Below are 51336 nucleotides of genomic sequence, written 5' to 3' on the forward strand. Positions count from 1 at the left end.
CGTGCCGGTGTAGCTCAACTGGTAGAGCAACTGACTTGTAATCAGTAGGTTGGGGGTTCAAGTCCTCTTGCCGGCACCATTTATATCGGAGGGGTAGCGAAGTGGCTAAACGCGGCGGACTGTAAATCCGCTCCTTCGGGTTCGGCAGTTCGAATCTGCCCCCCTCCACCATCTTTATTGGGCTATCGCCAAGCGGTAAGGCAACGGATTTTGATTCCGTCATGCGTTGGTTCGAATCCAGCTAGCCCAGCCATAGAGAGCCATTAGCTCAGTTGGTAGAGCATCTGACTTTTAATCAGAGGGTCGAAGGTTCGAGTCCTTCATGGCTCACTTAGCTCAGCTGGGAGAGCGCCTGCCTTGCACGCAGGAGGTCAGCGGTTCGATCCCGCTAGGCTCCACCATACATATAAACGTACAACCTTTAAGCAACTTGCTTAAAGGTTTTTTTGTGCGGTTTCTACAAATTAGAATTGTATATATATTCAAAAAAGTGTCGAGTTGAGCCATCGCTCATTTAGCCGTTACAATAAGAGAGTAGCAACATTTGTGATGGGGGGACATATGATGAATAAGCTTTCAATTATTGGAGTACCAATGGATTTAGGTCAAACTCGCCGTGGGGTCGATATGGGGCCAAGTGCGATACGATATGCAGGTGTTATTGAACGCATCGAGAATATTGGCTATAGTGTAGAAGATAAAGGGAATATTGAAATTGCCTTAGCTGAACGAGTACATAGTGATGAAAATACAAACTTAAAGAATTTAAAAGCTGTAGCAGATGCTAGCGAGAGGCTTGCTCAGACCGTAAGTGATGTTATTACAAATAAAAGGTTTCCTTTAGTGCTAGGGGGAGATCACAGCATCGCTATCGGAACACTAGCAGGAGTAAGTCGTCATTATCAAAACTTGGGCGTGATTTGGTATGATGCACACGGAGATTTGAATACAGCAGATACGTCTCCTTCAGGAAATATTCACGGTATGCCATTGGCGGCAAGTATAGGTATAGGAGACGACGCATTGACTCGAATTGGCGGTTATACACCTAAAGTCAAGCCAGAAAATATTGTGATTATCGGAGCACGTTCTTTAGATGAGGGAGAAAAAGAGCTAATAAAGGAAAAAGGAATTAAAGTGTATACGATGCATGAGATAGATCGAATGGGTATGACAAAAGTAATGGAAGAAACAATTTTATATTTGCGTGATAAAACAGATGGGGTTCATCTATCACTCGATTTAGATGGACTGGATCCACATGATGCACCTGGAGTAGGAACGCCAGTTATCGGTGGAATAAGCTACAGAGAAAGTCATTTAGCTATGGAGATGTTGGCAGAATCTCAGCTAATCACTTCTGCGGAGTTTGTGGAAGTGAATCCTATTTTAGATGAACGGAATAAAACAGCTACCGTAGCTGTTGCATTAATGGGCTCACTTTTAGGAGAAAAATTAGTATAAAACATTAGTACCTATCAAAAGATACATGAAATATATATGAAGATAAAAAAAAGAAGCTCTTAGTTCGGATTCGAGAGCTTCTTTATATAGAGAAAAACTTTTCATATTCATTTAATAAACCATCTAACTCTGAACTTACTCTCACCACTGTTAGTGATGATAAAGGGTTTTCTGCTGCAAGGGTGACCATGTTATTTCTGCATTCTTCAATTTGATTCAAAAGGTTCTCTTTTGTATGAGTCAAGCTTTCCACTCCTCTTCTTTTCATCTATACTAATTACATAACCTACGTACGATCTTTTTAAACATATTTGACAAATTTTTGTTAAAATAATTAAGCATAAGTGAAACTTTATGATAAAGTACACGTATATATACTATCCCGCAATGGGCGGAGGTAACCGTTACATGGATTTATTATTAAAAAGGAAAATAAAAAAAGTAAAAAAAGGTGACCAGGATGCGTTTGCTGACATAGTAGAATATCACAAGGATAAACTTTTTCATCTATGTTATCGAATGTTAGGAAACCGGGAAGAAGCGCAAGACGCTGCACAAGAGGCGTTTATTCGAGCCTATGTAAATATTCATAGCTATGACACGAGTAAAAAATTTTCCACCTGGTTATATCGAATTGCTACAAATCTTTGTATTGATCGAATTCGTAAAAAAAAGCCAGACTATTATTTAGATGCAGAAGTAGCCGGGACCGACGGGTTAAATATGTACTCTCAAATAGCTGCCGATCAGGCTTTACCAGAGGAAGAACTAGAGCAAGTAGAATTGCAAGAATTCATTCAGTCGGAAATATTAAAGCTACCTGAGAAATATCGAACTGTCATTGTCCTAAAATATATAGATGAGCTGTCGTTAAAAGAAATCAGCGATATTTTAGACCTGCCGCTTGGTACGGTAAAGACTAGAATTCACAGAGGACGTGAAGCTTTAAGAAATCGACTTCGCCACTTGTAAGGAGTGAACTAAGAATGAAATGTCCAAAAATGTATGTAAATCTCATTCATGAACATTTGGATGGAGATATTACAAAAGAAAATGAACTATTATTAAAAGAGCACTTGCATCAATGCAAAGGTTGTCAGCAGCATATGCATCAGTTAAAAAGAACCATTGCATTTGTGCAAAGCACTTCTCATATAGAATTACCCATGAACTTTACAGCAGGTGTTATGGCTGGGTTACCACGTGAGAAGAATCGAATTCGAATGAATAGATGGTTTACAAACCACCCGATTCTTAGTGCAGCTGCTGTATTTGTGCTGTTAATGTCCGGCACGGTGTTTTCAGCTTGGGAAACGGATGAAGACTTTTCTGTTTCAAAGCAGCCGAACTTGGTCATTCACGATAAAACAGTCGTTGTACCAAAAGGTGAGACCGTCAAAGGTGATATTACTGTGAGAAATGGCGATATTAAAATTGAAGGAAAAGTAGATGGAAATGTTACTGTTATACATGGTGATAAGTACCTAGCTTCTGCAGGAGAAGTGACAGGCAATATTGAAGAGTTAGACAAAATTTTTGACTGGGTATGGTATAACGTCAAAACTCATGCCAAACAAGCTGTTGACTTTTAATAGTTGAAACATAAAACCGTCCGCTTATCTTGTTAGAGAGGAATAGTGGACGGTTTTATTTATATAAAAAGAAGGCTACATTATATAGGAACAAGGATTTAAAAATAAGATGTAATTTACAGTGTAATTTTGTTTTATGGTATAATAAAACGGTTATGTTATCTTTATTACATATATAGAGGAAGTGAGAAGATGCCTATTGGAGACCTGCCAATCCTCTCATATTTAGGAAAAATTGTTGATGTTCTCCTGGTATGGTTCGTCATATATAAATTAATTATGGTCATAAGAGGTACAAAAGCAGTACAGCTTTTAAAAGGAATCACGGTGATTTTAGTTGTCCGCTTTATAAGTAACTTCCTTGGACTAAATACGCTGCAATGGTTAATGGACCAAGCGTTAACGTATGGGTTTTTAGCTATCATTATTATCTTCCAGCCGGAGCTGCGCCGAGCGCTTGAACAGCTTGGGAGAGGACGTTTGTTTTCACGCAGTAATTTGCCTGAAGAAGATGAACGTACCGTTACGATTGAGGCGATTATAAAAGCAACGCATTATATGGCTAAAAGACGCATAGGTGCATTGATCTCAATCGAAAGAGAGACGGGTATGGGTGACTATATCGAAACAGGTATACCGCTCAACTCTAATATTTCTTCTGAATTATTAATCAACTTATTTATACCGAATACACCACTTCATGATGGAGCGGTTATTTTACAGCGGGATCAAGTAGCCGCTGCAGCATGTTACTTACCTTTATCTGAAAGTCCTTTTATTTCAAAAGAATTAGGTACTCGCCATCGTGCTGCTGTAGGAATAAGTGAAGTAACAGATAGTGTGACTGTTATTGTATCTGAAGAAACTGGAGGCATTTCCGTTACCAAAAATGGTGAATTGTATCGTGAATTGACAATTGATACATTAAGAGAAATGCTAGAAAAAGAATTAGTCACAACTTCTAAAGCAACTTCTTCCACTCGTTGGCAATGGAGGTTGAAGAAGAATGGATAAATTGATGAATCGATCGTGGGTTATGAAAATTATCGCGTTGCTGTTAGCCTTCATGTTATATTTATCTGTTAATTTAGATGATGGTGCCAGTTCATCAAATAAGATTCTGAACCGAAGCAGTTCTGCCAACACTGGAGTAGAAACATTAACGGATGTTCCAGTTCAAGTATCCTACAATGAGAAGAACAGAATTGTAAGAGGTGTTCCGGATACGGTTATTATGACACTGGAAGGTCCTAAAAATATTTTGGCTCAAACAAAGCTACAAAAAGATTATCAAGCTTATATTGACCTTGATAATTTAAGCTTAGGACAGCATAGAGTCAAGGTTCAGTATCGAAATATCTCTGATAATTTAAACGTAGTGGTTAAGCCTGATATTGTAAACGTAACAATTGAAGAACGCGATTCAAAACAGTTTTCAGTAGAGGCAAGTTATGATAAAAACAAGGTCAAGAATGGATATGAAGCAGGGGAAGCAACCGTTAGTCCAAGAGCCGTCACGGTAACGGGCGCATCAAGTCAATTAGACCAAGTTGCTTATGTGAAAGCTATTATTGATTTAGATAATGCTTCAAAAACAGTGACGAAACAAGCAACTGTTGTCGCACTAGACAAGAATTTAAATAAATTGAATGTAACAGTTCAACCAGAAACGGTCAATGTAACAATCCCAGTGAGAAATATTAGTAAAAAAGTGCCGATCGATGTGATTCAAGAAGGCACGCCAGGCGACGGTGTCAATATTACGAAGCTAGAGCCTAAAACAGATGCAGTAAAAATTATCGGTCCGTCTGATTCTTTAGAAAAAATCGATAAAATTGATAATATTCCAGTCGATGTTACCGGTATTACGAAATCTAAAGATATTAAGGTGAACGTCCCTGTTCCAGACGGAATAGATAGTGTAAGTCCTAAACAAATTACCGTTCATGTGGAAGTAGACAAACAAGGTGATGAGCAAGACGCAGAAGAAACGGATGCAAGTGCAGCTGAGACTAAGTCATTTAAGAATTTACCGGTTTCTTTAACTGGTCAATCCTCAAAGTACACTTATGAACTGCTTTCTCCTACTTCAGTAGATGCGGATGTAAAAGGACCAAAATCTGATTTAGATAAGTTAACGAAAAGCGGCATTACCTTGTCAGCGAATGTAGGGAATTTATCTGCCGGGGAGCACACGGTTCCTATTATAATAAATAGTCCCGACTCTGTTACATCGACTCTATCGACTAAACAGGCAAAAGTTCGTGTAACAGTGAAAAAACAATCAGGGACAAATGATGAGCAAACAGATAAAGAAACAAGTGGAAGCACGAGCGATAGCGATAAAGAAACAAAGCCAGACACGGGAACTGGATCAGGATCGGGAACAAATCCTGGGACGGGAAATTCAGGTGATTCAACTGATAAACCAAGCGAAGAGACTGATACACCTGAAGATAATACAGATACACCAACAGATAGTACAGAAACTGGTGACGACAGTAGTAATCAAAGTGATGAAAATTCTACACCCGTAGATGGACAGACAGATAATACATCAGGAAACTAAATGTTTTGACATGAAGGAGAGAAAATTAATGGGTAAGTATTTTGGAACAGACGGAGTACGAGGAGTTGCCAATAGTGAATTAACTCCTGAGCTTGCTTTTAAAATTGGACGCTTAGGTGGTTACGTTCTAACAAAAGATTCAGAGCGACCAAAAGTATTAATCGGACGCGATACACGCGTTTCTGGTCATATGTTAGAAGGAGCGCTTGTTGCAGGATTGCTTTCAATTGGAGCAGAAGTTATGCGACTAGGCGTTATTTCAACTCCAGGGGTAGCGTATTTAACAAAAGCACTTGGCGCACAAGCAGGAGTCATGATCTCTGCTTCGCATAACCCAGTTCAAGATAACGGAATTAAATTCTTTGGTCCAGATGGATTTAAACTTTCAGATTCCCAAGAGAATGAAATTGAAGCGTTAATGGATAGTGAAACAGATCAATTACCAAGACCTGTTGGGGGAGACTTAGGTCAGGTAAATGACTACTTCGAAGGTGGACAAAAATATCTTCAATACTTAAAACAAACGGTTGATGAAGACTTCTCAGGTATTCATGTGGCATTAGACTGTGCGCACGGGGCAACGTCATCGTTAGCAGCACATTTATTTGCGGATTTAGATGCAGATATCTCTACAATGGGGGCATCTCCAAACGGATTAAACATCAATGACGGTGTAGGATCTACACATCCAGAAGCATTAAGTGCCTTCTTAAAAGAAAAAGGAGCGGATGTTGGATTAGCATTTGATGGAGACGGAGATCGTTTAATTGCAATCGATGAAAAAGGCGAGATTGTAGACGGTGATCAAATTATGTTCATTTGTGCAAAATACTTATATGAACAAGGACGTTTAAAGAAAAACACGCTTGTTTCTACCGTTATGAGTAACTTAGGCTTCTATAAAGCACTAGAAGCTAGCGGGATTGAAAGTGCACAAACTGGTGTAGGAGACCGTTATGTAGTAGAAGAAATGAAAGCTAATCAATATAACCTAGGTGGAGAACAGTCAGGTCATATTATTTTCTTAGATTACAACACAACAGGTGACGGTATGCTTTCAGCTATTCAGCTTGTAAACATTATGCAAGCAACGAAAAAGCCTTTATCAGAATTAGCAGCTGAAATGAAAAAATATCCTCAGCTTCTTGTAAATGTAAAAGTAACAGATAAGCATCATGTTACAGATAACGAGAAGGTAAAAGTGGTTATTGAAGAAGTGGAAAAAGAAATGAACGGTAATGGCCGAGTACTTGTACGCCCTTCAGGAACAGAGCCGTTAGTACGTGTTATGGTTGAAGCACAAACACAAGAAGAATGTGAAACTTATGTAACGCGTATCGTAGAAGTAGTAAAAGAAGAAATGGGCTTAGAGTAATTCATTAATTATATGCATAAGCGGTGACGTTTCAAGCTGCTTATGCATATTTTTATATTGTTGAGAAAAATTCTTGGAAATTATCTAATGCTAAAGGCTGTTTTTACAGATAGTAAAGAAGATAATTGACGTTTTCTCACTTCTTATTGTAATATTAAATCTGTTCGTCTCTTAATTTATGTAAAGGAGTGAACAATCTATTTTAAAAGTAAATACAAAGCGCCTGAACTAAGTAAAGGGACGGAAACGACTTAGTTGACGAGGAGGAGGTTTATCGAAGTATCGGCGGATGCCTCCCGGTTGTTGATTATCACGGCCGAAAACTTGATGTGAAAAACAATGAGGTGACTTATTGGACAAAAGCATTGAGATGATAATCATTGATGATGAAAAGAGACTCTCTTTTCATACATGAAGGAGGATTTTATCTATGTGCGGAATTGTAGGATATATTGGAACAGAAGATTCGAAAGAAATTTTATTACGTGGTCTTGAAAAGTTAGAATATCGTGGCTATGACTCAGCGGGTATTGCAGTTGTTAACAATGAAGGCGTACACGTATTCAAAGAAAAAGGCCGTATTGCAGAATTGCGTCAGGCAGTAGATCACAGTGTTGTAGCACCAGCAGGTATCGGTCATACGCGTTGGGCAACTCATGGTGTACCAAGCCAAGAAAATGCTCACCCGCATCAAAGTACATCTGGACGCTTCACACTTGTGCATAACGGTGTAATTGAAAACTATGCTATTTTGAAACGTGAATATTTACAAGATGTAACGTTCAAAAGCGAAACGGATACAGAAGTAATCGTTCAGTTAATTGAAAAAATCGCAGCAGAAGGCTTAGATGTAGAAGAAGCATTTCGTAAGACAGTAAGCTTGCTTCACGGTTCTTATGCACTAGCTCTTGTTGATAACGAAGATAAAAATACAATCTACGTAGCTAAAAACAAAAGCCCGCTTCTTGTAGGTGTTGGCGAAGGATTTAACGTTGTAGCGAGTGATGCTATGGCAATGCTTCAAGTAACAGATCAGTACGTAGAATTAATGGATAAAGAAACAGTAATTGTGACAAAAGAGGGCGTAACAATTAAAACGCTTGATGGTGAAGTGGTAGAAAGAGCACCTTATACAGCAGAGCTTGATGCAAGTGATATTGAAAAAGGTACGTACCCTCACTATATGTTAAAAGAAATTGATGAGCAGCCTTTAGTTGTTCGTAAAATCATTCAAGAGTACCAAAATGAGAACAATGAACTGCACATTGATGCAGACATTTTAGGAGCGATGGATGAAGCAGACCGCATCTATATCGTAGCATGTGGAACAAGCTATCATGCAGGCCTAGTAGGTAAACAATTCATTGAAACGTGGGCGAAGGTTCCAGTAGAAGTGCACGTAGCAAGTGAATTCTCTTATAACATGCCGCTTTTATCTGAAAAGCCATTGTTTATCTTTATCTCTCAAAGTGGAGAAACAGCTGACAGCCGTGCAGTATTAGTTCAAATTAAAGAACTAGGTTACAAAGCGTTAACAATCACAAACGTTCCGGGATCAACATTATCTCGTGAATCTGATTATACGTTATTACTTCATGCAGGTCCGGAAATTGCTGTAGCATCAACAAAGGCTTATACAGCTCAATTAGCAGTGCTATCAATTTTAGCGGCTGTAACAGCAAAAACACGCGGCATTGAATTAGAATTTGATTTAGTTCAAGAGTTAGCAATCGTAGCAAACACAATGGAAGTACTTTGCGACGACAAAGAAGAAATGGAAAGCATTGCTCTTCAATTCTTAGCAACAACTCGCAACGCATTCTTTATTGGACGTTCTGTTGATTATTATGTAGGTTTAGAAGGTGCGTTAAAACTAAAAGAAATCTCTTACATCCAAGCAGAAGGATTTGCTGGAGGAGAGCTTAAGCACGGAACAATCGCTTTAATTGAAAACAATACGCCAATTATTGCATTAGCAACACAAGAGCATGTAAACTTAAGCATCCGTGGTAACGTAAAAGAAGTAGTAGCACGTGGAGCTAATCCTTGTATCATTTCAATGAAAGGATTAGAAACAGAAGAAGATCGCTATGTGATTCCAAAAGTTCATGAAACACTTTCACCACTAGCAGCGGTTATTCCTTTACAATTAATCTCTTACTACGCTGCATTGCACCGCGATTGCGATGTAGATAAACCACGTAACTTAGCAAAATCAGTTACTGTAGAATAATAAGGTTCTAGACACCCTTCTATTATAGAAGGGTGTTTTTGTATATAATTCTCATTGAGCTAAAAAATATATTTGCTTGCTCAATTTATTTTATATAATAGAGTAGGTAAATGAACGAAACTCACTTATAAAAAAGGAAGTGAAAAGTATTAGTGGAGTAGCTCAAAGTATAAAGTACGTGTTGCGAGGCATCTTTTTTGTCTTGTATTTTCCCTTTTATTTTGTATTTCAAATTTTGTGTAAGCTATGGATATATTTTATCGCTAAGCCCCTCATATGGATAGGAACAAGAATTATTCAACCTGTGATTGAATTTATTTGGAGATACATTATACGTTTCTTGTTCGTTTATCCTATTTCTTGGCTATGGAGTGTCCTCATCTATCCTTTTATTCTCTTCGTTTGGAAACGATGTTTTTTGCCTATAACTAGATTTATATGGAATTACGTTTTATACCCTGTGTTGTATCTAGTTTGTTACCCTTGTTATCTTTTCTGGAAATATGTTGTGCTGCCATTTTACAATGAAATTGTTATTCCTGTGGTTTCATTTTGTCAGCGTATATTCCTCTGTTTCTGGAAAGGAGTTAAGTGGATCGTAATTCATATGATCTACTATCCTTTAAGGTGGTTTTGGATGACATGTATATATAAACCGCTTAAAAAATTATATATCAAAATCATTCAGCCTGTTTTCAAATGGTTTTCTCATTTATTTAGTTAACAAAATACACCAAAAGATTGCTTTTCTTTTTTAGGTATTAAACTCGAAAGATAAGAGGGAATTGATGTATAATAAAAACGGATATATCATTGCCTATTTATTTTATTAGATTCAATTTTGAAAGAGAGTGAAACAATATGGGCCGTAAGTGGAACAATATTAAAGAAAAGAAAGCGTCAAAAGATGCTAATACAAGTCGTATATATGCCAAGTTTGGCCGTGAGATTTATGTGGCTGCGAAACAAGGCGAGCCAGATCCAGAATCAAACCAAGCGTTAAAAGTTGTATTAGAACGCGCGAAAACATACAATGTGCCAAAAGCAATTATTGACCGTGCGATTGAAAAAGCAAAAGGCGGATCAGAAGAAAATTACGATAATCTTCGTTACGAAGGTTTTGGGCCAAATGGGTCAATGGTTATCGTAGATGCTCTTACGAATAACGTAAACAGAACAGCTTCAGACGTGCGTGCTGCTTTTGGTAAAAACGGCGGTAATATGGGAGTAAGCGGATCAGTAGCGTACATGTTTGATCCAACAGCTGTTATTGGTGTAGAAGGTAAGGATGAAGAAGAGACGCTAGAACTGTTAATGGAAGCAGATGTAGACGTGCGTGACATTTTAGAAGAAGAAGATTCTGTAATTGTTTATGCTGATCCGGATCAATTCCATGCGGTACAAAAAGCGTTCAACGATGCTGGTATTACGGAATTTACAGTAGCTGAGCAAACGATGCTTGCTCAAAATGATGTAACTCTTCCTGAAGATGCACAAGCTCAGTTTGAAAAAATGATTGATGCATTAGAGGACTTAGAAGATGTGCAGCAAGTATATCACAACGTTGATTTAGGATAATAGTGAAAGAGGCAGACCTATCAAAGAGGTCTGTCTTTTTTTATAGGCCGTGTGAAAAGCATCTATTGACCCTTTCCCTTCGTTTGGAATATGGTAAGATAATGAATTAAGAATAGAAAATAGTAGAATTTTATAAGAAATAAATGGAGGGAAAGCAGTTGAAAAGATTAATGGTGGGGATGGCGTTAACAGCTACACTTGTAACGGCTGTAACGCCTGGCTTTGGCTCAATTGGGGAAAATCAAGAAAAGGCATATGCAGCGACGGTTACATATAAAGTAACGGCAAGCAAGCTAAATGTGAGAAGCGGAGCGGGAACGACTTACGGGATTATCGGCAGCGTAGTGAAAGGTCAAACGCTATCTGTGATGAGCAAAAGCGGAAGCTGGTACAAAATTAATTACGGCGGCCGCACGGGCTATGTAAGCAGCGATTATGTACAAGCATCAGGAACAACAACTCCACCAGCAGAAAGCACAACGTATTCAGTAACGGCAAGCACGCTGAATGTAAGAAGCGGAGCAGGTACCAATTATGCAGCAATAGGAAGTGTGACAAAAGGTCAAACGCTATCTGTGATGAGCAAAAGCGGAAGCTGGTACAAAATTAACTATAACGGCCGCACGGGGTATGTAAGCAGCGATTATGTACAGTCATCAGGAACAACAACGCCACCGGCAGAAAGCACAACGTACATCGTAACGGCAAGCACGCTGAATGTAAGAAGCGGAGCGGGCACTAGCTATGCATCGATAGGAAGTGTGACAAAAGGCCAGAAGCTGTCTGTGGTGAGCAAAAGCGGAAGCTGGTACAAAATTAACTATAACGGCCGCACAGGCTATGTAAGCAGTGACTATGTACAGGCTTCAGCTACAACATCGCCAAAGCTCGTAGTGGATTCTTTTAAAACGTTAGGTAACGCTCAGCAAGTCATCTTGGTTACAGCAGATAACTACGATACGAAGTCTGCTAAAATTCAAACGTTTGAAAAAGTTGATGGAAAATGGAAGCAAGTTTTAACCGCGAACGGTGTACTTGGACAAAAAGGATTCGCTTTATCGAAAAAGGAAGGAGATATGGAATCTCCGACAGGGAAATATACAATTGGCACAGCATTCGGACGCTATGCAAATCCTGGAACTAAGCTTCCATATCGAAAGATTACAGCAAATGATGTGTGGGTAGACGATTCAAAAAGCTCTCTATATAATACGTGGCAGCAAAAGCCGGCGAATGGCCGCTGGACGAGCGCTGAGAACATGGACATCCCCGCTTACGATTATGGGTTTGTCATTAATTATAATGAATCTAGAACGCCAGGAAAGGGAAGTGCAATCTTCTTCCATGTAGGAACAAATTATACCGCAGGATGTACGGCTACTTCTAAAGAACAAGTTGTCTCTATTTTAAAATGGTTAAATCCAGAGAAAAATCCGGTTATTATTCAATCTCCTGTAAGTGAATTAGATAAATATTAAGTTAGAAAGCAGCTGAACTTTTACAGTTCAGCTGCTTTTTTATGTAATTAAAAGCTTTGTCTGTCTGTGGTACGACAAAGTTAGTTTTCCTATTCATTGAATGAAAGCGTTTAATCTCTTACGATTAAAGTATCATCACGTAGAGAAAGGAAGAGAGCAAATGGCTCAATCTAATATAAAAGTAGCTGTACAAAAGTTTGGGAACTTTCTAAGTTCAATGGTTATGCCAAATATCGGAGCATTTATTGCATGGGGACTTATTACTGCTTTATTTATTCCAACAGGCTTTTTTCCAAATGAAAGCCTTGCCAAACTAGTGGATCCAATGGTCAAGTATTTGCTTCCGCTGCTAATCGGCTACACAGGAGGAAAGCTTGTACACGATCAGCGTGGAGGCGTTGTAGGTGCTATCGCGACCATGGGCGTCATCGTTGGATCTGATATTCCGATGTTTCTAGGCGCTATGATTATGGGACCGCTTGGCGGTTACATCATCAAGAAGTTTGATCAGTTTATTGAAGGTAAAGTCAAAACAGGATTCGAGATGTTAATTAATAACTTCTCAGCAGGTATTCTTGGAGGAATTCTAGCAATTCTAGCCTTTTTAGGCGTTAGTCCAGCCGTGGACGGATTTACAGGCGCGCTTGTATTGGGTGTAGATTGGATGGTTGCACATGGCCTTCTTCCTCTTACAAGTATTCTAATTGAGCCTGCTAAAATTTTATTCTTAAACAATGCTATTAATCACGGTATCTTATCTCCAATCGGAGCAGAACAAATTCGAACAAATGGACAGTCCATTCTATTGTTATTAGAAACAAATCCTGGTCCGGGATTAGGAATTTTGTTAGCGTATTGCTTCTTTGGAAAAGGAACAGCAAAACAGTCAGCGCCGGGAGCGGCCATCATTCATTTTATTGGCGGAATTCACGAAATTTACTTCCCTTACGTTTTAATGCGTCCGCTTCTAATCATTGCGGCTATTTTAGGCGGAATGAGCGGCGTATTTACATTTGTTCTTTTAGGCGGAGGCTTACAAGCGGTTGCTTCACCAGGAAGTATTTTGGCTATTTTAGCTGCTACACCAGGTAATGCAGGCAGCTATGTTGCAAATATCTCCGGTGTTCTCGTTGCAGCCGTCGTATCGTTTATTGTAGGTTCGTTAATTTTAAAAACGGGCAAGCAAACAGAAGATTTGGATGAAGCAGCTCGCAAAATGCAAGAGATGAAAGGCAAGAAGAGTTCTGTAGCAGGAAGCTTTACAAAACAACAAGGAGAAGTACCAGCAAGCGTTCAGAAAATTGTTTTTGCCTGTGACGCAGGTATGGGATCGAGTGCGATGGGCGCCTCTCTTCTTCGCAAGAAAGTTAAACAAGCAGATTTAAATATTTCGGTAACGAATACAGCGATCAGTAATATTCCAAGTGATGCTCAAATCGTTATTACACAGGAAGAGCTAACGCCAAGAGCTCAAAACAAAGTTCCAGATGCGTATCATATCTCGGTTGATAATTTTCTATCTAGTCCGGAATATGACAAACTAATTGACCAACTAAAAAATGATCATACTACTTCTAAAGCGGAAAAAGAAAAAAGAGTATCTGCAGAAAATAATACAGATAGTAATGATGGTTTATTAAAAGAAGAAAACGTTTTCTTGGATCAGCACTTTTCTTCTAAGGAAGAAGCAATTCGATTTGCAGGGAGCGTGTTAGTAAAAGGCGGATATGTAGAAGAAAACTACGTTGAAGCGATGATTGAGCGCGACAATATGACTTCTACTTATATGGGAAATGACGTAGCGATTCCGCACGGGACAGAAGAAGCGAAAAAGAACGTTTTAAGATCCGGTTTTACAGTGATTCAAGTGCCAGAAGGCGTTGATTTTGATGGTGAGAAAGTTCGTTTGATTTTTGGAATTGCCGGAAAAGACGGCACCCATTTAGAAATTTTATCTGGTATCGCGATTACGTGTTCTGATATGGACAATATTGAAAAGATGGTTCATGCCAAATCAGCTAAAGAATTAATGGCTATTATTCAAAGTAACTAACGGGATAGAAAGGCATGGAGATGCCTTTTTATCCTTTGTTTATAAATAAGAAAAGAGTTGATGTTCTTGTTTATTACTTCAAGAGAAAAATCAATCATTGAGTTAATTATTAAAACGGCAGGAAAACATACAGCCCTTACACTTGCTACTTTTTTGAATGTAAGTGTAAGAACCGTTCACAGAGATTTGAAGGCAATTGAATCGATACTTGAAAAATTTGATTTGAAGCTGATTCGTACACAAGATGAAGGACTAATGATTGAAGGTAAAAATGAACAAATTTTTCGTCTTATTCAAGAGCTGATGAAGATTAAAACGACGGATCAGTCTCCACAGGAAAGAAAATTAATTCTTTTAATTCTTCTTCTAGAAGAAGGGGATTCATTTAAATTACAAACGCTGGCTAAAGACTTAGAAGTAAGTATCACTACACTAACTGCTTATTTAGATGAATTAACAGAGTGGTTAACCACATTTGACGTTCTCCTTCATCGAAAAAGAGGGGTGGGAGTAGAGGTTCAAGCTACTGAAGCCAATAAACGGAAAGCATTAGCTAATTATTTTCTTGTTCACTTTAGTGAGGAGTTAATTGAGTGCTTGTTTTTGGCAGAAAATCAGCAGCATACGGATGAAACAATTTTGCATTATTTTTATCCAGATTATTTGGCAGAAGTAGACGGAATTGTACATCGAGCGATTAATCAGCATCATTCTAAGCTGGCTGACAGCGATTATATAGGGCTCATTGTTCATATTTGCATTATGATACAGCGAACGAAAAAGCAAATGTATCTAGAAGACGACGGCGCCCAAACGGAAGAGCTGGCAAGTGAAGTGTTCTTAATGAAGGATATTTGCCGGGAAATTGAACGGGTATTTTCTCTTTCTTTTACAGAAAAAGATATTCATTTCTTAGCAGTGCGGCTACGTGCAGCAAAATTCCAAACTACTAGAGACGTATATTACGACAGCGTAGTGGTTGGGCAGATTATTAAGAATATGATTGCTCACGTTTCTGTTCAGCTTAACACCGACTTAACCGGTGATTTTTCCCTTTACCAGGGGCTGCTTGCTCATATGGAACCGGCAATTTTTCGTCTTAAGCAAAAAATGGAGCTTTTTAATCCATTAACAGAAGAGATTAAGAAAAAATACCCGGTTTTATTTATGGCTGTGAGAAACAGTATCGATCAAGAGCTGCCGGATTTAGTTTTTCCAGATGATGAAGTAGCATATCTTGTTTTGCATTTTGGTTCAACGCTAGTGCTAAAAGAAGAAATCATGGAAATTCAGGCACTGATCGTCTGTCCAACTGGAATTGGCACCTCGAAAATGTTAGCTAGCCGTATTCGTAAAGAAATTCCGGAGATTAATTCAGTTGTCATTAAATCGGTAAAAGAAATCAAAGAAGCCGCGCTTGAAGGGTATGACTTAGTGATTTCAACAGTAAGACTGCCTTTTTTAAATGTCGATTACATTTTAGTCAATCCACTCTTAACCGAAGAGGATATTCAATCCGTCCAGAATTTTTTACAGAAAAACATTCAAAAGTTAACCAAAGATAAGGACTATCGCTCGTTCCAATATAAAAATAAGACCGTTTGTAAAGAAAAACTGTCTTTTGAGGAAACGATGAAACAAATTAAAGACATGCATGGAAGTATCGAATCAATTCTTCAAAACCTTAGAATGTATCGATTTTCGGATGCAGTGAGTCACGATCAAGTGATTTCGCACGTAGTAAAAGCTGCTGAAAAAGAACGTTTAATAACCAATGCTAACTGCGTTATTCATCAGCTTAAGGAACGAGAAAACAAAGGCGGTTTAGGCATTCCGCAAACGAGCATGGCACTGTTCCATTGCCGTGAACATCACGTGAACGAGCTGATTTTTCAAGTTTCACATTTAGAACAACCTTGCACAGTTAAAGGCATGGACGGAACAAATATGCAGGCGCGTAACCTTCTATTAATGCTCGCACCTGAAGAGTTAAGTGAAGCACAACAAGAAATTTTAAGTTTAATTAGTACCAGTTTAATTGAAGACCATGAAGCAATGATGATTTTTTCGTCCTCGAATGAAGAGATAATTCGCAAAAAGCTAGAGGATACGTTTCATGAGTACCTTCGAAATAATTTGATAAAGGAATGATTTTTGTGAAACAAGCAGTTCATTTTGGAGCAGGCAATATCGGTCGAGGATTCATTGGGGCATTGTTTTCTCAAAGCAACTATCACGTCAAATTCGTAGATATTGCTGAAAAGATTATTAATCAGTTAAACACAGATGGAGGGTATAACGTAATAACAGCCGCAGAGCACCCCGAGACATTAGCTGTTCAAAACGTATCTGGTTTAAATAATCTGACACAAGAACAAGCAGTCATTAAAGCGATTAAAGAAGCAACGTACATTACGACGGCCATCGGACCGAACGTTCTGCCTCGCATTGCTCCTTTAATTGCTAAAGGTTTGGCTGAACGTGTAAAAGCAAGCGACGAAAATGTATATATTATTGCATGTGAAAATCAAATCTCTGCGACAGATTTATTAAAAGGCTATATTTTTGACGCGCTGGATGAAGAGACAAAAGCTCATATGATAAATAAGGTCTTTTTCTTCAATTCAGCTGTAGATCGTATCGTGCCTATTCAACATGACCAAGGTTCGCTTGATGTTTTAGTAGAATCCTATTATGAATGGGTAGTAGAGGCACCTGAAGATATTCCTTTTGTAGAAGGAATGACGATTGTGGCTGACCTTGCTCCTTTTATTGAAAGAAAGTTATTTACAGTGAATACGGGACACGCGGTGATTGCATATTTTGGTTATTTAAAAGGAAAAGAAACAATTGATCAAACGTTAAGAGATTCAGGTATTTATGAACAAGTACAGCAAACACTACAAGAAACAGGAAACTATCTAATTGAAAGATATGACTTAGATAAAGAGGAGCACAAAGCTTATATTACTAAAATCATTGAACGCTTTAAAAATCCTCATTTAAATGATTCAGTTAAAAGGGTAGGAAGAGCTCCAATTCGCAAGCTTGGACCTCAGGATCGTTTGATTCGTCCAGCGCTAGAAGCAAAAAAAGCGGGCCTTTCTTATACCTATTTAGCAAAGGCTATTGCCGCTGCGCTTTTATTTGACCCGCAAGAAGATAAAGAGGCTATGAAGCTTCAAGCGAATATTCAGGAGTATGGTATTGAGTATGTATTAAAAGAGATTAGTGAGTTAGAGGCAAGTAATGATTTAACAAAAGAAATCATTGCTCAATATAATACTTTAAAATCGTGAATGAATTTAGTACGTGTAAACAGTCCATTTTAAATGGGCTGTTTTTCTTTTAGCAGAAAGGGAATGTTTGTGTATAGGAGGGTGATAAAATGGTAGCTATTACGCACGTTGGATTAGCTGTACCTGATGTAGAAAAAGCCGTGCAGTGGTATGGGGAAGTTTTAGGTTTTAAGCTGATTGCCGGTCCTTATAAGTTTAATGCGAAGGAAGAAAAAGCTGAAAATATGACTCAAGATTTACTGGGGTCTCATATCAAAAAAATGAAAAATGCTCACATGACAGCTGACAACCAGGTAGGCATTGAACTGTTTGAATTTAATAAGCCGCAAATGCCTCTTGTATTAAAAGACAGCGATGAGCAGTATCAAAGTTATTTTCACATGTGTTTAATAGCCGATGACGTGGAAAAGTTGGCGGATAAAATCGAACAATCAGGTGGTAAAAAGCGAAGCCAAGTATGGAATACAAGACCTGGAAAACCTTATTACTTGGTTTATTGTGAAGATCCGTTTGGGAATATTATTGAGCTATATTCACACAGTACGGAGCTCATGTATGGGAATAGAGAAGAATAAAAGCTTATCCAGATTTTTTGGATAAGCTTTTATCTTTTCATAGCTGTCCGTAGCCGTATACTTTTGCCAGCTCTTCAAAGGTTTTTGATGAATACGTAATAGTTACCGATGTTCCTACTGCCACTTTATTGAATAATTCTTCGACATCCGCATTATGCATTCGTACGCAGCCGTGGCTTACATATTTGCCGATGCTATCTTCTGAGTTATTCCCATGAATAGCGTATGTGTCGCCGGTTGTTCCGTTTGCATTAAGCCCTAGCCAACGAGAGCCAAGAGGGTTATTAGGAGCGCCTCCTGCAATATGCCCTGTATAGTAAGGACGATTTTTAATTTTGTTGACAATCTTGAAAAAACCTACCGGCGTATCGCTCCATGTTTTTCCAGTAGCTACTGAATACGTCTTTTCTAACTTCCCATTATGAAAATAAGCAAGCTGATTTGTTTTTTTATTAATAATAATTAAATATTTACTTGCTGTGTTTTCACTTGCATTCGCCGCACTTGCTGTATAAGAAATACTGATAATAGCTGCGAGACACAACGCCGCTGCTCGCAGTAGAATTTTTCTCACGTTCTAGCCATCTCCTCTATTGTTCGTTTACATATTTGATGAATTACATGCTATTAGTGTATAAAAGGAAAATGTACTGAATATGAACCTTTCCTGAATGAAAACTGAAAGTGCATCTTATTTATAAACGAATATAAAGTAAAAATCTGGGCAGAAATACAACTAAAGGTCTGGTACATATCTCATGAAAAAGAGAAAAACGAAAATGCACCTTGTCTGTTTAATTTAGGATGTATTATCATGAAGGTTTGAAATGAAGGGCAGGAGGTGGAACAAACAGATGCTTAAAGAATTTAAAGAGTTTGCTTTGCGTGGAAACGTATTAGATTTAGCTGTCGGGGTTATTATTGGAGCGGCATTTGGAAAAATTGTCACGTCCCTTGTAAATGATATTATTATGCCGCTGATTGGTTTGTTGTTAGCAGGGATAGACTTTAAAGATTTATCCTTCACGGTTGGAGATGCTACGGTATTATATGGATCTTTTATTCAAACAATTGTTGATTTCTTAATTGTCGCATTCTCGATTTTCTTATTTATTCGTTTCTTTAATCGTTTTAAGAGAAAAGAAGAAGAGAAAGTAGAGGAAGAAGTGGCTGTTCTCTCAAAAGAAGAAGAGATTTTAACAGAAATTCGTGATTTGCTAAAAGCACAAGCAGTGAAAGAGCGTTCATAACAGCAATTTTTACATACGTATAAAACGGCTAAGAGGCCCGTCTTTTCATAAGAAAAGCGGGCTTTTTTCGTGTGAAATTTCTCCGGAAATGTTAGTGGTATGATTATGGGAAAATTAGGCGTGAAAGCGAGAGAGGTAGGAATGTTAAAATCATATTAAAAGTGTTAAGATATTGTAAATAGGAGGCTTAAGGTTATGTTTAAACATTTGTATCGTTCTTTGCCAATGCTGGCAGCGTATGTCCTGCTTAGCGTTTTTTTATACAGTGTTGTTATGTTTAATGTGTCAAATGACACAAAAATGTTGTTTGATTGGGCCCAAATCCATACAGCTGGGTTCGTAGTATTAATAGGAGGATGCTCACTTGTTTTATGGGCGCTCACTTTCTATTTGCTGCTTCGATTTAATCACATAGAGAGAATACAAGATTCGCAGTGGTATGCCATTTTTACGGCAATTGTGTTTTCAATTGCTGTAGCAGCCGTTTCTGCTATGGTTTTTGTTATCTATCATATTGATATACATAATCCAGGCAAAACAATAGAGTGGATGCAAGCATATCCCGAACGCTATCTTTTTACGGTATTTTTACTTTCGCTGTTAACACTAGCGATCATTATGCTAGTAGGGGAAGCTTATTTAGGAGCTGGAATTACCTTTGTTCTGTATTTTATTTTAGCTCTTGTAAACTATTACAAAAAAATCTTTCGAAATGAACCGTTGTTCCCGAACGATTTTATTCAGGCGAGCCAGTTAAAAGAAGTTATTCCGATGATTAAAGATTCGATTTCAATTCCTATTGTAATAGGAGTTATTGGATCTATTGTCGTACTGCTCGCTCTTTGGTTTTTCTTGCCGAAAATTAAAATTCGATGGTTTCTTCGAATTATTATGATTCTGCCGCTCATCTTTTTAATGAAATCATTTTTATTCTTTGAACACTCGTTTGCTCAAAAATATTATGATCAATATGCTGCGCTGATGCCTTGGAATCAGCAAAATAATTATTACTATAATGGACCTGTTATTGGCATGATTTCAAATGTTAAAACAGATGTGCTGCAAGAGCCGGATGACTACTCAGAAGAAGCTATGGCAAAAGTGGCAAAGCGCATTCAGTCAAAGGAAGAGAAAACACAAGAAAGCAAGACTGAAGTCAAACCAAACGTTGTGTTTGTGATGAACGAAACATTTTGGGACCCAACAAAGCTTAACGTGACGTTCTCTGAAGATCCAATGAAAAATACAAGAGAACTTCAAAAGAAATATCCTTCCGGATGGTCTTTAAGTCCTTCGTTTGGCGGGGAAACAGCTAATGTGGAGTTCGAAGCGCTGACGAGCTACTCTTTGTCTTTCTTTAACCCTGGAGGCCTTCCTTATCAGCATGTATTGAGTAAAAAAGAATATCCGTCTTTTGTTTCTTATTTAGAAAAGCAAGGCTATGCTACAACGGCTATGCATCCAAACAGCGGCATGCTTTATATGAGACAAAATGTATATCCAAACTTGGGATTTGATCAAGTGAAGTTTATTGATGAAATGAAGCATACACAAAAAGATAACAAAGAGTTTGTTTCTGATGAAGCAGTAGTTGATGAAGTACTCGATACGCTTAGCCAGTCGAAAAAGCCTGCATTTGTGCATGCTGTAACGATTGCAAATCATCTTCCTTATTCGGCGGATAAGTATAATGGTCAGGAAACCATTAAGGTAACCGGTAAAGGGTTATCACCGGAAATGCAAAAGGAAATTGAAATTTATGCTGAAGGAATTAAACGTTCAGATGCTGCTTTAAAACGATTGAACGATGAAATTCAAAAGCTGGACGAGCCGACCATTGTAGTATTTTGGGGAGATCATTTGCCGGCGCTTGGCCAAAACCTTCAAGCTTACAAAGAAACGGGTTTTGGAAACGAGAAAACGCAGCAAACATCTCAAAAATTTTATGAAACGCCGCTCTTATTTTTATCTAATTACGATACGAAAATAGATAAAAATCTCGGTACGATGAGTCCTATTTATATTGCTCCGACGCTTGCTCAATCTCTTGGTTACAAAAGTAATCTGTTCTACGATCAGTTGAATCAAATGAAAACAGAAGTGCCGGCTTTTCGTTCAAATATGTATATAGATTCGAAAGGAAAGCTAGTCGATGATCCGGCGGCGCTCTCTAAAAAAGCTGCAAAAGACCTTCAAGATTACCATGAAGTTGAGTTTGATACATTATCCGGGAAACAGTACGAAACGCATAAGTTGTATAAATAAAAATAAAAACTCCTTTTAATATAAAAGGAGTTTTTATTTTTTAAGTGTTTAAGGTTGTACTAAAAAATAATTCATGTATAATATTTTAAGGTTAAAAGTAAACTTTAAGTTAAGTAAAACAAAACTTGAGTTTGGAACAGCATGAACAATCATTCATGCTGTTTGCTAATTTTAAATACAGTTGAGGATCGAGAGTATGGAAATAGGAAAGAAAATTAAAAATTTACGATTAAAAAAAGGTTTAACACAAGAAGAGCTAGGAGAACGTACTGATTTAAGTAAAGGCTATATTTCGCAGCTAGAGCGCGATTTAAGTTCACCGTCTTTAGAAACATTTTTTAGTATTTTGGAAGTGCTAGGGTGCGAACCGAAAGAATTCTTCGAAATTGATACGCATGTTCAAAAGGTTGTATACAGAGAGGAAGACTACACGAGTTATTGCGAAGATGAAAAAGGTTACCATATTCAGTGGCTTGTGCATGAATCAAATGAAAAAGAAATGGAGCCCATTCGTCTTATTCTTCATGAAAAAGGCGCATTTAAGAGATTTGAGCCTTCCCTTTCAGAAACGTTTGGCTACATTTTGCGCGGGTGTGTGAAGGTAAAGCTTGGAGGCAGAATATATGAAGCCAAACAAGGAGAAACCATCTATTTTCAAGCTTCTGAAGAACATCAGATTTTAAATGCTCATGACGGAATAACAGAGTTAATTATCGTGGCGACAGAGTCTTATTTATAGAACAAAAGAGGTGAAGTGAAATGACATCTACGAATACAATTATTCAATTTGAAAATGTGACCAAGCAATATGATAATGATTCAGTTGTATTGGATCATGTAAGCTTTGAAATTGAAAAAGGGAAATTTTATACCCTCTTAGGTCCATCGGGATGTGGAAAGACAACGATTTTACGATTAATTGCAGGCTTTACGGAAGCCTCAAGCGGAACGATTTATTTTAATGGGAAAAGAATTAATGATGTCCCGGCTAACAAACGACAGGTTAATACGGTTTTTCAAGACTACGCGCTTTTCCCCCATCTGAATGTATTTGAAAATGTAGCATTCGGTCTTCGAATCAAGAAGATGAAAAATGCTGATATTGCAATAAAAGTTAAAGAAGCCCTTCGTTTTGTTAACTTAGAAGGATATGAAAACAGAGAAATAAAGGAAATGTCGGGCGGCCAAAGACAGCGTGTAGCAATTGCACGAGCAATTGTAAACCAGCCCGAAGTCATTTTGCTGGACGAGCCGCTTTCAGCTCTTGATCTAAAATTGCGTACAGAAATGCAATACGAGTTAAGAGAATTACAGCGTCGTCTAGGTATTACGTTCATTTTTGTTACGCACGATCAAGAAGAAGCGCTTGCGATGTCCGATGAAATCTTTGTTTTGAATAAAGGAAGAATTCAGCAGAGCGGGGAACCTACAGATATTTATGATGAGCCAATTAATCGTTTTGTTGCCGATTTTATTGGTGAATCAAATATTGTACCAGGTAAAATGATTGCTGACTTTTTAGTGGAGTTTGGCGGCCAGCAATTTGAATGTGTCGATCAAGGATTAAACCAAAATGAGCAGGTTGAAATTGTGATTCGCCCTGAAGATTTAGCCATTACAAGCTCCGATCAAGGAAAGCTGCAGGTTCGTGTAGATTCACAGCTGTTCAGAGGAGTCCATTATGAAATTTTAGGCTATGACCATGCAGGGAATGAGTGGCTCGTTCACTCTACGAAAAAGGCAACGGTTGGGGAAGAAATTGGTTTATATTTTGAACCTGAGGCTATTCATGTTATGCGATTTAACGAAACGGAAGAAGAATTCGATAAGCGACTCGAAGGTTATGAAGAGGATTACGATGCAAACTAAATCAAGAAATATTTACTTAGTCCCGTATGTGTTATGGATTTTGCTTTTTGTAGTTGCTCCCATTGTATTAGTTGTCTATTATTCTTTTTTCAACATCGATAATGAGCTGACGCTTGAAAACTATAAGAAATTTTTTACTCCGGTTTATTTACAGATGACGCTGAGTTCATTTTGGTATGCCTTTTTAATTACGTTATTTTCCTTGGTTTTTTCTTATCCTACAGCTTATTTACTAACGAAGCTTAAGCACAAGCAACTTTGGCTTCTACTGATTATTTTACCGACGTGGATTAACTTATTATTAAAAGCTTATGCTTTTTTAGGTATATTTGGCACGTATGGTACGGTTAATAAGTTTACTGAATTTCTAGGACTTGGTACTCATCAAATTTTATTTACTGACTTTAGTTTTGTATTTGTATCGGTGTATATTTTTATCCCCTTTATGATTTTGCCCATCTTTAACTCTTTGGAAGAACTTAATCCCTCGCTTATCTACGCTTCGCGAGACTTGGGGGCATCTTCATGGGTGACATTTAAACGCGTGGTATTTCCGCTAACGCTAGAAGGGGTTAAATCAGGTTGTCAGGCTGTTTTTATCCCAGCACTATCCCTCTTTATGATTACGCGTTTAATTGCTGGAAACCGCGTCATTACACTGGGAACAGCGATTGAACAACATTTTTTAGTGACGCAGGATTGGGGCATGGGCGCCACCATAGCCGTCTTTTTAATTATTGCGATGGCCGTTATGATGCTCATAACAGGCACTGGAAAGAGAGGTGTGTAAAATGAAGAGAAAGTGGAAGTTCAGCCACCTTTATTTATTTCTTGTATTTTTCATTTTATACGCGCCCATTTTTTATTTAATGTATTACTCTTTTAACAGCGGAGGAAACATGCGTGAATTTGAAGGGTTTACGTTAGATTGGTACAAAGAAGTGTTTCAAGACACGCGTTTGCTTATTATTGTTTTGAATACTCTTATTATTGCTCTACTGTCTTCGGGTATTTCAACTATTATTGGCGTGATAGGGGCACTTGCTATCGTATACGTGAAGCGCAGACGTGTTCAAAATACGCTGTTAACATTTAATAATGTGTTAATTGTGAGTCCAGATGTTATTATTGGCGCATCTTTTTTAATTCTATTTACCATTATCGGTGTAAAGCTCGGATTTATATCGGTATTATTAGCGCATATTGCATTCAGTGTACCGATCGTGGTCATCATGGTTCTGCCTAAGCTGCAGGAAATGAGTCCGACACTGCTTGATGCAGCCCGTGATTTGGGCGCAAGCCGCTTTGAAGTACTTTCAAAAGTGGTATTGCCATTTATTCGTCCGGGTATCTTTGCAGGCTTTTTTATGGCTTTAACTTACTCTTTGGATGATTTTGCGGTTACGTTCTTTGTGACCGGGAACGGTTTTTCTACGCTTTCAGTAGAAATTTATTCGTTAGCAAGAAGAGGGGTCTCGTTGAAAATCAATGCTCTTTCTACTCTTATTTTCATGTTTACCGTGCTGATTGTAATTGGTTATTACTTTATCAGTCAGCGATATAGCAATAAAGTGAAAGGGGTGGCGACTGGAAAATGAAGCAATTAGCAAAGCCGTTTATCTTCATCGTCATCCTTTCTTTCGTTCTTATGTATGTGGTTCATCATTTGAACAATGCCGAAGGATACTCTGGAGGAGATACGCTGACCGTCTATAATTGGGGAGATTATATTGATCCTGATTTAGTGAATCAGTTTGAAAAAGAAACCGGAATTAAAGTCATTTATCAGACCTTTGATTCGAATGAAGCAATGATGACAAAAATTGAACAAGGCGGTACGACATTTGATATTGCTGTGCCTTCTGAGTACGCGATTAGCAAGATGCGTGAAGAAAATTTGCTATTGCCAATTGATCATTCGAAGCTGCCTAATTTAAAATACATTAATCCGCGTTTTTTAGACTTATCCTTTGATCCTGGCAATCAGTACTCTATTCCTTATTTTTGGGGAACTGTGGGTATTGTGTATAACTCTGATATGATTCATGGCAAGAAGATAAAAAGCTGGAATGATTTATGGGATCCTAAGCTGAAAAATCAAATTTTACTTGCAGATGGCGCTAGAGAAGTGATGGGAATGGGGCTAAACAGCTTAAATTATTCATTAAATGATACGAATAAAGCCCATCTTCAAGAAGCAAAAAGAAAGCTTGATACATTAACACCAAATGTAAAAGCTATTGTAGGAGATGAGATTAAGATGCTCCTAGCAAATGAAGAAGCGGCAATTGGCGTTGTTTGGTCAGGCGATGCTTCTGAGATTATGAGTGAAAACGATAAGCTGAATTACGTTGTTCCAGAAGAAGGTTCGAATTTATGGTTTGATAACATGGTTATTCCAAAAACGGCTAAAAACGTAGAAGGCGCACATAAATTCATGAATTTTATGCTGGATCCTAAACACGCTGCTCAAAATGCGGAATATGTAGGATATTCTACGCCTAATAAAAAAGCGTTAGAATATTTGCCGAAAGAAGTAGCGGAAGATGAACGTTTTTACCCAGAGGAAGAACTAACAAAAAAGCTTGAGGTATATAATAACTTAGGCAAACGAATGCTTGCTTATTACAATGAATTATTTTTGGAATTTAAAATGCACCGTAAATAAAAGGAACTTAATTAGGTCTTTGTACTCAAGTTCTTTATTGTTTTTGTAAATTCAGTTGCGTGATAGCAAGAGGAAAGATAAAATACAAACGAGTAAAGCTAATAACATTTATTTTATGTTATTAGCTTTTTTATTTGTAAAACGGGAAAGATAAGAAAAAATTGAATGTTCTATTATTCATCCAGAATTTATATTTCACATTATATAGGAGAGAAAAAGTGAAGCAAAAACAAAAGCAGCATATTCAATCCATTTATTTTCTACGGTTATTCGCTATGATGATGGTTGTGCTCGTACATGTAACAGCAGCATATGCAACGGTACTGCCATTTGCAAGCGAAGCTTATCAGAAATATCATTTTCTTAACCGAATTGTTCGAATTGAAGCAGGGATCTTTATTGTGATTACAGGTTTGGTTTTCTTTTATAGTTATATTAACAAGCCTTTAACAAAGACTTTATGGAAAACGTATTATGCTCGAAGAGTGACATATATTTTGGTTCCCTATATTGTTTGGGCACTTATTTATGAATTTTATTCGTACTATGTAGGAGCAACAGAATTAAATGCAGCTGATATTGTGAAACGTATTTTACGCGGAGAGTCCTACTATCAGCTTCATTTTATCTTTTTAATTGTACAAGTTTATCTCGTGCTGCCGGTTTTTGTATGGCTAGCACAAAAAGTAACCATTTTTAAAAAATACATGTGGCTGTTTGGCATTATCATTCAGCTTGGTTATTTAATGCTTAACAATACGTATCATATCACTTCATTTAATTTGTTTTTAAATACAATGGCTACGTTTTTACTTGGCGGTTGGATTGGCATTTATTATCGCGAACAAGTGGATAAAAAGTACAGTCGTTCGAATATTGTATTATTTCTGGTGACGCTCGGAGCGGGAATAGCTATTTCACTGTTAAATTATCACTTGTACACAATGAAGACAATCCAAATTTCAGGCTTTACGTATGAGGCTGTTAATACGCTTTATTTGGTCGCTGGAAGTTATTTCTTCTTCCGAATTGCAGAGATATTAGCTGAAAAGCTTTCTGTGAAGTCCGTGACGATTGTTAAAAATATTGCCATGTACTCGTTTGGATTTTACTTGATTCACCCGATGGTTTTAAACTTTGTGGCAAAAGCAGTACCAATACAAGGAAACTACATGTTTCACATTGAAATTTTGGCACGCTATATTCTAACATTAGCAGGCTGTTACCTCATCATTTGGGGATGTCATCGTCTTTTACCGTTTGCTAGCTTTTTGTTTGGTAAACTGCCAAAAGAAGCGGTGTTCATTTACCGACGTCCTGATCATAAATAGCGTTTAGTTAAAAGTTATGTCTGCTTGCAGGCATAACTTTTTTTATAAAGTATAAGAGATGATAACACGCTAGTTTTAAAATATTTTTAAAAGTGACATGCTAAGATAATGCTTACTTAGGTACTCACAAAAGGGGGAATTTGATATGCGTGTACTTGTGGTAGAAGACGATGCTTCATTATTACACGGTATCGTAGAAGGCTTAAAAGAAGAAGGATATGAAGTTGATTGTGCGTCTGAAGGAGATGAAGGTTTGTTTTTAGCAGAGCAGAATATTTATGATGCTTTGATTTTAGATATTATGCTGCCGGGTATGACAGGACTTGACATACTAAAAAAGCTAAGAAAACAAAAGGTGCTGACGAAAGTTATTTTTCTCACTGCAAAGGATAGTGTAGAAGATCGAGTGAAAGGACTCGATTATGGAGCTGATGATTATTTGGTTAAGCCTTTTGCCATGGCTGAACTTTTTGCGAGGTTAAGGGTGATGCTCAGAGACTTGCAGGCAGAAGAAGGCATGATTTCATATGGTCCCATTTCTATACGAGAAGACAATCATGAAGTTATGATAAATGGGAGTGCCCTAACGTTAACGATTAAAGAATTTCAGCTTTTGGAATACTTTATTCGAAATAAAGAACAAATCCTTATTCGAGATCAAATTTTTAATCGCGTATGGGGATTTACATCTGACGTAGGAGTGGGTGTAGTAGACGTCTATGTTCACCATTTAAGAAAGAAGCTTCAGCCTTTTAATTGTGACGGTTATGTACGTACAGTGAGAGGCGTAGGCTTTATGTTAAAAGGGGAAGAGCATGTTTAAAAAGACGAGAATCAGGCTTGTGTTATTTAACACAATCGTGCTGATGGTTATTTTGAGCATTTTTAGTTTAGTTTTATATTTTTATATGCAGCATGTTATTTTTTCAAATCCAGACAATCGGTTAAGTGAGATGAGTGAGCAGGTAAAAAAAAGAAATTTACATGAGATTCAGGAAAATAATGAGAGAGAAACAGAAAGACGGGTTGCGTTTTTACTTTGGAGCGGTGATAAAAAACTAATCAAAATCACACCTAAAAAAGGGTTATATACAAACGATATTGACGACTTTAAGCCTGCGCTCTCAGAAGGAAAAGCCCAAACGTCGCAAGAGGTAAACGGTCATGCTTATCGAGTGATGAATGTGAAAAACGAAGGGTATATAAAAGATCAAGACGTTTCAACGATTCAACTTGTCTTAAACGTAGATCCAGAAACTCAAACCTTAGAGCACCTTGCTTTTCTTCTTATCATTTCAGCGTTTATCGGACTGCTTCTTTCGCTTGTGGCTGGCTTGTTTTTAGCTAATCGAGCGCTTGTACCTATACAAAAGTCGTGGAACAAACAGGTCGAATTTATTGCAGATGCTTCCCATGAGTTAAGAACGCCTCTTTCCGTGATGCAAACGCATCTCGAGCTATTGTTTAGACGACCAAATCATACGATCGAGCAAGAAAGCGAAAATATTTATCAAAGCTTAAACGAAGTGAAGCGGATGACGAAGCTGGTGGGTAACTTACTAACACTGGCTAGATCTGATTCAAGTGCGCAGCTGCTAAACAAAACGGTCTTTAATATGGGCGAGCTGGTTGATAAAGTAGCTAATCAATTTGAGCCCATATTTGAACTAAAGGAGCTGCACTTCACAAGGGAAATTGAATCGTTAATGTGCGGAGGAGATCAAGAACGACTTCATCAGCTATGTATGATTTTATTAGATAACGCTTTTAAATACACGCCCTCTGGAGAAAGCATTCACATCAGTCTAAAGAAATATCATCACTCTATGACGTTAATCGTTAGAGACACAGGTGTTGGCATTGAAGCGAAAGACCTTCGATATGTGTTTGATCGCTTTTATCGAAGTGATAAGAGCCGAGCACGTGCCGAAGGAGGGTCAGGTTTAGGTCTCGCGATTGCTAAATGGATTGTACAAGCTCATGACGGAGAAATTAAGGTTTTTAGCCAAAAAAACGTGGGTACGGAATTTCATGTGAAAATTCCGCTATGAAAAAAAGCTGCCTATCATCAGGCAGCTTTTTTCATCACTTTTTTGGTGGCGGTCTTCCACGCTTTCCATGCATTAGCAAGTAACAGGCCAATTAATAAATAGGCAAGGCCGCCAAAAACTAAGTAATCTATAGCGCTAATCGCCCCCGCAAGCAGCCCAAATTTTATTTGGTCTTTATACTTGGCAGGAGAAGTTGGCGGATCCGTCACCATGAAGAAGGCTAAAAATAAAGCGGAATTAACAAAAGGAGCTCGTAAAGCATCTGCTACATCGCCTACTCCTATTAATGACATAATCGTGAAAATAGCAAAATACACCCCCAAAAACGCAAATACTTGAGGGAATTTATTTACCTTGCTCGTCACAAGGTACCCCGTCACAAACACGAATACAATGAGCCATACGGGTAGTAAAGATAAGCTTCCCCACCAGCTTTGGCCGCTTGAAAAGACAATAAGTGAAAAGAGAAGACCAAAAGCAGCAGGGTTAAAAATAGGCTTCTTTTTTACTTTTACGAAGTGCTTCGATAAAATCGCAACAGCTACAGTGCAAAATGTGACCCAAGCAGGTGTAGAGGTGCTGAGTACTAAGGCAATAATTAATCCAGTAATAATTCCGCCGTCAGGAAGCTGAATTTTCTTTTTATAAGCAAAAGAAAATCCTAAATCTAAGGCGGCCGCCGAGCATACGGCAAGTAGTAGGTGTCCTAATCCTTGAAAGGCAGAAGAGTTGAATTCACCTAATAAAGTTAAAAGCAGAAGCATAGCGATTACATATCTTTTAGGGGTTTTAACTAGCTGCGCCCAAAGACTTATTTCTTTTGGTTTGTTTTCATCTACAATAATATAACCTTTTGGTGTACTGATATATTTAACACCGCTTCTTCGTTCAGAACGTGTGGTCATAATTTATTAATTCCTCCATATCTGATGTAAAAAAAGGAGTGAAACTAGAGTCGAAGAGCACGCCGCGTATGTCGGCATCATTCAATAAATTTACTCCTTTTTCCGCTCCTAAAATAAAAGCTGACGTAGATAATGCATCGGCCAGCATGGCAGAAGGAGCAATAGCTGTGCAACTCAACAGACTGCTTCGAGTGGATGGAGATAAGGGATTAACCAAATGATGCGTTGATGGATGTGTCTTATTTTTTCTAGCATAATTTCCTGATGTGCAGACAGCCGTATCTGTTACACGTAAATTCAGTAGTGACTGCGTTTGAATCACAGGGTGCTGAATCCCGACTTTCCACAACTCTCCGTGTTGATTGCGTCCTTTAACTAGGATGTCTCCTCCTGCATTAATCATAAAATGCTGATAAGGAAGGGAGCGGGCAGCCAAATCAATCGCCAACCCTTTGGCGACCGCTCCAAGATCTATAATCATCGGTTTTTGTAAACAAACCGTTTTTTTATGTGTATCCAATACGATGTCTTTATAACTTCCAGAGTCGACTGCTTCGTTCACTTGTACGGGTTTTCCATATAAGTAATGTTCATTAAAACCGCGGTTTTCTAATTGCTTTCCTACCGTTGGGTCAAAGATTCCATGCGTTTCATTTGCTACTAAGATAGCGAAATCAAGAGCTTCAAATAATAGAGGACTAACAGAAACAGGCTCTTTGACATGTCTAATTAGTTTCATAACTTCGCTTGTGGCATCAAATCGACTGCATGTCGTTTCAACGGTTTTAAAAATAGTAAATGCCTTTGAGATATGGTGAAGGACATTTGCTTCTTCTGATTGGGGAGCAATTACTTGAATGGAGACGGTTGTTCCCATACATAAGACAGAGCGGCTATACGTTTTTATGGACATCATTCGTTTCTCCTTTATGCATTCACTGCTTGCTGAAGTGCGTCGTCCACAGCATTTTGAAAATCTTCTGTACTAAGCGTTGCTCCGCTCACGACGTCGACATCTGAGCTTTGTCTTTGTACGACTTGAGCCGGAAGGCCCTCAATGTAACTTTGAGAATAGTGAGTATCCGCTTGTGTAATTTCAACTGTATCAATTCGGTCGTTTTTAATGGTCACGGATACGTAGACAGTTCCGATACGGTTGCTTCCTTGGCCAGAATACGTTCCATCTTTGTATTTTGTTTTAGGAGCAGAACTTTCGGCACTCGCTGATGACTGTTTCTTATTAGAGGAAGCAACATCTTCTCCCCAGCTGTCATTGACAATCGTTTGATTGTCTGTTTGATCCGTCGTTTTCTTCTGATGATGAGCCGGGGTGACTTGAACAGCTTGTGCATCAGATAGAGTGTTTATATAACCAGTTGCATAAATACTTCCAATGGCTACGCTACATGCAGCAATCATCGTTTTTCCCATTTTACTCATGTTTGTTGAACCTCCTGATTTATACCAGAACTATAGTTTCGATTATTGATGGTGATCTTTAGCATAAATAAACTTTACAAATAAACTTTTAAAAAAGATTTAAAATCAAAAAAGTTTTTTTGAAAATAAATAATCCAAGTGAAAAGGTCATTTTAAATAATGAAAGGAGAAGCTGGAATTTCTTTCACAAGCCTAGCTATTTTGACATACGTAATAATAGTTAATATTTCTGTTTACTATCTAAACGTGCATGATAAAATAGAAAAGATGAATATGTGTTAGGAGGAACATCAGTGAAAATTAAGCTTGGCCTTTTATACGGAGGAAAATCCGCTGAACATAAAGTATCTTTACAAACAGCTCTAGCAGTTTCAAAAGCAATTAATCACGATAAATATGAAGTGCATCCAATTTACATTACAGAAACAGGAAAGTGGATTCGCGGCACACAGCTGACTGGTCCGCTTGAAACAGTTGCTCAATTAGAAATTCAAGATAACGGAACAGCTATTTCACCAGTTTCATTGAATACAGAAATGTTTGCATTAACAGATTCAAAAACAGATGATCAGCTAGATGTTATTTTCCCACTTCTTCATGGTCCAAATGGAGAAGATGGTACGGTACAAGGATTATTAGAATTATTAAATATTCCTTATGTTGGAAACGGTGTATTAGCTTCAGCAGCTGGTATGGATAAAGTTGTAATGAAGCAGCTGTTTGCACAGGCAGGTCTGCCTCAAGTAGAGTACGTATCATTTATCCGCCGCGAGTGGGAAGCAGATCGAACGGCTGCTTATGAAAAAGTAGAAGCACTTGGATACCCTTGCTTTGTTAAACCGGCAAACTTAGGTTCAAGCGTTGGGATTAGCAAATGTGATAACCGCGAAGAGCTAGAAGCGGCTTTTGTTGAAGCTTTCTTATTCGATCGGAAAATCATTGTAGAAGCAGCAGCAGTTGGCCGTGAAGTTGAAATTGGTGTGTTAGGGAATGATGAAGCAGCTTGTTCAGTAGTTGGAGAAATTTTACCTAAAAAAGCGTTTTACGATTACAAAGCCAAATATGAAGACGGCGATACAGGTCTTATTATTCCAGCTGAAATTACAGAAGAACAGCATCAAGAAATGTCAGCACTAGCAATCAAAGCATTTAAAGCAATTGATGGATCTGGTCTTGTACGTGCAGATTTCTTCTTAACATCAGAAGGTAAATTCATTATTAATGAAGTGAATACGATGCCTGGTTTTACACCTTTCAGTATGTTCCCGTTATTGTGGAAACACGCAGGTGTTGAATATCCAGATTTAATTGAAAAACTTGTATCACTAGCAATTGAACGTCATACCGAAAAGCAGCAAATTAAACACACAATGTAACTCACACAACACTATTCATCATGAATAGTGTTTCTGTGTTTAGTTTCAATTAATGTTATCCATAGTTTACTTTATATCGAGAGGAGCAAACCAACAATGATTAAACGTACGCTTACACAGCTAGCTGCAATGATTCCAGGAAGTGTATTCCATAGCGGGAACGAAGCAGCTGTAATTGAGGGAGTCTCAATTGATACGAGAACCATTCAGCAAGGTAATTTATATATCCCAATTAAAGGGGAACGTTTTAACGGGCATACATTTGTTCATAAAGCAATTGAAAACGGAGCGGTCGCTACACTGTGGAACAAAGATGAAGAAAATCCACCGACAGACATTAGTGTTATTTTAGTCGATGATACGCTAGAAGCTCTTCAGCAATTAGCGAAATCCTATCGTCATGAGTTGGATATTAAAGTAGTGGGCATTACAGGAAGTAACGGAAAAACAACGGCAAAAGACATGGTGAAAGCTGTGCTTGATACAACTTACCGTGTTCTGAAAACAGATGGAAACTTTAATAATCATATTGGCATGCCGCTTACTATTTTGCGTTTAGATGAAACTCATGATATTGCAGTTTTAGAAATGGGCATGAGCAGCCGAGGGGAAATTGAGTTTCTTTCTAATTTAGCGGAGCCTGATGTGGCCATTATTACAAATATCGGAGAATCGCACCTTCAAGACTTAGGAAGCCGCGATGGAATTGCGGAGGCGAAATTAGAAATTACAAGCGGTTTAGCGCCAACAGGTCAGCTTGTCTATAATGGTGATGAGCCACTTTTAACATCACGCGTAGTTAATCCAGTATTTGAAACGGTGACATTTGGCAGCTCAGAACAAAACGATTTATATCCAAGTGCTATTTCAGCTGAAGAGTTAGGCACCACATTCACTGTTTCACGTGAAACAACATATTCGTTCTTTATCCCGGTATTAGGTAAACATAATGTTCACAATGCGCTTTCTGCTATTGCGGTGGGTCATTATTTTGGACTAGACAATGAAACAATCGCTAAGGGATTAAAAGAATTAAAGCTAACCAATATGCGTATGGAGCTCGTGAAACGAACAGATGGCCTGACCTTCATTAATGATGCATATAATGCAAGCCCAACGTCCGTTAAAGCTGCTATCACGCTGATGCATGATTTAGAAGGCTATAAGCAAAAAATTCTTGTTCTCGGGGATATGCTTGAATTAGGCGATCAGGAAAAAGAGTTCCACAAAGAAGTGGGAGAGTTTATTCAAGCAGAAAAAATTGATTATGTTCTAACATACGGCCCCTTATCTGTTGAAATTGAGCAAGGAGCAAAAAATAATTTTGCAGAAGATAAGGTAATGCACTTTGAGGAGAAAGATGAGCTTGTTAAAAAATTAACAGCGATTACAACAAGAGAAGATGTGGTTTTAGTGAAAGCATCTCGAGGGATGAAGCTTGAGGAAGTTATCTCAAAAATGATGCATAAATTACCGTGATATTAAAAAGAGTATAAGTAAGCTCTATTGCAAACGGAAAGCCATAGTGTTATGATGTAGTCTGAGTGTCTTGAGGCGCTTATACTCTAAACGTTGAATTTATTGAAGTAGTCGTTTAGAGCATTTTCCGTTTCCTCGGAGAATGCTTTTTTTTGTAAAATATAGATAGTCTAAATATAAAAGGAGTTTGAAAAACTTGGCATTATTTCAAGATTTAGGATTAAGTCAACAGCTTAATAAAGCTGTGAGTAAAATGGGTTTTGAAGAAGCAACACCAATTCAATCAGAAACTATCCCATTAGCACTAGAAGGTCACGATTTGATCGGACAAGCACAAACAGGAACAGGGAAAACAGCGGCATTTGGTATTCCTCTTATTGAAAAAGTTGATGTAAACGTAGATGCAATTCAAGGGTTAATTATTGCTCCTACTCGTGAACTTGCTGTACAGGTATCTGAAGAACTTTACAAAATTGGTCAAACAAAGCGCGTACGCGTGCTATCAATTTACGGTGGTCAAGATATCAGTCGTCAAATTCGTGCATTGAAAAAGCACCCTCATATCATCGTAGGGACACCAGGGCGTATGCTAGATCATATTAATCGTCGTACACTTCGTCTACAAGATGTTCATACAGTTATTTTAGATGAAGCAGATGAAATGTTAAACATGGGATTCATCGAAGACATTGAAAAAATCTTATCAAACGTACCTGAGAACCACCAAACACTTTTATTCTCAGCAACAATGCCTACTCCAATCCGTCGCATTGCTGAAAAATTCATGAACGAACCAAAAGTGGTAAAAGTACAAGCAAAAGAAGTAACGATGCCAAACATTACGCAGTATTATTTAGAAGTACAAGAAAAGCGTAAATTTGATATCCTTACTCGTCTTTTAGATATGCAATCACCTGAATTAGCTATCATCTTTGGTCGTACAAAGCGCCGTGTTGATGAGCTATCAGAAGCATTAAATATGCGTGGTTATTCTGCACAAGGTATCCATGGTGACTTGACGCAGTCGAAACGTCTATCTGTACTACGTCAATTTAAAGAAGGTTCTATTGATGTATTAGTTGCAACGGACGTAGCTGCACGCGGACTTGATATTTCTGGTGTTACTCATGTATACAACTTTGATATCCCTCAAGATCCAGAGAGCTATGTACACCGTATCGGACGTACAGGACGTGCTGGTAAAATGGGTGCTGCTATGACATTTGTAACGCCAAGAGAAACTGGACAGTTACACAATATTGAGCGTACAACAAAACGTAAAATGGAGCGTCTTACTCCTCCAACGCTTGATGAAGCAATGGAAGGTCAACAGCGTATTGCAGCTGACAAATTAACAGAATCTGTGACACAAGGCAACTTATCTTACTACAAACAGTTGGCAGAAGAGTTACTTGAAGAGCACGATTCAGTTTCATTAGTGGCAGCAGCAATCAAATTATTTACAAAAGAACCAAACGAATCACCAATTCAATTAACTGCTGAACCACCGGTAATTGCAAAAGGTGATAAAAACAAACGTGGAAATGGCGGAGGTCGTTCACGTTCTAACTCTAAAAACTACTCACAGCAAAATCGTCGTGGAAACTCAAAGCGTTTTGGTGACAAGCGTCGCGGTGGAAGCAACGGCAGTGATAATAGAAATCGCAATAGCAGCAGTAATCGTAAAGATTCTCGCAGCAAAGCGTAAAATAAAAACGAGCCTTAACAGGCTCGTTTTTTTTATGTGTTAATTGCTATTTTATTGGTGCACACTATGAGTAAAATAAAATGGGGTGTTCACTGATGTCGACCATTGTTCGGTTAGGTTATGTGGCGATGAGCGTTCATTTGGAAAATAGTTCTCCTTCTCAAACAATGACTTTTGCACAATTTCAGCGTGTGAAAGACCATGAAGCGGCCATTCGCAAGCTCGAACGTATTGCAATATCCAACTTAGAAAACTGCTTACGGTTATTAAAACACAATGCGTGGAGTGAAATTGAGTTTTTTCGATTCAGTTCTAAGTTAATTCCATTAGCTAACCATGAGGCGCTAAAAGAGTGGAACTACATAGCTCCTTTAAAAGATGCTCTTCAGCGTATTTCTGTATTTTTGAAGGAACATCCAATGCGAGTAGATTTTCACCCGGATCATTTTGTTGTTTTAAACTCAACGGATAAAGAGGTTTTTAAGCATTCTATCCAAACTCTTCGCATGCATCAAAAATTGCTGAAAGGAATGGATATTCCGCTTCAAAATCGCTGTGTTTTACATGTTGGAGGAGCTTATAATGATAAAGAAAAAGCACTGGAGCAGTTTATTCATAATTGGGGGCTTGTACCTCAATCCCTTCAGCAAATGATTATGTTAGAAAACGACGATACAACCTTTCATATAAAGGACGTCTTGTATTTATGTGAAAAACTAAATGTCCCAATCATTTTTGATCTTCATCATCATCAGGCAAACAACGATGAAACTTCATGGCAAGAGCATTGGGACCGTATCATTAGAACGTGGGAACAGGAAACGCTTCCTCTAAAAATGCATATATCTAGTCCTAAAAGTGATAAAGAATTTAGAGCCCATGCAGATTATATCGATGTTAATGGGTTTTACAGCTTTTTAAAAGAAGTAAATGGAACGATACCGCAAATTGATTGCATGATTGAAGCTAAGAAAAAAGATGAAGCGCTCTTTCAGTTAGTAAGAGACTTGAAGTCTTATGAAGATGTGGAATTTATTAACTCATCCACTTTTTATATTAAATCTTAAAGCAGGCCTCATATCTGTGGCTTGTTTTTCTGTTTGAACGCGAGAAAAGCGAGAAGAAATCCAGCAATACCTCCAACGAAATGAGCTGTGTTGTTGGTTCCTGGCGTTAGCAGACCTGAAAGTAATCCAATAATTAAAAAGACGACAATGATTTGCTGGTTACTTTTAGAAAGCACGTGCTTTTGTTTTATTACAAGGTAGAGGTAAAACCCAAGCAGCCCGAAAATGGCACCGGATGCACCCACATGGCTGTAGAAAGAAGATTGGATTAGAAATGTAACGATATTTCCAAGCAATCCACACGTAAGGTAGAATAGAAGAAACTTATAAGAAGAAAGAATACGCTCAGCACCTGGACCTAACAAGAACAATGAAAATGAGTTAAATAGAAGGTGTGAAAAGCTTAGATGCAAAAAGATAGGTGTGAAAAGTCGCCAGTAGTCTCCTTGAGAAATTAAGCTATTCACACCAATAAGCTGATGTATAAAAGATTCTGCAAGGTGTGAGGGAAGAGCGGCAAGTAACCATAGCGCAATGTGGATGCAGATAAGCGTGAAGGTAACAGGATAAAAACGTTTAAATTCAGCTGCATTTTCTGTGCGTACGAACATATTTGTCACTCCTTTTTATAAAGGCATTTTTATATACTATTCTGTAAGAGAGGATTAAATGAAAATGATTATAGGAACTGGAATTGATATTACAGAGTTAGAGCGGATTGAAAAAATGGTGCAGCGTCAAAGTGCTTTTGTTACTCGGATTTTAACAAAAAATGAAAAAGAACGCTATGAAAAGCTATCAAGCCGACGTAAGGTCGAATTTTTAGCAGGAAGATTTGCTGTGAAGGAAGCATATTCGAAAGCTCTTGGAACAGGAATAGGAAAAGATTTCAGCTTCCAAGATATCGAAATTGTGAATGATGAAAGAGGAAAACCCCACATTGTTACAAAACAACCGCTGGACGCGTCTGTACACGTATCTATTTCCCACAGTGCGCACTATGCGATTGCTCAAGTAATTATTGAACGCTTGTCAAGCTAGTCTGCATATTCACTATTTCTTGTTCATATATTCATAGTGTGGATAGGGGAGACAAGATATGTTCTTGCTTCTCCGTTTAGCTGTGAATATACGAAATAAAGGAGTTGGGGAAATGCATAAAAAATGGATTGGCTTATTTGTTTGCGCCTTTTTTCTCTTAGCCTTATCAGCATGCGGTGAAAAAAGTCAGCAGGATGTAACAGATGCATTGGATGCCAAGGTACAAGAAATGGCGGGTTATAAATCAGATGCTAAGATGACATTAAATACAGGGAAAGATGCTCAAGTATACGATGTAGAGATTTGGCATAGTAAGCCTATGTATTATCGAGTGAATTTGAAAAATACAAAGAAAGATCAAAGCCAAATGATTTTGCGTAATGATGAAGGGGTTTTTGTTTTAACGCCCGCCTTAAATAAAAGCTTTCGTTTTCAAAGTGACTGGCCGCAAAATAGCAGTCAAGCTTATTTGTATGAATCCCTTGTCCAAGATATTGTGAAGGATGAAAAAGCAAGTTTTAAATCAACGGATAAGCATTATATTTTTGAAACAAAAACCAACTATCAAAATAGCACGATGCTTCCTAAACAAGAAATTACGCTGAACAAAAGTGACTTAGCGCCTGTTTCGGTTAAAATTATGGATACGGATAATAAAGTGTTAATAAAAGTTGATTTCTCTAAGGTGAAATTCGATTCTAAGTTTGATAAAGGGGCTTTTGATACAAAAAGAAACATGACAAGTGCAAAGATTGACGTTCCAACATTAGCTCAGCAGAAATCATTTAGCGTCCTTTATCCTAAGGATGTTCCAAAAGGTACAAAGCTGTCCAAGGAAAAGAAAATTGAGACAGAAAATGGCGAGAGAGTTGTTTTAATGTACAAAGGAGAAAAGCCGTTTACGCTTGTACAAGAAAAAGCGCAAGTAGCTAAAACAGCAACATCCACAGTTACTGCCGGAGAGCCCTTTGATTTAGGTTTTACTGTGGGAGCTTTAACGGATAAAAGTCTATCTTGGACATATAATGGAGTAGACTTTATGCTGGCTTCTGATCAGCTAACACCAGATGAATTGAGTACAGTTGCTAGATCTGTGCAAAGTCAGATGGGAAAATAAGAGAAGCTTACAAGCCTGCATATATGTAGGCTTGTTCTTGCTTAATTTGAATAAAGATCGAGATGAAGTTTGGCTATAGATGTATTATACTAACAGAGGAAAGTACGTTTAGAATGGTTCTGAAAAAAGGAAGTGTCGTAGTAATGGATGCATTTTATAGAGAAACATGGGCAGAAATTGATGTAGAAGCCATTTTTCAAAATGTGAATCATGTAAGAGAACTGATACCGGGGCATAAAACGTTAATGGCCGTAGTGAAGGCGAATGCGTACGGGCATGGAGATAAAGAAGTAGCAGAGATTGCGCTTCAAGCTGGTGCTGATATGCTAGCTGTAGCTTTTTTGGATGAAGCTATTGCTCTTCGGAAAAAAGGAATAAAGGAATCCATTTTAGTATTAGGCGCCGTGCCTACCCTACACATTCAAACTGCATTGGAGTGGGATATAACAGTCACTGCTTATAGCAAAGCTTGGATTGAAGAAGCGGCGTCCATTCTAGGTGAAAACAGTCAGCTGCATATGCATTTAAAAATAGATACAGGCATGGGTCGCTTGGGAGTTAGAACAAAAGAAGAATTACACGAAACGATGAAAATCATCGCTTCTCATTCGGGATTCGTGCTGGATGGAGTGTTTACACACTTTGCAACAGCAGACGAGCTAAACTCATCTTATTTTGAAGAACAATACACATTCTTTGAAGAAATGGTTCGAATTGTGAAAGAATATAATTTTACACCTCCGATGATTCACTGTGCAAATAGCGCAGCCTTGCTTCGTCGTCCGAAAGATATCTTTAATGGCGTACGCTTAGGTATCTCTATGTATGGCTTGAGTCCTTCTGAGGAATTAAAAGAAGTCTTGCCAATTCCGTTAAAACAGGCTTTTTCACTGCACAGCCGTATCGTGCATGTTAAAAAAGTCAAAAAAGGGAGTCATATCAGTTACGGAGCTACTTATGAAGCGAAAGAAGATGAATGGATTGCTACTATCCCAGTAGGATACGCAGACGGCTGGATTCGTAAATTAAGTAATTTTGAAGTATTAGTAGATGGATTTAAAGTGCCAGTTGTTGGTAGAATCTGCATGGACCAATTGATGATTAAATTACCTAAAATGTATAAAATGGGTACAAGAGTAACATTTATTGGAAAACAAAAAGATGCTGAAATTACAATTGATGAAGTAGCGAAGCATCTTGAAACAATTAATTATGAAATCCCTTGCATGATTGCAGCAAGGGTTCCGAGGGTTTATACAAGAGATTTGCAGCATATTGATGTTAATAATTATATCTTGCGCTGAATATACATCTTCCTGAGTCAACATAAAAAGTCTGCGAACAAAAGACAATAAAATAATAACTTCCATGCATAAAAGAGGGTATCAATTGACGATAATAGTGTAGAAATTGACAGAATTAACTTTCCATTAAAGCTAATCAATGTTATGATAAGGAAAGATGAGACTATTGGTGTGTGTATTGATGTTGGAGGTGTATGTTTGTGTCTGAAGCGAGCGCAACTACAGAAATCCTAGTAAGATTACCGAAAAATTTAGTATCGGAGCTCGATCTTATGGTTAAACAAGAAAATGGCAACCGAAGTGATTTTATTCACCAAGCAACAAAATTGTACCTTCGTGAGCGAAAAAAACGCCATATTCGCGAATCAATGAGACGTGGATATATGGAGATGGCAAAGATAAACTTAAATATTGCTTCCGAGGCTTTTCTAGCAGAGTATGAAGCTGATCATACTGTGGATCGTTTAGTAAGCGGGGGGTAATGACTTGGTAGTCAAACGTGGCGACGTTTATTTTGCTGACCTATCTCCTGTTGTTGGCTCAGAACAAGGAGGCGTTCGCCCTGTACTTGTCATTCAAAATGATATAGGCAATCGTTTTAGCCCAACTGTTATTGTAGCTGCGATCACTGCTCAAATTCAAAAGGCAAAGTTACCTACGCATGTTGAAATTGATGCAAAGCGCTATGGATTTGAGCGAGATTCAGTTATTTTACTAGAACAAATTCGTACTATTGATAAACAGAGGCTAACAGACAAGATTACCCATTTAGATGATGAAATGATGGACAGAGTGGATGAAGCCTTGCAAATCAGTGTAGGACTTATCGACTTTTAGAATTATACTTCCATTTATGCTAAGTTGCTCCTTTATGAGCAACTTTTTTAATTTGACTAGGAATAATCAGTAAACGTATATTGTAATAAGAAACCTTTTAAAAATGATAATATATATATAGATATAAATGAGTGTATTGACTCACAAGGAGGACCTCATGAATCAAGATTTATTCAATTATATACAAAATCATAAATCAGAAATTTTTGATCGATGGCTAGTGTTAATGAATGATGTGGAAACAGAGCGCATTAAAAACATTGTATCCGAGCAAGTGTACGTAAATGTAAGCTCTGATTTTGTAAATTTACTTTTGGCAAAAGCATTCCGTGATCAGGAAAATTTTGCAGAGGAACTAGAGGAAGTAGTAGGACGAGTTGTGAGTTTAGGATGGCCTCTTGCTTATTTAACACAGGGTGTACGTAACTTGGGTCACGTAGTGGTCGAAGGGTATGTAAACAGTGAACATGTAAAGGCTGACCAAACTCATTCTGAATTATTCTATCGGTTTGACAAATGGTTAAGCCCTATTTATAACAAAATAGTAGAACAATACTCCAACTCGTGGGAAAATACAGTTATGTTGCAAAAAGTTGCACTTCAAGAATTGTCTGCTCCATTAATACCGGTATTTGATAAAATTACAGTAATGCCGCTTGTAGGAACAATTGACACTGATCGCGCAAAGAAAATTATGGAAAATTTATTGCAAGGTGTCGTAAAGCACCGATCAGAGGTCGTATTAATAGATATTACCGGAGTACCAGTAGTGGATACGATGGTTGCCCATCATATTATTCAAGCTGCTGAAGCCGTACGTTTGGTTGGAGCCAAGTGTTTGTTAGTAGGAATTCGTCCGGAAATTGCTCAGACTATTGTGAACTTAGGTATTAACTTAAACGAAATTATTACGAAAAATTCATTAAAAAAGGGCGTAGAGTTTGCGTTAGAAATGACTGAGCGGAAAATAGTTGATATAGAATCGGAGGAATAAACGTGAGAATACCCATTTTGAAATTGTACGACTATTTATTGGTATCCATTCAATGGGAGCTGGATGATCAAACGGCTATTCAATTCCAAGAAGATTTGCTAAGTAAAATTCATCAAACTGGAGCAAAAGGAGTGGTAATCGATTTAACTTCAATTGATATGATCGATTCATTCATCGCAAAAGTTTTAGGTGACGTGGTTAGCATGTCTAATTTGATGGGGGCTAGAGTAGTATTAACAGGTATCCAGCCTGCAGTAGCTATTACACTTGTTGAGTTAGGGATTGGCCTAAATGATGTTCTTACTGCACTCGATTTAGAAAAAGGTCTTGAGAAACTCCAATCGGAATTGGGGGATTAGTATATGGAATTCCAATCCAGCGTAAAAATCGTAACAGAATGGGACATCGTAGCGGCACGCCAATTAGGTAGAAATGTGTCGAAAGAGCTAGGGTTTGGAACAGTTGACCAAGCTCGTATTACAACCGCCATTTCTGAATTAGCTCGTAATATTTACCTATATGCGGGTAAGGGTCAAATCTATATTGAGAAATTAAATCGTGGAGGAAAAAACGGTCTTCTTGTCGTAGCAACAGATGAAGGGCCAGGTATCCCCGACGTTCGCAAAGTAATGGAAGATGGATACTCAACATCGGGTGGACTAGGAGCTGGGCTTCCTGGGGTAAAACGATTGATGGATGAGTTTGACATCGAAACAAATGTCGGAGAAGGTACTGAGATTAAAGCAGTTAAGTGGCTCCGGTAGGAGGAAATAGATAATGTCTTTTGATAAAGAGATGAGAGATTTATACAAAGATATTTTGGGGAACTATATCCAAACACAAAATGAACAAATTTTGTATCAAGGACAAAAACTAAGTAGAAAATCTTTAGAGAATGAAATATCGCCAGAAGATATTGTGAGCATTCATAAAGAAGTGATTGAAGAAATTTATTCTGATATTCCAGAAAAAGTGCTGCATTCTCTGGACTTTTTACTTGAGGTAATGATTAGCTACGGTCTTGCTCTTCGTGAGCATCAAACATTAAAAAATAAGCAGCGGGAACTTCGTTCTGAAATTGAAGTTGCCGCTAACGTCCAGCAGACGCTGTTGGGGACAAAGGTTCCGGCTAGTTCAACTTTAGAAATTGGCGCGATTAGCGTACCGGCTAAACAGATGAACGGAGATTATTTTCACTTTGTAGAAGAAGAGCACGGCGGGTTAAGTATTGCCATTGCCGATGTGATCGGAAAAGGAATTCCAGCTGCAATGTGTATGTCTATGATCAAGTATGCAATGGACAGCTTACCGGACTCAAGAAAAAATCCAAGTTATGTATTAGAGAACTTGAACAATATTGTAGAGCGAAACGTAGATCCAAGTATGTTTATTACGATGTTCTACGGAAGCTATAATCCCGAGACAAACTTATTTGATTATGCATCTGCAGGGCATGAACCAGGTTTTTATTATGATGCCAAAGCTGATTCATTTGAAGATTTGGAAGCAAAAGGACTCGTGCTAGGAGTCGATCGCCATGTGAAATATCTTCAGTACGAGCAGCAGCTTTCAAAAGGCGATATGATTGTTCTGTTAACAGATGGCGTAACAGAATGCAGAACCGAAGAAGGATTTATTGAAAGATTGGACATCATAAAATTAATTCGAAAATACATGCATTTGTCTCCTCAAGAAATTGTAGAATCTGTATATAAAGAGCTGGAAAAATTACAGCATTTTCAATTGAGGGATGACTTTACATTGATTATTTTGAAGAGTTTAGTTTAAGTATTCTAAATAAGGGTACAGAAAAGATAGCACAAAATTAGAGGGGGTCTACTAATACGATGAATTTAAAAATAGATATACAAAAGGACGGTCAAGCATATCGTATTAAGCTGGCTGGAGAGATTGACGCATATACAGCACCTAAGCTAAAAGAAAAGTTCATGGAAATTACTGAACATACCGAACCAGAAATTATAGTCGATTTAACCGATGTATCATACATGGATAGTACAGGACTAGGTGTATTTATTGCATTGTTAAAAGCCAATAAGAAAAATAACGGCTCTTTGAAATTTGTTGGTGTATCAGAGCGCATCAAGCGCTTATTTGATATTACGGGCCTCACAGACATTTTAAACGTGAATTCACAAGTAGAAGGTGGCGTAAAATGAAACAGCCTTATGACTTTGTTGAGATGAAGATTCCTGCTAAGCCAGACTACGTAGCGATTATTCGACTGACGCTGTCTGGTGTAGCGAACCGGATGGGTTTTTCTTATGATGAAATTGAAGATATGAAAATTGCTGTGAGTGAGGCATGTACAAATGCCGTGCAGCATGCTTACAAGAGTGAAGAAAATGGTGAAGTGAGAGTAGGTTTTGGTTTATTTGATGACCGTTTAGAAATCATGGTGGTCGACAAAGGTGAAAGCTTCAATTTTGAAGAGCTTAAGGAACATATAGGACCTTATGAAACATCAAAAGAAGTTGAATTTCTTCCTGAAGGTGGACTTGGTTTATATTTAATTGAAACACTAATGGATGAAGTGAAAATGGTCAATTCAAAAGGTGTAACGCTAATGATGACTAAGTATGTGCAAAGAGAGCAGGTGGAGAGTGATGAAAACACAGTCTCAACCTATGAAATTAACTAAAGAACAGGTTCAGGAACGAATTGAGCGCTTTCAAAAAACGCAGGATGAAGAAGCACAAAGTGATCTAGTAGTACATTACAAGAACCTTGTTGAATCTATTGCACGTCGTTATTCAAAAGGCAGAAGCTTACATGAAGATATTGTGCAGGTAGGGATGCTAGGACTGTTAGGAGCTATTAGAAGGTATGATGCTTCATTTGGAAGAAGCTTTGAATCGTTTGCTGTTCCTACAATCATTGGAGAGATTAAGCGATTTTTACGCGATAAAACGTGGAGTGTTCACGTGCCGCGCCGCATCAAAGAATTAGGTCCTAAAATTAAAGCAGCTGTCGAAGAGCTAACAACCCGTTTACAGCGATCTCCTCAAGTGAAAGAAATTGCTGATCACATCGGAGTGACAGAGGAAGAAATTTTAGAAACGATGGAGATGGGGCAAAGTTATCAAGCGTTGTCTGTTGATCATTCCATTGAAGCAGACTCTGATGGAAGCACTGTGACAATCCTTGATTTAGTAGGTGAACAAGAGTCGGGTTATGAGAAAACTGATCAGCGGTTAGTGTTAGAAAAAATTCTTCATGTATTAAGCGATAGAGAAAAAGAAGTGATTCGCTATACCTTTATTGAAAATCTGAGTCAAAAAGATGCCGGTGAGAAGTTAGGGATTTCTCAAATGCATGTATCTCGACTGCAAAGAAGAGCGCTTGATAAGCTAAGGACTGCAGCTCGCTCAGATTCTAACGATTCGGAGTATATGTCGTGATGACAGTAGACCCTAATACAAAGTCGATTCAAACTCATATATACCAAGAACCAAAGCAAGGGAACATATGTTGTGGAGATAGTTACTATGTCAAAGAAACGGATGACTATTTTCTATGTGCAGTGGCAGATGGATTAGGAAGCGGTGAACAAGCCAGAGCCGCTTCTGTAGCTGTTACGGATGTAGCGAAAGCTCATCATCATCTAGATGTGGATGAGATCATTTCTAAGTGCAACAAAGCTACTCGACATACAAGAGGCGCAGCAGTAGCTATTTTGAAAATTGATAAAAAACATAACGAATTTCATTATACAAATGTAGGTAATATCCGCTTTTATCTGTATTCTCCGGAGGGGAAATTAACGTACCCTCTGCCAATTCAAGGTTTTTTATCAGGGAAAATTCAAAAGTTCCGCACACAAACCTTCCCATATGACTCCGGTTCTAAATTTTTGATTCATACAGATGGCTTAGAATTAAAAGAGATTAAATCTGTTTTTGCTAACTCGATGAATGTAGATCAATTGTCGACACGGCTACAGGCAGCTATTCGATCTCATAATGACGATATTACGTATATCGCTGGTCATCTTCCAACCGCATAGCCGTTCTTTTTAGCTCACATGTGTTATTGCATGTGAGTTTTGTTACAATAGAGACAAAGTTTCATTTAGGTAGGAGGATAAGCTGTGTCTGTTGCAACGAAATTAGATAATCAAATTGTTCAGCGTGTAAGTAAAGAGGTGGAGATTTCACAAAAGCAAGTACAAAACGTAATTGCTTTAGTAGAAGACGGTAATACAGTTCCCTTTATTGCTCGATATAGAAAAGAACAAACTGGTGCTTTGGATGAAGTCCAAATCCGGAATATTTTAGATTCCTGGAACTATTTAATGAATTTAGAGGAGCGTAAAGAGGAAGTTCTTCGATTAATTAAAGAGCAAGGAAAATTAACTGAGGAACTGGCTGCTCAAATTCACCAAGCGAAGAAATTGCAGCAAGTAGAAGATTTATACCGCCCTTTTAAGCAAAAACGACGTACAAAAGCAACTGTAGCAAAAGAAAAAGGTCTTGAACCATTAGCGCAGTGGCTACTAAGTTTTCCACGTTCCGACGTGAAGAACGAAGCGAAAACATACATAAACGAAGAAGCGGGAGTTCAATCTTCTGAAGAAGCTATTCAGGGAGCCCTAGACATTGTAGCGGAACAAATTTCTGACGAAGCATCTTATCGTCAATGGATTCGTACGACCACTGTAAAGGATGGCATAATTGTTACTTCAGTCAAAGATCCTGAAAAAGATGAAAAAAATATCTATGAAATGTACTATGAATATACAGAAGCGGTAAAGCGAATCGTTCCTCATCGTATCTTAGCTATGAATAGAGGAGAAAAAGACGGCATTTTAAAAGTGAGTATTGATGCGCCTACAGATCGTATTCTTACATATTTACATAAACAAGTAATCAAAAAAAGGGATTCTTCAGCCGAAAGTTATATTATCTCAGCTATAGAAGATGCTTATAAACGCTTAATAGAACCATCTATTGAACGCGAAATCCGTAAAGAGCTATCAGAAAAAGCGGAAGAAAGAGCCATTCACATCTTTTCTGAAAACTTACGAAAACTGCTTCTCCAACCTCCATTGAAAGGGAAAGTGGTATTAGGAGTAGATCCAGCTTTTCGAACCGGCTGCAAATTAGCTGTAGTAGATGAAACAGGCAAGGTATTAAAAATTGATGTTATTTATCCACATCCTCCTGTGAGAAAAGCAGCTGAAGCGCAAAATAAATTAAAGAAAATGTTCGCTGAATACCCTATTGAAGTAGTAGCCATTGGAAACGGAACGGCATCTCGCGAAACGGAGCAATTTGTAGCGGATGTTCTTAAAGAAATTGAAAACCCAGTTTATTATTTGATTGTGAATGAAGCAGGAGCAAGCGTATATTCGGCTTCTGATGTTGCTAGAGAGGAATTTCCTGATTTTCAAGTAGAAGAGCGAAGCGCTGTATCGATTGCCAGAAGGCTGCAAGATCCGCTGGCTGAACTTGTGAAAATCGATCCTAAGTCGGTAGGAGTAGGGCAGTATCAGCATGATGTGTCTCAAAAGCAATTAAATGATTCACTGACTTTTATTGTAGAGACAGTAGTAAATCAGGTAGGAGTAAATGCAAACACGGCTTCTGCTTCGCTTCTACAATACGTTGCTGGTCTAAATAAGACAGTTGCTCAAAACATTGTAAAATATCGGGATGAAAACGGAAAATTCTCTAACCGAAAACAGCTGAAGAAAATTCCGCGTCTAGGTGCTAAAACGTATGAGCAGTGTATTGGGTTTTTACGTATTATAGAAGGTGAAGAACCTTTAGACAGAACGGGTATCCATCCTGAAACATATGGAGACGTTAAAAAGCTTTTAAAGAAAGCTGAAGTGAAAGAGACTGAGCTTGGAACGGAGAAAGTAAAAGAAGCATTAAAACATATTTCTTTACCCGAAATATCAGAAGAACTAAGTATAGGGGAGCTTACTTTAAAAGACATTATAGAAGCGCTCGTAAGACCGGAAAGAGATCCTCGTGATGAACTGCCAAAACCTTTGCTCCGTCAGGATATTTTGAAGCTAGAGGATCTTGCCAAAGGTATTCAGCTTGAAGGTACGGTGCGAAACGTCGTAGACTTCGGAGCGTTCATCGATATAGGAGTTAAGCAAGACGGTCTAGTCCATATTTCTAAATTAACGAATCGGTACGTTAAGCACCCCCTCGATGTCGTTTCAGTAGGAGATTTGGTGAATGTGTGGGTAGAAGACGTAGATATGAAAAAAGGAAGAGTCGCATTGACGATGATTCCGCCCCATCAATAATAAAATTGCCTTTTCAGATTTTCTGAAAAGGCAATTTTATTTTTAAAAAGAAGTGATTAAGAAGCGGAGTTATTTTTTTGATAAAAAAACCAACATTGATTGAGCAATTTTATTTGTGCACGGTCTTTTTCAGAATAAGCGCGCCTCATTTGTTTTTGTAGCCACATTGGCATAAGGACAATCACTCCTTTTCATTTATGATAAGGTAAATAGTGAGTATGTAATGAAGTGTATGCCCAAAGAGCTAGTCAGGTGATTTCATACAGTAGAGGAGTATATAAGATGAATGATAAGGATTTACAAATACTTGTAGAAGAAATTTCATTGAAGTTGTTTCACAAACCATTTCGTCATGAAGCCACTTTTAATCCTCGTTTACGTACGACAGGTGGAAGGTATTTATTACGTACATCTAATATAGAAGTAAACTACAAATACTTTGAACAATATGGCACACAAGAAATAGTAGCAATCATTAAACATGAGCTCTGTCACTATCATTTACATATTGAGGGGAAAGGGTATAAGCATGGAGATCAAGACTTTAAAAGCCTAATGAAAGAAGTAGGGGCCCCCCGATTTTGTCAGGCATTGAAAAAAGAAAGTGATGGAAAGAAAAAAGAGCACATATATGTATGTATGCAGTGCGATCAAAAATATGTTCGAAAAAGAAAAGTGAACACGGTTAAATATGTTTGTGGAAAGTGTAAAGGTAAATTAAAAAAAATGTAGAAGATGCTTGACTAAAATAGATTGATTATGATAAATTAATAAAGCCGTCTCAAATAAACGGCAAATAAATTACAAAAACTTATTGACATTACATATAATGTCGATTACAATGTAAGAAGTCTGATAAATATTATTCCACAGTAGCTCAGTGGTAGAGCTATCGGCTGTTAACCGATCGGTCGTAGGTTCGAGTCCTACCTGTGGAGCCATATGGAGAAGTACTCAAGTGGCTGAAGAGGCGCCCCTGCTAAGGGTGTAGGTCGTGTAAGCGGCGCGAGGGTTCAAATCCCTCCTTCTCCGCCATTTTATAATGGCCCGTTGGTCAAGCGGTTAAGACACCGCCCTTTCACGGCGGTAACACGGGTTCGAATCCCGTACGGGTCACCATTGATTTTCATTTACATATTCTGTGGAGGATTAGCTCAGCTGGGAGAGCACCTGCCTTACAAGCAGGGGGTCGGCGGTTCGATCCCGTCATCCTCCACCATTTGACTGTTTTATACATAATTTTGGATGGTCCCGTGGTGTAGCGGTTAACATGCCTGCCTGTCACGCAGGAGATCGCGGGTTCGATTCCCGTCGGGACCGCCATTTAAATTATTGGGCTATCGCCAAGCGGTAAGGCAACGGATTTTGATTCCGTCATGCGTTGGTTCGAATCCAGCTAGCCCAGCCATAAAGAGCCATTAGCTCAGTTGGTAGAGCATCTGACTTTTAATCAGAGGGTCGAAGGTTCGAGTCCTTCATGGCTCATTTTCATTTCTTGCGGGTGTGGCGGAATTGGCAGACGCGCTAGACTTAGGATCTAGTGTCTTTACGACGTGGGGGTTCAAGTCCCTTCACCCGCATCTTATTCATTTTATGTATTTAGCGGTCGTGGCGGAATGGCAGACGCGCTAGGTTGAGGGCCTAGTGGGGGCGACCCCGTGGAGGTTCAAGTCCTCTCGGCCGCACCAAAAAACTTTTTAAAAAAAGTGTTGACATGAGAAAATAGAAATGATATTATAATAAAGTCGCCAAAACAACGGCGGTAAACATCATAAGAAGCGCCCGTAGCTCAATTGGATAGAGCGTTTGACTACGGATCAAAAGGTTAGGGGTTCGACTCCTCTCGGGCGCGCCATATTGCGGGTGTAGTTTAGTGGTAAAACCTCAGCCTTCCAAGCTGATGTCGTGAGTTCGATTCTCATCACCCGCTCCAAATATATTGAACTTTGAAAACTGGACAAAGCGACAAACGTCAACGTTAAATTTTATTTTTTAAWTGAGCAAGTCAAACATTTCTTCGGAGAGTTTGATCCTGGCTCAGGATGAACGCTGGCGGCGTGCCTAATACATGCAAGTCGAGCGAACTGATTAGAAGCTTGCTTCTATGACGTTAGCGGCGGACGGGTGAGTAA

At 38.2% G+C, this 51336-nt stretch carries 49 protein-coding genes, 15 tRNA genes and 1 rRNA gene; 58 read left to right on the forward strand and 7 right to left on the reverse strand.

Features of this window, described 5'->3' with window-relative positions:
- The first annotated feature begins 3 nt into the window (after positions 1 to 3).
- The 5 genes from AC1D0Y_RS25755 (at position 4) to rocF (ending at position 1464) form a co-directional block, all read left to right on the forward strand.
- Positions 4 to 79, forward strand: a tRNA-Thr gene (locus AC1D0Y_RS25755).
- An 8-nt stretch (positions 80 to 87) separates the two neighbouring features.
- A tRNA-Tyr gene (locus AC1D0Y_RS25760) sits at positions 88 to 171 on the forward strand.
- A 7-nt stretch (positions 172 to 178) separates the two neighbouring features.
- Positions 179 to 253, forward strand: a tRNA-Gln gene (locus AC1D0Y_RS25765).
- Between the two features lie 4 nt (positions 254 to 257).
- Positions 258 to 330, forward strand: a tRNA-Lys gene (locus tag AC1D0Y_RS25770).
- Between the two features lie 234 nt (positions 331 to 564).
- Positions 565 to 1464 (forward strand): arginase, encoded by a 900-nt coding sequence (gene rocF, locus AC1D0Y_RS25775; RefSeq protein WP_025753445.1) that lies wholly within the window; start codon positions 565 to 567, stop codon positions 1462 to 1464.
- Positions 1465 to 1546: 82 nt separating this feature from the next.
- On the opposite strand, the gene AC1D0Y_RS25780 is transcribed toward rocF, so the two are convergent.
- On the reverse strand, positions 1547 to 1708 hold the full coding sequence (locus tag AC1D0Y_RS25780; protein WP_013054968.1) for an aspartyl-phosphate phosphatase Spo0E family protein: 162 nt from the start codon (positions 1706 to 1708) through the stop codon (positions 1547 to 1549).
- A 164-nt stretch (positions 1709 to 1872) separates the two neighbouring features.
- Here AC1D0Y_RS25780 and sigW point away from each other — a divergent pair, with 164 nt between their 5' ends.
- The 12 genes from sigW to AC1D0Y_RS25840 all read left to right on the forward strand — a co-directional run bounded on the left by sigW (position 1873) and on the right by AC1D0Y_RS25840 (position 18216).
- On the forward strand, positions 1873 to 2436 hold the full coding sequence (gene sigW / locus AC1D0Y_RS25785) for an RNA polymerase sigma factor SigW (RefSeq protein WP_013054969.1): 564 nt from the start codon (positions 1873 to 1875) through the stop codon (positions 2434 to 2436).
- Positions 2437 to 2450: 14 nt separating this feature from the next.
- Positions 2451 to 3056 (forward strand): anti-sigma factor family protein, encoded by a 606-nt coding sequence (locus AC1D0Y_RS25790; RefSeq protein ID WP_013081391.1) that lies wholly within the window; start codon positions 2451 to 2453, stop codon positions 3054 to 3056.
- A gap of 192 nt (positions 3057 to 3248) precedes the next feature.
- The gene (gene cdaA, locus AC1D0Y_RS25795; protein WP_013054971.1) at positions 3249 to 4070 is read left to right on the forward strand and encodes a diadenylate cyclase CdaA; all 822 of its coding nucleotides are present in this window, start codon (positions 3249 to 3251) and stop codon (positions 4068 to 4070) included.
- Positions 4063 to 5625 (forward strand): CdaR family protein, encoded by a 1563-nt coding sequence (locus AC1D0Y_RS25800; RefSeq protein WP_060745921.1) that lies wholly within the window; start codon positions 4063 to 4065, stop codon positions 5623 to 5625. Before cdaA ends, AC1D0Y_RS25800 begins: the two co-directional genes overlap by 8 nt.
- A 28-nt stretch (positions 5626 to 5653) precedes the next feature.
- Positions 5654 to 7000, forward strand: coding sequence for a phosphoglucosamine mutase (gene glmM / locus AC1D0Y_RS25805; protein WP_028410401.1), 1347 nt, complete (start codon positions 5654 to 5656; stop codon positions 6998 to 7000).
- Positions 7001 to 7430: 430 nt separating this feature from the next.
- Positions 7431 to 9233, forward strand: coding sequence for a glutamine--fructose-6-phosphate transaminase (isomerizing) (gene glmS / locus AC1D0Y_RS25810; protein WP_028410402.1), 1803 nt, complete (start codon positions 7431 to 7433; stop codon positions 9231 to 9233).
- Between the two features lie 861 nt (positions 9234 to 10094).
- The gene (locus AC1D0Y_RS25815) at positions 10095 to 10811 is read left to right on the forward strand and encodes a YebC/PmpR family DNA-binding transcriptional regulator (protein WP_013054976.1); all 717 of its coding nucleotides are present in this window, start codon (positions 10095 to 10097) and stop codon (positions 10809 to 10811) included.
- A 158-nt stretch (positions 10812 to 10969) separates the two neighbouring features.
- Positions 10970 to 12289 (forward strand): SH3 domain-containing protein, encoded by a 1320-nt coding sequence (locus AC1D0Y_RS25820; protein WP_477708121.1) that lies wholly within the window; start codon positions 10970 to 10972, stop codon positions 12287 to 12289.
- A 160-nt stretch (positions 12290 to 12449) separates the two neighbouring features.
- The gene (locus AC1D0Y_RS25825) at positions 12450 to 14342 is read left to right on the forward strand and encodes a PTS mannitol transporter subunit IICBA (protein ID WP_060745923.1); all 1893 of its coding nucleotides are present in this window, start codon (positions 12450 to 12452) and stop codon (positions 14340 to 14342) included.
- Positions 14343 to 14402: 60 nt separating this feature from the next.
- Positions 14403 to 16493 (forward strand): BglG family transcription antiterminator, encoded by a 2091-nt coding sequence (locus tag AC1D0Y_RS25830; RefSeq protein WP_060745924.1) that lies wholly within the window; start codon positions 14403 to 14405, stop codon positions 16491 to 16493.
- Positions 16494 to 16498: 5 nt separating this feature from the next.
- Positions 16499 to 17641 (forward strand): mannitol-1-phosphate 5-dehydrogenase, encoded by a 1143-nt coding sequence (locus tag AC1D0Y_RS25835; RefSeq protein WP_060745925.1) that lies wholly within the window; start codon positions 16499 to 16501, stop codon positions 17639 to 17641.
- Positions 17642 to 17730: 89 nt separating this feature from the next.
- Positions 17731 to 18216, forward strand: a complete 486-nt coding sequence (locus AC1D0Y_RS25840; protein ID WP_060745926.1) for a VOC family protein — start codon at positions 17731 to 17733, stop codon at positions 18214 to 18216.
- 37 nt (positions 18217 to 18253) lie between these two features.
- Here AC1D0Y_RS25840 and AC1D0Y_RS25845 read toward each other — a convergent pair whose 3' ends face one another.
- Positions 18254 to 18790, reverse strand: coding sequence for a L,D-transpeptidase (locus AC1D0Y_RS25845; RefSeq protein WP_060745927.1), 537 nt, complete (start codon positions 18788 to 18790; stop codon positions 18254 to 18256).
- Between the two features lie 280 nt (positions 18791 to 19070).
- On the opposite strand from AC1D0Y_RS25845, the gene mscL reads away from it, so the two are divergent.
- From mscL to AC1D0Y_RS25895, 10 genes are all read left to right on the forward strand, one after another.
- Positions 19071 to 19466 (forward strand): large conductance mechanosensitive channel protein MscL, encoded by a 396-nt coding sequence (gene mscL / locus AC1D0Y_RS25850; RefSeq protein WP_025753425.1) that lies wholly within the window; start codon positions 19071 to 19073, stop codon positions 19464 to 19466.
- 195 nt (positions 19467 to 19661) lie between these two features.
- Positions 19662 to 21731 (forward strand): LTA synthase family protein, encoded by a 2070-nt coding sequence (locus AC1D0Y_RS25855; protein ID WP_477708122.1) that lies wholly within the window; start codon positions 19662 to 19664, stop codon positions 21729 to 21731.
- A 196-nt stretch (positions 21732 to 21927) separates the two neighbouring features.
- Complete coding sequence (locus tag AC1D0Y_RS25860) at positions 21928 to 22470, forward strand: helix-turn-helix domain-containing protein (protein ID WP_013054985.1); 543 nt, start codon at positions 21928 to 21930, stop codon at positions 22468 to 22470.
- 20 nt (positions 22471 to 22490) lie between these two features.
- On the forward strand, positions 22491 to 23600 hold the full coding sequence (locus AC1D0Y_RS25865; RefSeq protein WP_028410433.1) for an ABC transporter ATP-binding protein: 1110 nt from the start codon (positions 22491 to 22493) through the stop codon (positions 23598 to 23600).
- Positions 23590 to 24390, forward strand: coding sequence for an ABC transporter permease (locus AC1D0Y_RS25870; protein WP_016762745.1), 801 nt, complete (start codon positions 23590 to 23592; stop codon positions 24388 to 24390). The genes AC1D0Y_RS25865 and AC1D0Y_RS25870 overlap by 11 nt, the downstream gene beginning before the upstream one ends.
- A gap of 1 nt (position 24391) precedes the next feature.
- Positions 24392 to 25198: an ABC transporter permease gene (locus AC1D0Y_RS25875; protein WP_028410434.1), complete on the forward strand. Its 807-nt coding sequence runs from the start codon at positions 24392 to 24394 to the stop codon at positions 25196 to 25198.
- Positions 25195 to 26268, forward strand: a complete 1074-nt coding sequence (locus AC1D0Y_RS25880; protein WP_028410435.1) for an ABC transporter substrate-binding protein — start codon at positions 25195 to 25197, stop codon at positions 26266 to 26268. The genes AC1D0Y_RS25875 and AC1D0Y_RS25880 overlap by 4 nt, the downstream gene beginning before the upstream one ends.
- Positions 26269 to 26486: 218 nt before the next feature.
- The gene (locus AC1D0Y_RS25885; protein WP_060745929.1) at positions 26487 to 27599 is read left to right on the forward strand and encodes an acyltransferase; all 1113 of its coding nucleotides are present in this window, start codon (positions 26487 to 26489) and stop codon (positions 27597 to 27599) included.
- Positions 27600 to 27744: 145 nt separating this feature from the next.
- On the forward strand, positions 27745 to 28422 hold the full coding sequence (locus AC1D0Y_RS25890; RefSeq protein WP_028410436.1) for a response regulator transcription factor: 678 nt from the start codon (positions 27745 to 27747) through the stop codon (positions 28420 to 28422).
- Positions 28415 to 29650 carry a sensor histidine kinase gene (locus tag AC1D0Y_RS25895; RefSeq protein ID WP_060745930.1) on the forward strand — a complete coding sequence of 412 codons (1236 nt, stop codon included), beginning with the start codon at positions 28415 to 28417 and terminating at the stop codon, positions 29648 to 29650. The genes AC1D0Y_RS25890 and AC1D0Y_RS25895 overlap by 8 nt, the downstream gene beginning before the upstream one ends.
- Before the next feature lie 17 nt (positions 29651 to 29667).
- Here the strand turns inward: AC1D0Y_RS25895 and AC1D0Y_RS25900 are convergent, their stop codons facing one another.
- Genes AC1D0Y_RS25900 through AC1D0Y_RS25910 form a run of 3 tightly spaced genes read right to left on the reverse strand, consistent with a single transcriptional unit; the run spans position 29668 to position 31995 of the window.
- Positions 29668 to 30555: an RnfABCDGE type electron transport complex subunit D gene (locus AC1D0Y_RS25900; protein WP_060745931.1), complete on the reverse strand. Its 888-nt coding sequence runs from the start codon at positions 30553 to 30555 to the stop codon at positions 29668 to 29670.
- Entirely contained in the window at positions 30539 to 31471 is a 933-nt protein-coding gene (locus tag AC1D0Y_RS25905) for an FAD:protein FMN transferase (RefSeq protein WP_060745932.1), read from the reverse strand. The genes AC1D0Y_RS25900 and AC1D0Y_RS25905 overlap by 17 nt, the downstream gene beginning before the upstream one ends.
- 11 nt (positions 31472 to 31482) lie before the next feature.
- Entirely contained in the window at positions 31483 to 31995 is a 513-nt protein-coding gene (locus AC1D0Y_RS25910; RefSeq protein ID WP_060745933.1) for an FMN-binding protein, read from the reverse strand.
- A 293-nt stretch (positions 31996 to 32288) separates the two neighbouring features.
- Here AC1D0Y_RS25910 and AC1D0Y_RS25915 point away from each other — a divergent pair, with 293 nt between their 5' ends.
- The 4 genes from AC1D0Y_RS25915 to uvsE all read left to right on the forward strand — a co-directional run bounded on the left by AC1D0Y_RS25915 (position 32289) and on the right by uvsE (position 37625).
- Positions 32289 to 33371, forward strand: coding sequence for a D-alanine--D-alanine ligase (locus AC1D0Y_RS25915; RefSeq protein WP_028410441.1), 1083 nt, complete (start codon positions 32289 to 32291; stop codon positions 33369 to 33371).
- Positions 33372 to 33467: 96 nt separating this feature from the next.
- On the forward strand, positions 33468 to 34850 hold the full coding sequence (locus tag AC1D0Y_RS25920; RefSeq protein ID WP_060745934.1) for a UDP-N-acetylmuramoyl-tripeptide--D-alanyl-D-alanine ligase: 1383 nt from the start codon (positions 33468 to 33470) through the stop codon (positions 34848 to 34850).
- Between the two features lie 196 nt (positions 34851 to 35046).
- Positions 35047 to 36558, forward strand: a complete 1512-nt coding sequence (cshA, locus tag AC1D0Y_RS25925; protein ID WP_016762753.1) for a degradosome RNA helicase CshA — start codon at positions 35047 to 35049, stop codon at positions 36556 to 36558.
- A gap of 95 nt (positions 36559 to 36653) precedes the next feature.
- Positions 36654 to 37625: a UV DNA damage repair endonuclease UvsE gene (gene uvsE / locus AC1D0Y_RS25930; protein WP_028410443.1), complete on the forward strand. Its 972-nt coding sequence runs from the start codon at positions 36654 to 36656 to the stop codon at positions 37623 to 37625.
- Between the two features lie 8 nt (positions 37626 to 37633).
- Here uvsE and AC1D0Y_RS25935 read toward each other — a convergent pair whose 3' ends face one another.
- Entirely contained in the window at positions 37634 to 38236 is a 603-nt protein-coding gene (locus AC1D0Y_RS25935; RefSeq protein ID WP_060745935.1) for a rhomboid family intramembrane serine protease, read from the reverse strand.
- Positions 38237 to 38300: 64 nt separating this feature from the next.
- Between AC1D0Y_RS25935 and acpS the strand changes: the two genes are divergently transcribed.
- From acpS to AC1D0Y_RS26005, 14 genes are all read left to right on the forward strand, one after another.
- A complete protein-coding gene (gene acpS / locus AC1D0Y_RS25940; RefSeq protein ID WP_025753519.1) occupies positions 38301 to 38666 on the forward strand; it encodes a holo-ACP synthase in 366 nt (121 codons plus the stop codon).
- A 58-nt stretch (positions 38667 to 38724) separates the two neighbouring features.
- Positions 38725 to 39783, forward strand: a complete 1059-nt coding sequence (locus AC1D0Y_RS25945; RefSeq protein ID WP_013055001.1) for a LolA family protein — start codon at positions 38725 to 38727, stop codon at positions 39781 to 39783.
- Positions 39784 to 39926: 143 nt separating this feature from the next.
- Positions 39927 to 41087, forward strand: coding sequence for an alanine racemase (gene alr / locus AC1D0Y_RS25950; RefSeq protein ID WP_442599501.1), 1161 nt, complete (start codon positions 39927 to 39929; stop codon positions 41085 to 41087).
- A 200-nt stretch (positions 41088 to 41287) separates the two neighbouring features.
- The gene (locus tag AC1D0Y_RS25955; RefSeq protein WP_013055003.1) at positions 41288 to 41569 is read left to right on the forward strand and encodes a CopG family ribbon-helix-helix protein; all 282 of its coding nucleotides are present in this window, start codon (positions 41288 to 41290) and stop codon (positions 41567 to 41569) included.
- A 4-nt stretch (positions 41570 to 41573) separates the two neighbouring features.
- Positions 41574 to 41924: a type II toxin-antitoxin system endoribonuclease NdoA gene (gene ndoA / locus AC1D0Y_RS25960; protein ID WP_013055004.1), complete on the forward strand. Its 351-nt coding sequence runs from the start codon at positions 41574 to 41576 to the stop codon at positions 41922 to 41924.
- A gap of 157 nt (positions 41925 to 42081) precedes the next feature.
- Positions 42082 to 42918 carry an RsbT co-antagonist protein RsbRA gene (locus AC1D0Y_RS25965; RefSeq protein WP_013055005.1) on the forward strand — a complete coding sequence of 279 codons (837 nt, stop codon included), beginning with the start codon at positions 42082 to 42084 and terminating at the stop codon, positions 42916 to 42918.
- 2 nt (positions 42919 to 42920) lie between these two features.
- Complete coding sequence (locus AC1D0Y_RS25970; RefSeq protein WP_013055006.1) at positions 42921 to 43277, forward strand: STAS domain-containing protein; 357 nt, start codon at positions 42921 to 42923, stop codon at positions 43275 to 43277.
- 3 nt (positions 43278 to 43280) lie between these two features.
- A complete protein-coding gene (locus tag AC1D0Y_RS25975) occupies positions 43281 to 43682 on the forward strand; it encodes an anti-sigma regulatory factor (protein ID WP_013055007.1) in 402 nt (133 codons plus the stop codon).
- 13 nt (positions 43683 to 43695) lie between these two features.
- Positions 43696 to 44706 (forward strand): PP2C family protein-serine/threonine phosphatase, encoded by a 1011-nt coding sequence (locus tag AC1D0Y_RS25980; protein ID WP_013055008.1) that lies wholly within the window; start codon positions 43696 to 43698, stop codon positions 44704 to 44706.
- 59 nt (positions 44707 to 44765) lie between these two features.
- Positions 44766 to 45098 carry an anti-sigma factor antagonist gene (locus AC1D0Y_RS25985; protein WP_013055009.1) on the forward strand — a complete coding sequence of 111 codons (333 nt, stop codon included), beginning with the start codon at positions 44766 to 44768 and terminating at the stop codon, positions 45096 to 45098.
- Positions 45095 to 45580, forward strand: a complete 486-nt coding sequence (rsbW, locus tag AC1D0Y_RS25990) for an anti-sigma B factor RsbW (RefSeq protein ID WP_025753516.1) — start codon at positions 45095 to 45097, stop codon at positions 45578 to 45580. Before AC1D0Y_RS25985 ends, rsbW begins: the two co-directional genes overlap by 4 nt.
- On the forward strand, positions 45546 to 46340 hold the full coding sequence (sigB, locus tag AC1D0Y_RS25995) for an RNA polymerase sigma factor SigB (protein ID WP_013055011.1): 795 nt from the start codon (positions 45546 to 45548) through the stop codon (positions 46338 to 46340). The genes rsbW and sigB overlap by 35 nt, the downstream gene beginning before the upstream one ends.
- A complete protein-coding gene (locus AC1D0Y_RS26000) occupies positions 46340 to 46945 on the forward strand; it encodes a PP2C family serine/threonine-protein phosphatase (protein ID WP_034276828.1) in 606 nt (201 codons plus the stop codon). Before sigB ends, AC1D0Y_RS26000 begins: the two co-directional genes overlap by 1 nt.
- A gap of 84 nt (positions 46946 to 47029) precedes the next feature.
- Positions 47030 to 49204 (forward strand): Tex family protein, encoded by a 2175-nt coding sequence (locus AC1D0Y_RS26005; RefSeq protein ID WP_028410447.1) that lies wholly within the window; start codon positions 47030 to 47032, stop codon positions 49202 to 49204.
- Between the two features lie 56 nt (positions 49205 to 49260).
- On the opposite strand, the gene cmpA is transcribed toward AC1D0Y_RS26005, so the two are convergent.
- On the reverse strand, positions 49261 to 49377 hold the full coding sequence (gene cmpA / locus AC1D0Y_RS26010; protein WP_013055014.1) for a cortex morphogenetic protein CmpA: 117 nt from the start codon (positions 49375 to 49377) through the stop codon (positions 49261 to 49263).
- A 109-nt stretch (positions 49378 to 49486) separates the two neighbouring features.
- Between cmpA and AC1D0Y_RS26015 the strand changes: the two genes are divergently transcribed.
- From AC1D0Y_RS26015 to AC1D0Y_RS26075, 13 genes are all read left to right on the forward strand, one after another.
- A complete protein-coding gene (locus tag AC1D0Y_RS26015) occupies positions 49487 to 49936 on the forward strand; it encodes a SprT family protein (protein WP_060745937.1) in 450 nt (149 codons plus the stop codon).
- A 134-nt stretch (positions 49937 to 50070) separates the two neighbouring features.
- Positions 50071 to 50145 (forward strand) — tRNA-Asn (locus tag AC1D0Y_RS26020).
- A gap of 3 nt (positions 50146 to 50148) precedes the next feature.
- Positions 50149 to 50239, forward strand: a tRNA-Ser gene (locus tag AC1D0Y_RS26025).
- A gap of 9 nt (positions 50240 to 50248) precedes the next feature.
- Positions 50249 to 50323: transfer RNA gene (locus tag AC1D0Y_RS26030), tRNA-Glu, on the forward strand.
- 24 nt (positions 50324 to 50347) lie between these two features.
- Positions 50348 to 50423 (forward strand) — tRNA-Val (locus tag AC1D0Y_RS26035).
- Positions 50424 to 50451: 28 nt separating this feature from the next.
- Positions 50452 to 50527: transfer RNA gene (locus tag AC1D0Y_RS26040), tRNA-Asp, on the forward strand.
- 10 nt (positions 50528 to 50537) lie between these two features.
- A tRNA-Gln gene (locus AC1D0Y_RS26045) sits at positions 50538 to 50612 on the forward strand.
- 4 nt (positions 50613 to 50616) lie between these two features.
- Positions 50617 to 50689, forward strand: a tRNA-Lys gene (locus AC1D0Y_RS26050).
- A 12-nt stretch (positions 50690 to 50701) separates the two neighbouring features.
- Positions 50702 to 50784 (forward strand) — tRNA-Leu (locus AC1D0Y_RS26055).
- Positions 50785 to 50806: 22 nt separating this feature from the next.
- Positions 50807 to 50892, forward strand: a tRNA-Leu gene (locus AC1D0Y_RS26060).
- 90 nt (positions 50893 to 50982) lie between these two features.
- Positions 50983 to 51059 (forward strand) — tRNA-Arg (locus AC1D0Y_RS26065).
- A 4-nt stretch (positions 51060 to 51063) separates the two neighbouring features.
- Positions 51064 to 51137 (forward strand) — tRNA-Gly (locus AC1D0Y_RS26070).
- An 81-nt stretch (positions 51138 to 51218) separates the two neighbouring features.
- Positions 51219 to 51336, forward strand: a 16S ribosomal RNA gene (locus AC1D0Y_RS26075); the annotation flags it as partial.

The sequence above is a fragment of the Priestia sp. P1_B12_1 genome (assembly GCF_056406695.1).

What these genes read in the sequence shown, in the direction of transcription:
- rocF (WP_025753445.1), top strand. Translation starts at nt 565, where the DNA reads ATGAATAAGCTTTCAATTATTGGAGTACCAATGGATTTAGGTCAAACT.
- sigW (WP_013054969.1), top strand. Translation starts at nt 1,873, where the DNA reads ATGGATTTATTATTAAAAAGGAAAATAAAAAAAGTAAAAAAAGGTGAC.
- AC1D0Y_RS25790 (WP_013081391.1), top strand. Translation starts at nt 2,451, where the DNA reads ATGAAATGTCCAAAAATGTATGTAAATCTCATTCATGAACATTTGGAT.
- cdaA (WP_013054971.1), top strand. Translation starts at nt 3,249, where the DNA reads ATGCCTATTGGAGACCTGCCAATCCTCTCATATTTAGGAAAAATTGTT.
- AC1D0Y_RS25800 (WP_060745921.1), top strand. Translation starts at nt 4,063, where the DNA reads ATGGATAAATTGATGAATCGATCGTGGGTTATGAAAATTATCGCGTTG.
- glmM (WP_028410401.1), top strand. Translation starts at nt 5,654, where the DNA reads ATGGGTAAGTATTTTGGAACAGACGGAGTACGAGGAGTTGCCAATAGT.
- glmS (WP_028410402.1), top strand. Translation starts at nt 7,431, where the DNA reads ATGTGCGGAATTGTAGGATATATTGGAACAGAAGATTCGAAAGAAATT.
- AC1D0Y_RS25815 (WP_013054976.1), top strand. Translation starts at nt 10,095, where the DNA reads ATGGGCCGTAAGTGGAACAATATTAAAGAAAAGAAAGCGTCAAAAGAT.
- AC1D0Y_RS25825 (WP_060745923.1), top strand. Translation starts at nt 12,450, where the DNA reads ATGGCTCAATCTAATATAAAAGTAGCTGTACAAAAGTTTGGGAACTTT.
- AC1D0Y_RS25830 (WP_060745924.1), top strand. Translation starts at nt 14,403, where the DNA reads ATGTTCTTGTTTATTACTTCAAGAGAAAAATCAATCATTGAGTTAATT.
- AC1D0Y_RS25840 (WP_060745926.1), top strand. Translation starts at nt 17,731, where the DNA reads ATGGTAGCTATTACGCACGTTGGATTAGCTGTACCTGATGTAGAAAAA.
- mscL (WP_025753425.1), top strand. Translation starts at nt 19,071, where the DNA reads ATGCTTAAAGAATTTAAAGAGTTTGCTTTGCGTGGAAACGTATTAGAT.
- AC1D0Y_RS25855 (WP_477708122.1), top strand. Translation starts at nt 19,662, where the DNA reads ATGTTTAAACATTTGTATCGTTCTTTGCCAATGCTGGCAGCGTATGTC.
- AC1D0Y_RS25860 (WP_013054985.1), top strand. Translation starts at nt 21,928, where the DNA reads ATGGAAATAGGAAAGAAAATTAAAAATTTACGATTAAAAAAAGGTTTA.
- AC1D0Y_RS25865 (WP_028410433.1), top strand. Translation starts at nt 22,491, where the DNA reads ATGACATCTACGAATACAATTATTCAATTTGAAAATGTGACCAAGCAA.
- AC1D0Y_RS25870 (WP_016762745.1), top strand. Translation starts at nt 23,590, where the DNA reads ATGCAAACTAAATCAAGAAATATTTACTTAGTCCCGTATGTGTTATGG.
- AC1D0Y_RS25875 (WP_028410434.1), top strand. Translation starts at nt 24,392, where the DNA reads ATGAAGAGAAAGTGGAAGTTCAGCCACCTTTATTTATTTCTTGTATTT.
- AC1D0Y_RS25880 (WP_028410435.1), top strand. Translation starts at nt 25,195, where the DNA reads ATGAAGCAATTAGCAAAGCCGTTTATCTTCATCGTCATCCTTTCTTTC.
- AC1D0Y_RS25890 (WP_028410436.1), top strand. Translation starts at nt 27,745, where the DNA reads ATGCGTGTACTTGTGGTAGAAGACGATGCTTCATTATTACACGGTATC.
- AC1D0Y_RS25895 (WP_060745930.1), top strand. Translation starts at nt 28,415, where the DNA reads ATGTTTAAAAAGACGAGAATCAGGCTTGTGTTATTTAACACAATCGTG.
- AC1D0Y_RS25900 (WP_060745931.1), bottom strand. Translation starts at nt 30,555, where the DNA reads ATGACCACACGTTCTGAACGAAGAAGCGGTGTTAAATATATCAGTACA.
- AC1D0Y_RS25905 (WP_060745932.1), bottom strand. Translation starts at nt 31,471, where the DNA reads ATGATGTCCATAAAAACGTATAGCCGCTCTGTCTTATGTATGGGAACA.
- AC1D0Y_RS25910 (WP_060745933.1), bottom strand. Translation starts at nt 31,995, where the DNA reads ATGAGTAAAATGGGAAAAACGATGATTGCTGCATGTAGCGTAGCCATT.
- AC1D0Y_RS25920 (WP_060745934.1), top strand. Translation starts at nt 33,468, where the DNA reads ATGATTAAACGTACGCTTACACAGCTAGCTGCAATGATTCCAGGAAGT.
- uvsE (WP_028410443.1), top strand. Translation starts at nt 36,654, where the DNA reads ATGTCGACCATTGTTCGGTTAGGTTATGTGGCGATGAGCGTTCATTTG.
- AC1D0Y_RS25935 (WP_060745935.1), bottom strand. Translation starts at nt 38,236, where the DNA reads ATGTTCGTACGCACAGAAAATGCAGCTGAATTTAAACGTTTTTATCCT.
- acpS (WP_025753519.1), top strand. Translation starts at nt 38,301, where the DNA reads ATGATTATAGGAACTGGAATTGATATTACAGAGTTAGAGCGGATTGAA.
- AC1D0Y_RS25945 (WP_013055001.1), top strand. Translation starts at nt 38,725, where the DNA reads ATGTTCTTGCTTCTCCGTTTAGCTGTGAATATACGAAATAAAGGAGTT.
- alr (WP_442599501.1), top strand. Translation starts at nt 39,927, where the DNA reads ATGGATGCATTTTATAGAGAAACATGGGCAGAAATTGATGTAGAAGCC.
- AC1D0Y_RS25965 (WP_013055005.1), top strand. Translation starts at nt 42,082, where the DNA reads ATGAATCAAGATTTATTCAATTATATACAAAATCATAAATCAGAAATT.
- AC1D0Y_RS25975 (WP_013055007.1), top strand. Translation starts at nt 43,281, where the DNA reads ATGGAATTCCAATCCAGCGTAAAAATCGTAACAGAATGGGACATCGTA.
- AC1D0Y_RS25980 (WP_013055008.1), top strand. Translation starts at nt 43,696, where the DNA reads ATGTCTTTTGATAAAGAGATGAGAGATTTATACAAAGATATTTTGGGG.
- AC1D0Y_RS25985 (WP_013055009.1), top strand. Translation starts at nt 44,766, where the DNA reads ATGAATTTAAAAATAGATATACAAAAGGACGGTCAAGCATATCGTATT.
- rsbW (WP_025753516.1), top strand. Translation starts at nt 45,095, where the DNA reads ATGAAACAGCCTTATGACTTTGTTGAGATGAAGATTCCTGCTAAGCCA.
- sigB (WP_013055011.1), top strand. Translation starts at nt 45,546, where the DNA reads ATGAAAACACAGTCTCAACCTATGAAATTAACTAAAGAACAGGTTCAG.
- AC1D0Y_RS26000 (WP_034276828.1), top strand. Translation starts at nt 46,340, where the DNA reads ATGACAGTAGACCCTAATACAAAGTCGATTCAAACTCATATATACCAA.
- cmpA (WP_013055014.1), bottom strand. Translation starts at nt 49,377, where the DNA reads ATGCCAATGTGGCTACAAAAACAAATGAGGCGCGCTTATTCTGAAAAA.
- AC1D0Y_RS26015 (WP_060745937.1), top strand. Translation starts at nt 49,487, where the DNA reads ATGAATGATAAGGATTTACAAATACTTGTAGAAGAAATTTCATTGAAG.